The organism is Streptomyces sp. CS113, assembly GCF_002188365.1.
GTDB classification, from domain to species: Bacteria; Actinomycetota; Actinomycetes; order Streptomycetales; family Streptomycetaceae; genus Streptomyces; species Streptomyces tendae.
This window is the reverse complement of record NZ_KZ195574.1, coordinates 7,119,664-7,176,028: the sequence shown is the minus strand read 5'-3', so window position 1 is coordinate 7,176,028 and position 56,365 is coordinate 7,119,664. Positions and strand designations below refer to the sequence as shown.

47 protein-coding genes, 1 pseudogene and 1 riboswitch (1 of these 49 cut by a window edge) are annotated in these 56,365 nt (G+C 73.4%); of the genes and pseudogenes, 17 read left to right on the top strand and 31 right to left on the bottom strand.

Features of this window, described 5'->3' with window-relative positions:
- From B9W62_RS32310 to B9W62_RS32280, 7 genes are all read right to left on the bottom strand, one after another.
- Nucleotides 1-1,980 carry the 5' portion of a tetratricopeptide repeat protein gene (locus tag B9W62_RS32310; RefSeq protein WP_087810455.1) on the bottom strand. The gene continues 1,002 nt to the left of window position 1, outside the view, so only the first 1,980 of its 2,982 coding nucleotides appear in the window; the start codon lies at nt 1,978-1,980; its stop codon lies beyond the left edge, outside the window.
- Nucleotides 1,981-1,982: 2 nt separating this feature from the next.
- Complete coding sequence (locus B9W62_RS32305; RefSeq protein WP_087810454.1) at nt 1,983-3,830, bottom strand: HSP90 family protein; 1,848 nt, start codon at nt 3,828-3,830, stop codon at nt 1,983-1,985.
- Nucleotides 3,831-3,921: 91 nt separating this feature from the next.
- Nucleotides 3,922-4,908, bottom strand: a complete 987-nt coding sequence (locus tag B9W62_RS32300; protein WP_087810453.1) for a hypothetical protein — start codon at nt 4,906-4,908, stop codon at nt 3,922-3,924.
- A 105-nt stretch (nt 4,909-5,013) separates the two neighbouring features.
- Nucleotides 5,014-9,684, bottom strand: coding sequence for a hypothetical protein (locus tag B9W62_RS32295; RefSeq protein ID WP_087810452.1), 4,671 nt, complete (start codon nt 9,682-9,684; stop codon nt 5,014-5,016).
- A gap of 107 nt (nt 9,685-9,791) precedes the next feature.
- Nucleotides 9,792-10,673 carry a hypothetical protein gene (locus tag B9W62_RS32290; protein ID WP_087810451.1) on the bottom strand — a complete coding sequence of 294 codons (882 nt, stop codon included), beginning with the start codon at nt 10,671-10,673 and terminating at the stop codon, nt 9,792-9,794.
- Between the two features lie 136 nt (nt 10,674-10,809).
- Nucleotides 10,810-12,336, bottom strand: a complete 1,527-nt coding sequence (locus B9W62_RS32285) for a hypothetical protein (RefSeq protein WP_087810450.1) — start codon at nt 12,334-12,336, stop codon at nt 10,810-10,812.
- Between the two features lie 196 nt (nt 12,337-12,532).
- On the bottom strand, nt 12,533-13,228 hold the full coding sequence (locus B9W62_RS32280; protein ID WP_087810449.1) for a GntR family transcriptional regulator: 696 nt from the start codon (nt 13,226-13,228) through the stop codon (nt 12,533-12,535).
- A gap of 129 nt (nt 13,229-13,357) precedes the next feature.
- Between B9W62_RS32280 and B9W62_RS32275 the strand changes: the two genes are divergently transcribed.
- Together B9W62_RS32275 and B9W62_RS32270 are read left to right on the top strand one after the other, a co-directional pair.
- Nucleotides 13,358-14,680: an MFS transporter gene (locus tag B9W62_RS32275; RefSeq protein ID WP_087810448.1), complete on the top strand. Its 1,323-nt coding sequence runs from the start codon at nt 13,358-13,360 to the stop codon at nt 14,678-14,680.
- Entirely contained in the window at nt 14,677-15,510 is an 834-nt protein-coding gene (locus B9W62_RS32270) for a putative hydro-lyase (protein WP_087810447.1), read from the top strand. The genes B9W62_RS32275 and B9W62_RS32270 overlap by 4 nt, the downstream gene beginning before the upstream one ends.
- A 361-nt stretch (nt 15,511-15,871) precedes the next feature.
- On the opposite strand, the gene B9W62_RS32265 is transcribed toward B9W62_RS32270, so the two are convergent.
- The 4 genes from B9W62_RS32265 to B9W62_RS32245 form a co-directional block, all read right to left on the bottom strand.
- The gene (locus tag B9W62_RS32265; protein WP_087810446.1) at nt 15,872-17,029 is read right to left on the bottom strand and encodes a glycosyltransferase; all 1,158 of its coding nucleotides are present in this window, start codon (nt 17,027-17,029) and stop codon (nt 15,872-15,874) included.
- Nucleotides 17,026-18,153: a glycosyltransferase family 4 protein gene (locus tag B9W62_RS32260; protein ID WP_087810445.1), complete on the bottom strand. Its 1,128-nt coding sequence runs from the start codon at nt 18,151-18,153 to the stop codon at nt 17,026-17,028. Before B9W62_RS32260 ends, B9W62_RS32265 begins: the two co-directional genes overlap by 4 nt.
- Nucleotides 18,154-18,363: 210 nt before the next feature.
- A complete protein-coding gene (locus B9W62_RS32255; protein ID WP_087810444.1) occupies nt 18,364-19,782 on the bottom strand; it encodes a hypothetical protein in 1,419 nt (472 codons plus the stop codon).
- A 334-nt stretch (nt 19,783-20,116) separates the two neighbouring features.
- Nucleotides 20,117-20,509, bottom strand: a complete 393-nt coding sequence (locus tag B9W62_RS32245) for an ankyrin repeat domain-containing protein (RefSeq protein ID WP_087810443.1) — start codon at nt 20,507-20,509, stop codon at nt 20,117-20,119.
- Between the two features lie 201 nt (nt 20,510-20,710).
- Between B9W62_RS32245 and B9W62_RS32240 the strand changes: the two genes are divergently transcribed.
- Both B9W62_RS32240 and B9W62_RS32235 read left to right on the top strand, forming a co-directional pair.
- Nucleotides 20,711-20,905: a hypothetical protein gene (locus tag B9W62_RS32240; protein ID WP_003977410.1), complete on the top strand. Its 195-nt coding sequence runs from the start codon at nt 20,711-20,713 to the stop codon at nt 20,903-20,905.
- A 53-nt stretch (nt 20,906-20,958) separates the two neighbouring features.
- On the top strand, nt 20,959-22,722 hold the full coding sequence (locus tag B9W62_RS32235) for a P-loop NTPase family protein (protein WP_087810442.1): 1,764 nt from the start codon (nt 20,959-20,961) through the stop codon (nt 22,720-22,722).
- A gap of 305 nt (nt 22,723-23,027) precedes the next feature.
- On the opposite strand, the gene B9W62_RS32230 is transcribed toward B9W62_RS32235, so the two are convergent.
- Entirely contained in the window at nt 23,028-24,527 is a 1,500-nt protein-coding gene (locus tag B9W62_RS32230; RefSeq protein WP_087810441.1) for an SCO1417 family PLP biosynthesis transcription factor, read from the bottom strand.
- Between the two features lie 103 nt (nt 24,528-24,630).
- On the opposite strand from B9W62_RS32230, the gene B9W62_RS32220 reads away from it, so the two are divergent.
- The 4 genes from B9W62_RS32220 to B9W62_RS32205 all read left to right on the top strand — a co-directional run bounded on the left by B9W62_RS32220 (nt 24,631) and on the right by B9W62_RS32205 (nt 28,177).
- On the top strand, nt 24,631-25,350 hold the full coding sequence (locus tag B9W62_RS32220) for a membrane protein YczE (RefSeq protein ID WP_179235782.1): 720 nt from the start codon (nt 24,631-24,633) through the stop codon (nt 25,348-25,350).
- Nucleotides 25,347-26,114: a glycerophosphodiester phosphodiesterase family protein gene (locus B9W62_RS32215; protein ID WP_087810440.1), complete on the top strand. Its 768-nt coding sequence runs from the start codon at nt 25,347-25,349 to the stop codon at nt 26,112-26,114. The genes B9W62_RS32220 and B9W62_RS32215 overlap by 4 nt, the downstream gene beginning before the upstream one ends.
- Before the next feature lie 55 nt (nt 26,115-26,169).
- Nucleotides 26,170-27,525, top strand: a complete 1,356-nt coding sequence (locus B9W62_RS32210; protein ID WP_107424253.1) for an MFS transporter — start codon at nt 26,170-26,172, stop codon at nt 27,523-27,525.
- A 277-nt stretch (nt 27,526-27,802) separates the two neighbouring features.
- Nucleotides 27,803-28,177 carry an RNA polymerase-binding protein RbpA gene (locus B9W62_RS32205; RefSeq protein ID WP_003977404.1) on the top strand — a complete coding sequence of 125 codons (375 nt, stop codon included), beginning with the start codon at nt 27,803-27,805 and terminating at the stop codon, nt 28,175-28,177.
- A gap of 119 nt (nt 28,178-28,296) precedes the next feature.
- On the opposite strand, the gene fxsA is transcribed toward B9W62_RS32205, so the two are convergent.
- The 4 genes from fxsA to B9W62_RS32185 all read right to left on the bottom strand — a co-directional run bounded on the left by fxsA (nt 28,297) and on the right by B9W62_RS32185 (nt 32,577).
- Nucleotides 28,297-28,884 carry an FxsA family membrane protein gene (fxsA, locus tag B9W62_RS32200; protein ID WP_087810439.1) on the bottom strand — a complete coding sequence of 196 codons (588 nt, stop codon included), beginning with the start codon at nt 28,882-28,884 and terminating at the stop codon, nt 28,297-28,299.
- A gap of 46 nt (nt 28,885-28,930) precedes the next feature.
- A complete protein-coding gene (locus B9W62_RS32195; protein WP_256976652.1) occupies nt 28,931-29,917 on the bottom strand; it encodes a polyprenol monophosphomannose synthase in 987 nt (328 codons plus the stop codon).
- 525 nt (nt 29,918-30,442) lie between these two features.
- Entirely contained in the window at nt 30,443-32,047 is a 1,605-nt protein-coding gene (locus B9W62_RS32190; RefSeq protein WP_087810438.1) for an amidohydrolase, read from the bottom strand.
- An 89-nt stretch (nt 32,048-32,136) separates the two neighbouring features.
- Nucleotides 32,137-32,577, bottom strand: a complete 441-nt coding sequence (locus tag B9W62_RS32185) for an Lrp/AsnC family transcriptional regulator (protein ID WP_019983923.1) — start codon at nt 32,575-32,577, stop codon at nt 32,137-32,139.
- A gap of 267 nt (nt 32,578-32,844) precedes the next feature.
- Between B9W62_RS32185 and B9W62_RS32180 the strand changes: the two genes are divergently transcribed.
- Together B9W62_RS32180 and B9W62_RS32175 are read left to right on the top strand one after the other, a co-directional pair.
- Entirely contained in the window at nt 32,845-33,282 is a 438-nt protein-coding gene (locus B9W62_RS32180) for a hypothetical protein (protein WP_087810437.1), read from the top strand.
- 169 nt (nt 33,283-33,451) lie between these two features.
- Nucleotides 33,452-33,769: a hypothetical protein gene (locus tag B9W62_RS32175; RefSeq protein ID WP_087810436.1), complete on the top strand. Its 318-nt coding sequence runs from the start codon at nt 33,452-33,454 to the stop codon at nt 33,767-33,769.
- Here B9W62_RS32175 and B9W62_RS32170 read toward each other — a convergent pair.
- Nucleotides 33,732-34,907: an acyl-CoA dehydrogenase family protein gene (locus B9W62_RS32170; RefSeq protein ID WP_087810435.1), complete on the bottom strand. Its 1,176-nt coding sequence runs from the start codon at nt 34,905-34,907 to the stop codon at nt 33,732-33,734. The two genes, B9W62_RS32175 and B9W62_RS32170, sit on opposite strands and share 38 nt — an antisense overlap.
- 367 nt (nt 34,908-35,274) lie before the next feature.
- Here B9W62_RS32170 and B9W62_RS32165 point away from each other — a divergent pair, with 367 nt between their 5' ends.
- Nucleotides 35,275-36,540 (top strand): glycoside hydrolase family 18 protein, encoded by a 1,266-nt coding sequence (locus tag B9W62_RS32165; RefSeq protein WP_087810434.1) that lies wholly within the window; start codon nt 35,275-35,277, stop codon nt 36,538-36,540.
- 109 nt (nt 36,541-36,649) lie between these two features.
- On the opposite strand, the gene B9W62_RS32160 is transcribed toward B9W62_RS32165, so the two are convergent.
- From B9W62_RS32160 to B9W62_RS32155, 3 genes are all read right to left on the bottom strand, one after another.
- On the bottom strand, nt 36,650-37,306 hold the full coding sequence (locus tag B9W62_RS32160; RefSeq protein ID WP_373433716.1) for a TetR/AcrR family transcriptional regulator: 657 nt from the start codon (nt 37,304-37,306) through the stop codon (nt 36,650-36,652).
- 137 nt (nt 37,307-37,443) lie between these two features.
- Nucleotides 37,444-37,584: an SCO1431 family membrane protein gene (locus B9W62_RS39805; RefSeq protein ID WP_107424228.1), complete on the bottom strand. Its 141-nt coding sequence runs from the start codon at nt 37,582-37,584 to the stop codon at nt 37,444-37,446.
- 119 nt (nt 37,585-37,703) lie between these two features.
- Nucleotides 37,704-39,068: a peptidase C39 family protein gene (locus tag B9W62_RS32155; RefSeq protein WP_179235781.1), complete on the bottom strand. Its 1,365-nt coding sequence runs from the start codon at nt 39,066-39,068 to the stop codon at nt 37,704-37,706.
- A gap of 232 nt (nt 39,069-39,300) precedes the next feature.
- On the opposite strand from B9W62_RS32155, the gene B9W62_RS32150 reads away from it, so the two are divergent.
- The gene (locus B9W62_RS32150; RefSeq protein WP_256976650.1) at nt 39,301-39,870 is read left to right on the top strand and encodes a uridine kinase family protein; all 570 of its coding nucleotides are present in this window, start codon (nt 39,301-39,303) and stop codon (nt 39,868-39,870) included.
- A 427-nt stretch (nt 39,871-40,297) separates the two neighbouring features.
- Nucleotides 40,298-42,154, top strand: coding sequence for an AAA family ATPase (locus B9W62_RS32145; RefSeq protein ID WP_087810431.1), 1,857 nt, complete (start codon nt 40,298-40,300; stop codon nt 42,152-42,154).
- A 169-nt stretch (nt 42,155-42,323) separates the two neighbouring features.
- On the opposite strand, the gene B9W62_RS32140 is transcribed toward B9W62_RS32145, so the two are convergent.
- The 9 genes from B9W62_RS32140 to B9W62_RS32100 all read right to left on the bottom strand — a co-directional run bounded on the left by B9W62_RS32140 (nt 42,324) and on the right by B9W62_RS32100 (nt 49,666).
- Nucleotides 42,324-43,367: a hemolysin family protein gene (locus B9W62_RS32140; protein WP_087810430.1), complete on the bottom strand. Its 1,044-nt coding sequence runs from the start codon at nt 43,365-43,367 to the stop codon at nt 42,324-42,326.
- On the bottom strand, nt 43,364-44,695 hold the full coding sequence (locus tag B9W62_RS32135; RefSeq protein WP_087810429.1) for a hemolysin family protein: 1,332 nt from the start codon (nt 44,693-44,695) through the stop codon (nt 43,364-43,366). Before B9W62_RS32135 ends, B9W62_RS32140 begins: the two co-directional genes overlap by 4 nt.
- 203 nt (nt 44,696-44,898) lie before the next feature.
- Nucleotides 44,899-45,369 carry a PH domain-containing protein gene (locus B9W62_RS32130; protein ID WP_087810428.1) on the bottom strand — a complete coding sequence of 157 codons (471 nt, stop codon included), beginning with the start codon at nt 45,367-45,369 and terminating at the stop codon, nt 44,899-44,901.
- Between the two features lie 38 nt (nt 45,370-45,407).
- Nucleotides 45,408-46,265 carry an ATP phosphoribosyltransferase gene (gene hisG / locus B9W62_RS32125; protein WP_087810427.1) on the bottom strand — a complete coding sequence of 286 codons (858 nt, stop codon included), beginning with the start codon at nt 46,263-46,265 and terminating at the stop codon, nt 45,408-45,410.
- Between the two features lie 48 nt (nt 46,266-46,313).
- The gene (locus tag B9W62_RS32120; RefSeq protein WP_087812193.1) at nt 46,314-46,586 is read right to left on the bottom strand and encodes a phosphoribosyl-ATP diphosphatase; all 273 of its coding nucleotides are present in this window, start codon (nt 46,584-46,586) and stop codon (nt 46,314-46,316) included.
- 34 nt (nt 46,587-46,620) lie between these two features.
- Nucleotides 46,621-47,106, bottom strand: coding sequence for a 6,7-dimethyl-8-ribityllumazine synthase (gene ribH / locus B9W62_RS32115; protein WP_087810426.1), 486 nt, complete (start codon nt 47,104-47,106; stop codon nt 46,621-46,623).
- Nucleotides 47,107-47,127: 21 nt separating this feature from the next.
- The gene (locus B9W62_RS32110) at nt 47,128-48,417 is read right to left on the bottom strand and encodes a bifunctional 3,4-dihydroxy-2-butanone-4-phosphate synthase/GTP cyclohydrolase II (protein ID WP_087810425.1); all 1,290 of its coding nucleotides are present in this window, start codon (nt 48,415-48,417) and stop codon (nt 47,128-47,130) included.
- Entirely contained in the window at nt 48,414-49,058 is a 645-nt protein-coding gene (locus tag B9W62_RS32105) for a nicotinamide mononucleotide transporter family protein (RefSeq protein ID WP_087810424.1), read from the bottom strand. The genes B9W62_RS32110 and B9W62_RS32105 overlap by 4 nt, the downstream gene beginning before the upstream one ends.
- Complete coding sequence (locus B9W62_RS32100; protein WP_087810423.1) at nt 49,055-49,666, bottom strand: riboflavin synthase; 612 nt, start codon at nt 49,664-49,666, stop codon at nt 49,055-49,057. Before B9W62_RS32100 ends, B9W62_RS32105 begins: the two co-directional genes overlap by 4 nt.
- Nucleotides 49,667-49,815: 149 nt before the next feature.
- A riboswitch (FMN riboswitch) is annotated at nt 49,816-49,946 on the bottom strand.
- Between the two features lie 215 nt (nt 49,947-50,161).
- Between B9W62_RS32100 and B9W62_RS32095 the strand changes: the two genes are divergently transcribed.
- The 3 genes and pseudogenes from B9W62_RS32095 (at nt 50,162) to B9W62_RS32085 (ending at nt 53,375) form a co-directional block, all read left to right on the top strand.
- Nucleotides 50,162-52,543, top strand: coding sequence for a chitinase C-terminal domain-containing protein (locus B9W62_RS32095; RefSeq protein WP_087810422.1), 2,382 nt, complete (start codon nt 50,162-50,164; stop codon nt 52,541-52,543).
- 134 nt (nt 52,544-52,677) lie between these two features.
- Nucleotides 52,678-52,941 (top strand): annotated as a pseudogene (locus B9W62_RS32090) (nucleoside-diphosphate sugar epimerase); the annotation flags it as partial.
- Nucleotides 52,938-53,375, top strand: coding sequence for a hypothetical protein (locus B9W62_RS32085; RefSeq protein ID WP_256976648.1), 438 nt, complete (start codon nt 52,938-52,940; stop codon nt 53,373-53,375). The pseudogene B9W62_RS32090 and the gene B9W62_RS32085, both read left to right, overlap by 4 nt.
- A gap of 21 nt (nt 53,376-53,396) precedes the next feature.
- Here B9W62_RS32085 and B9W62_RS32080 read toward each other — a convergent pair whose 3' ends face one another.
- The gene (locus B9W62_RS32080) at nt 53,397-54,596 is read right to left on the bottom strand and encodes an ROK family transcriptional regulator (RefSeq protein ID WP_087810421.1); all 1,200 of its coding nucleotides are present in this window, start codon (nt 54,594-54,596) and stop codon (nt 53,397-53,399) included.
- A 112-nt stretch (nt 54,597-54,708) separates the two neighbouring features.
- Here B9W62_RS32080 and B9W62_RS32075 point away from each other — a divergent pair, with 112 nt between their 5' ends.
- Entirely contained in the window at nt 54,709-55,920 is a 1,212-nt protein-coding gene (locus B9W62_RS32075; RefSeq protein ID WP_087810420.1) for an MFS transporter, read from the top strand.
- On the opposite strand, the gene B9W62_RS32070 is transcribed toward B9W62_RS32075, so the two are convergent.
- On the bottom strand, nt 55,880-56,338 hold the full coding sequence (locus tag B9W62_RS32070) for an acyl-CoA thioesterase (RefSeq protein ID WP_087810419.1): 459 nt from the start codon (nt 56,336-56,338) through the stop codon (nt 55,880-55,882). The two genes, B9W62_RS32075 and B9W62_RS32070, sit on opposite strands and share 41 nt — an antisense overlap.
- Nucleotides 56,339-56,365: the final 27 nt, after the last annotated feature.

Below are 56,365 nucleotides of genomic sequence, written 5' to 3'. Positions count from 1 at the left end.
GTGGGCGCCCTCCGCGTCCTGGGCGCCGAGCCGGAGCCGGGCGCGCAGTCCCAGCGCACGGGGCAGGTGCCAGGCGGGACCGTGCGCGTTCAGCCGGTCCAGGAGCGCGTCGGTCTCGGCGACCGCGGCGGGCAGGTCGCCGGAGATCGCGAAGGTGCTGGCCCGCAGAATCAGGGCGCCGGCGATCTGCCCGGGGACGTCGTGCCGGGTGGCGAAGTCGTGCAGCAGGCCGACCTCGTCGAGGACCGCGGCGACGTGCCCGTCACTCCCTGACGCCTGAAGGCGCAGGCCCAGGGCGGTGGCCCTGAGCCGCAGCAGACGTGCCTCCTGGTACGGCGCCAGGCCGGACGACTCCGCGTGCAGGCGGACCATGGCCGCGTGAGCGGCGGTCAGCGCGGCGGCCTCGGCCAGGGTGTCGTCCGCGCCGTCCGCCGGTCCCTGGGGCGTGGTTCCGGACCCGGCCGGCGCGGAGGTCCGCGGCGGGATCTCGGCGGTGGCGAGGAGGGCGTGGGCCCGGGCGAGTGCCGCGTGGGCGGGTGTTCCGGCGTCGTCGTACAGGCCCGCGGCCTCCTCGTAGAGGGCGGCCGCCTCCGTGAAGTCGTCCCGCTCGCCCAGCCGGCTCGCCTCGTCGACCAGCAGGTCGGCGCGCAGCCGGGCGAGCGGGCCCACGGCCGGCTCGTCGGGGTGCGTGTAGCCACGGGCGGTGACACGGGTACGCAGCTCCGTCCAGCAGGCCCGCGCGTCCGGGTGCCCGCGTTCGTCCAGGGCACGTGCCCGGGCGATCAGTTCGGGCAGCGGCTCGGAGAGGTCGGGGGCCGTACGGGCGGTGGGAGCGACGACCGGGGCGGCGGGGGCCACCTCGTCGAGGTGGCGGGTGCGCAGGGTCAGTTCCAGCGCTTCGAGGAGCGGGGCGCGGTCGAGGCGGGTCCTGCGGCGCTCCGTGTGCGCCGTGGTGCCGTTGCGGGCGTCGAAGCGGGCGGCGAGGTCGTCGGCGCGACCGTGCACCTCGGCGCGCAGGCCGCCCACCGTCCAGGTGCGGCCCGGGAAACCGGCGGTCGGCAGTTCGCCGTGGCCGAGCTGTTCGACGCGCCGGAGAAGTACCTCGACGCCGGTGAGGAAGTCGAGGAGTTCCAGCGGCGAGTCGACCTCGTCGAACAGGTTCCGGTTCTCGGCGAGCAGTTCCAGCCCGCGTGCCTCATTGCCGGTCAGCGCGCAGAACTCCAGGTGGCGGCCGACCTCGCCGGGCATCGAGGGGTTGCGGCGGCAGCCGCGGTACCCGGCGAGGTGCGACTCCCGGGCCCGGTCGGTGTGGCCGGCGCGCACCAGGGGAAGCAGCGCGTGGGCGATGGAGCGGGCCGGTTCCTCCTGGCACGACTCCTTGCCGGCCAAAACGGGCTCCCAGGTGCCCAGCGCCCGTTCGTCGTCGCCCGCCGCGAGGTGGTACAGGGCGCGTTCGCCGATCTCGCAGGCCTCGCAGTCGCTGAGGCGGGTGCGCGTGCGGCCCGCCCACAGTTCGAAGGCGAGGGCCTCGTCCTCGCCAACGTGCGCGGCCAGCCGGTATGCCTGCCCGTAGTAGGGCTGGAGGCCGAGACCGGCCTTCTCGTAGCGCTCGCGCATCTCGGTCAGCCACTGGCGCAGGCTGGTCAGCGGTATCTCCGGCAGCGCGCGCAGGGCGGCGGCCACCCACTTGAACCGCCAGAACACCAGGTGGCGCAGGTTCTCGTCGAAGGCGTCGGGCTGCTCGTCGAAGAGGGTGAGCAGCCGGGCGAAGACCACGGGCGACTTGCGGGGCTCGGAGCCGTACGTGTACGCCTCCTGGAGTTCGAGCAGCGCGCGGACGAGCGGGAGGGTCTCCTCGAACCGCTCGGCGGCATCGACGAGTTCCTCGGCCGTGACGGTGCGCGTACGGCCGTAGGGGCGCCGCTGGTTCGCCTGGAGCGCCTCGTACAGCTCGTCGGTGGTCTGGGGTGCGGTCGGCATCGTCAGTGGTCCTTGCGGAGGGCGTGGGCGAGGAGGTCGAGGAAGGAGCGGTTGATGAGGCTCGACTCGGCGGGCCTGAGCGGGCGCCGGGACAGCAGCGCCGCCTGTCCGTAGAGGGCTTCGGCGCTGGTGCGGGCCAGTTCGGGCTCGTCGATGGCGACGGCGGTGCGGACCAGCGGGTTGAGCTGGTTGAGGATGAGTTGGGCGCGCGGGGCCTCTTGGCGCAGGGCGCCGAGGATCTCACCCCACAGGCCGCCTTCTTGCTCGCGGGCCAGTTGTGAGCGGGTGCGCTCGTGCCGGGCCTCACGGCTGTCGACGAGGAGGGCGGGGGCGGAGGCCGGCTGGAAGGTGCGCAGCGCGACGTCGCAGTCGAAGACGGCAAGGGCTTCGCGGGCGCGGGCGAGGTAGGCCGCCGCCGCCAGCTCCGTCTCCCGGTCGACCGGGTCGAGGTGCGCGGTCAGGGTCGCCGGGTCGAGGTCGGCGACGCTGGTCCGATGCCTGATTTCGGGCAGCCGGTGGACCAGTTCGCGGTCGTAGGTGTAGCCGCCGTTGACGACGCCGAGCCCGGCGGCCGAGGCGATCGCCGCGACCTGTCGGAACTCCTCCACACTCGACGTGACGAGCACGGTGCGGTGGGTGCGGGCGAACTCGTCCAGGGTGGTGTGCCCGTCGGTGGTCTCGAACGGCAGCCAGGGCAGCAGCATCCGCAGGATCTCGTCGTCGTGCACGGCGAGCGACTTCACGGCCAGGTGGTGGACGTGGAGGAAGCGGGCGAGCAGGTCGGGGTCGCTGGCGGCAGCCCGGGCGATCCAGGCGCGCAGCCGCTCGGCGAGGGCGTCGCGGACCGCGGCGAGGGTGTCGTCCTCGTACAGGGACTCGCGGGAGGCCGTCGGGCGCAGGCTCTCGGCGTCGACGACGCAGCGGACGAAGAACGCCCACTCGGGCAGGATCTCGTCGGCCTGTTCGGACAGCAGCATGCCTTTGACGTGCACGCGGTGGCCGTGGCGCCGCCCGGCCGGTACCGCCTGCGGCAGTACGCACGCGATGCCCTTCAGGCCCACGGCCGGCAGATCCAGCTCGATGGTGTCCAGCGGTGTGAAGCCGAAGACGTCCTCGCCGTACGCGGCCAGGGCGCGGGAACGGGCCCCCGGGGTGGGGTACGTACGGGCCCAGGGCGCGGGCTCGGGGTTCACGGCGGCGCCCGGGCCGCCCGAGCCGTCGTCGAAGGTCACGGGGTGCCGCAGCAGGGAGCCGAAGTGCCTGGCCAGCGCCCGCACCTGCGTCGGCCGGGTCCACTCGCCGGCGTCCGCGCGGGGTGTCAGCGTGACGGTGGTGCCGGGCCGGGGCCGGGCGGAGGGGCGCAGGGTGCGGATGGTGTAGCTGCCGTCGCCGCGTCCGCGCCACTCCACCGCGGGTGCGTCGGGGTTGCGGGCGGAGCGGCTCACGACGTGGATCTCGTCGGCGACCAGGAAGCAGGAGAGCAGTCCGATGCCGAACTGGCCGATGAAGTCGCCGCGTTGCTCGGTGACCTGCTCGGCGCGCTTGCTGCTGCGCCCGATCGTGGCGAGGAAGCTGTGCACGTCGGCCTCGGTGAGGCCGACGCCGTCGTCCTCGACCCGGACGGCCGAACCGTCGGCGTACAGCCGGATCCCGAAGGCCCCCGCGGGGGCGGCCGGTTCGAGGGCATGCCTGGCGGTCAGCGCGTCCACCGCGTTCTGTAGGAGTTCCCGCAGGTAGACGCGGGGGCTGGAGTAGAGGTGGTGGGAGAGGAGGTCGACGAGGCCGCGCAGGTCCACCTGGAAGGTGCGGTCGGCGCCGGCCGGGCTGGAGGGGGCGTCGGGCAGAGTCATCGGGCAGTCCCGGGGTGGCGTGATGGAGGAGTGAGGGCGGAGCGACAGCGCCGGGTGGGCGGCCGGACGGGGCGTGGTGCGGCCGGTCCGGTCAGGCGTGGCGGCGGAAGCGGGCGTACGCCTTCTCCGGCTGTGCCATGTAGCGCCAGGGCCACGGCGTGTAGGCGCCGCCCAGCTCGTGGAAGACTCGCGGGGCGACGACGCTCTCCGAGGCCAGCGACAGGGCCATGGCGAAGGTGTTGAAGTCGTGCTGCCAGCCCGGGCGTCGCTCGTAGGCGGGGTGGAGGATGCTGTGCCGGGCGGCGTCCCGCAACTCCTTCTGGATGTAGGGCAGGTCGAGACAGCTCGGGCTGTCCGACTCCACCCAGTCCTCAACGTGGGCCATGGCCACCAGGCAGCCGAGGCGGTGTCCCTCGGGTGCGCGGGTGAACGCCTCGCGGGCGTACGCCATCGCCTCCCCCGGTTCGCCGCCCCAGCGGGGCTGTAGCTGGGACACCTGCTCCAGGTGGGTCTCCAGGTCGAGCGGGTCGCGGCGCAGCGCCGCCTCGTACCGGGTCCGTCTGACGTCGTCCGGCAGCGACATGCCGCGGGCGGAGGTGAGGAGGCGGCACCAGGGGGTGATCCAGTCGGGCCGCAGCTCGGCGGCGAGCAGCAGCTGTTCCTCGGCGATCTCGAGCCGCTCGTGGAAGAGGCGCCACTGCTCCTGCGTGACGTTCACGGCGCGTTCGGCGGTCCGTGCCTCCCAGCCCCAGGCGATGTGACGCGCCCCTGACATCAGCAGCGCGGTCGCCCGGTGCTCGGTGTCCTGCTCGACGGCCCGGCCGATCCAGTTCTGCACCCCGTCCAGATCGGCCAGCTCACCGAGCACCTGGTGGTCCCGGCCGAGGTCGAAGGGGGCCAGTGCCGCCTTCACACCGTCCCAGTCCCCCGCGTCGGCGGCCTCCACGAGGGCGAGCACCCGCGTGTCGCCGAGGGCGCGCACCGGGTACGTACCGTTCCTGCGCCCGCGCGGGGCGGGGAGGACGTTCGGATCCGCCGCCGGTCTCTCCCCCGTCTTGCCGAACAGCTTGCCGAGCATGTCGCGCCCTCCCCAGGTGCCGCTTGATCAACTGGAGCAGCATAAGGGGAACCTCTGACAACGCCTCCACTTCATTTTCACACCGGCTTCACTTGCGGACCGCGGTCATGCGGGCGACTGGGCGGGGCGCTTGTACATGCGGGTGGCCGTGATCTCGCTGTGCACCGCCTCGCCCTCCCCTTCGGCGGCCGGCGTCGGCTGCGGCAGGCCCGGCCTGAGGTGCTCCTCCACGCTGATGTACTTCAGCCCCGCCCTGAGGTCGGCGTCGTTGCGCAGCCGGATGACCAGCGGGAACTCGGCCAGCGCGGTCGTGTCGAACAGGCCGGTGGTGTACAGGAGCTGGACGCCGAGCGCGTCGGAGACGGCCCGCTGGAGCTCCAGCAGGTAGGTGGCGTTGGCGCGGCCGATGGGGTTGTCCAGGAACAGGGTGCCGGCGTGGCGGTGCCGGTCGCGGCCCCGGTCGTTGCTGCGCAGCGCGGCCATCGTGCAGTACAGGGCGATGGCGGCGGTGAGCAGCTGGCCGCCGGAGAAGACGTCGCCCATCTGGCCGACGGGGACGCGTTCGGCGCGCAGTACGGCGTCGGGCTTGAGGATCTCGACGGCGACGCCCTTGGGCCGCAGGGCGGCGGCGACACCGCGCAGCAGCAGGGACATGCCGTCGCGGCGCAGGTCCGAGTTCTTCTTCACGGCGGCGCGGGTGGCCTCGTCGACGACCTCGCCGAGCCGCTCGGTGAGGGTGGCCTGGTCGGGTTCCTCGAAGCGGATGCGCAGGAACTCCTGCCCGGACCACTCGCCCAGGCCCTCCGGCAGCCGGGACAGCCGCTGGGCGGAGCGGAGGGTGGCCAGCGCGGACTCGACCAGGCCGCGCAGCCGGTCCACGATCGAGTCGCGGTTGCGCTCCAGCTGGGCCAGTTCGTCGGTGAGGACGCGCAGCCTGGGTGCGAAGGCGTCGGCCCACTTGGCGGCGTGCTCGGGCAGTGCGGCGGCGGGCAGTTCGCGGATCTGCTGGCGGGCGGGGGTGCGGACCTGCTCGTAACGCGTCGAGTTGGCGTGCCGGACGAGGACGTCGCTCGCCTCGCGCACGGCGGCCTCGGCGGCGGACAGGTCGGCGGCGCAGCCGCGCAGCGAGCGGCGGGCCTCGGCGGCGGACCGTCGGGCCTCCTCCAGGTCGCCGGCGTAGGGCTCGGGCTCCTCCTGCTCCTCCTCGACGGCGTGCTCGCGCAGCAGGTCGCGGAGCATGGCGGCGATCTCGTCGAAGCCGCCGGCCGCGTCCTCGGCCGCGCGGTGCGCGTCGAGCAGTTCGGCGTGGGCGTCGCGGGCCTGGGCCAGCGCCTCGGTACGGGCGGACAGTTCGGCGGTCGCGGTGCGCAGCAGGGTCTGGGCGTGCTCGGTGTCGCGCGGGAGCAGTTCCTCGGGGAGGTCGGTGTGGGTGTCGCCGTCCTCGGGCGCGTGCCGTTCGGCCTCGCCGCGCAGCCGGCCGAGCTGTTCGCTCGCGCTGGACATCCGGGTCTCCAGGAGCTGCACCAGCTCCTCGGCCCGGGCGGCGGCGGCCTGCCGGGAGGGCCCGTCGGAGCCGTCCGGCGACTCCAGCAGCTGCCCGGCGCGGGTGCGGACCTTGTTGCTGAGCCGGTCGAGGTCCGCGCGGGCCGCGCTCTCGTCGCTCTCCGCGCGGGCCTGTTCGGCACGCAGGTCGGCGCCGACGCCGACCTTCTCGTACACCTGGGAGGCGGCGCGGTAGGCCTCCCGCAGGTCGGGCAGGGACGCCTTCGCCCTGGGCGCCCGAGCGCCGTCCCCGGGGGCCGCTTCCGATACGTCGTCGGGGGCGCCGGCGATCTCGGAGCGCTCGGCGCGCAGCGCGCGGGCGGTGCGGCGGGCGTCGTCGGCGGCACGCTGGGCGGCGCGCCGGTCCTCGTCGGCAGCGCGGGCCCGCTCCAGGCAGGCCTGGGCGCGGGCCTCGGACTCGGCGCCCTCGTCGGCCAGTTCGCGGAGCCTGACCTGCCAGCCCGCGCGTTCGCGCAGCCGGAAGGCGAGTCCGGCGAGGGCGTCGGCGGCACGGCGGGCCTTCTGCGCGGCCTCCTGCCGCTCGTCCCGCAGGTGGACGGCCTCGGCGGCGCTCTCGTCGGCCTCGGCCCGCACGGTGCGGGCCTCGGTCAGCTCGGCCTCGGTCTCCTCGGCGAAGGCGCGGGCCTCCTCGGCGGTGCGGGCCAGCTCCGCCAGGCGTCCGGCGGGGCAGCCGGTGCGCCAGGAGGCGAGCCGGGCCGCCAGCTCGCGGTCCTTGCCGAGGCGGGCGGCGAGGGTGCGGATCTCCTCGTCCCGCTCGCCCGCCCGGGCGCGCAGTGCCTGCCGCTCCTCGTCGGCGGCCTGCTCGTCGTGCATGGCCGGGTTCGGCGGTACGAGGAAGACGTCGCCGCTGCCGGACCCGGGGGCCGGGGTCGGGGCGAGCAGCGCGGCGGCCGTGCCGACGGCGACGGCGGAGCGCGGCAGCAGGGCCGCGTCGCCGAGCGCCTCGCGGGCGCGGGTGTGCGCGTCGGGGTCGGTGATGATCACGCCGTCGACCAGCTCGGGGCGGGCGGCCAGCACCCGGGCGTGGTCGGCGGGGTCGACGGCCTGGGCGAGGTAGCGCCAGCCGGGCAGGGCGGGGATGCCGTGCTCGCCGAGGAACTCGACCGTGGCCAGCACGTCCGGTCCCGGCGGCAGCAGTCCGCCGTCGCCGAGCGCGCCGAGGATGCGGGAGTCGTCGGCCGCGGCGGTGCGCAGCTCGAACAGCTGGCGTTCGGCGGAGGTGACGGTGGAGTCGAGCAGTTCGCGCAGCTCGTCGGCGAAGCGGTCGAGTTCCTCGGGGGTCAGCGCGCCGTCCGGTGCGGTGGGAGCGGCGGCCGGGTCGCCGCGGTCGGCGTCCCGGCGGGGCTGGGGGATGCCCGGCCGGGTCCCGGTGGCCAGGCCGAGCAGCTCGGCGAGCCGTTCCTCCGCGGCCAGCGCCTCGGCGGTGCGCCGCTCGCCCAGGTGGGCGCGCTCGGCCGCGGTCGCCGCGTCCGCCGCGCGGGCCGCGGTCAGTTCGGCGCGGCTTTCGGCGGCGGCTGCCTCGCGGGCGTGCTCGGTGGCCCGGCGGGCCGCCTCGCGGGCGGTGTCCCAGGCGGCGACGGTGGTCTTCTCCGCGTCGCTGGCGGCGAGGGCCGCGCGGGCCGGGTCGGCGTCGGGCGTGCTGTCGTCCAGCCAGCCGGCGCGGACGGCCTCGGCGGTCTCCTGCTCGACCTCGGTGAGGCGCTGGCGCAGGTGTCCGGCCTCGCTGCGAGCGCGCTGCGCCTCGGTGGCGGCGGTGGTGGAGTCCCGGTGGGCGGTGTCGCTGACCTCCTGGAGGGCGGCGGACCGCTCCTCCTCCTCGTTGGCGTGGTCCTCGGCCTTCGCGGCCGCCGCGTGCAGGGCGCGGACGAGGTCGACGGCGGCTTCGGTACGGGCGGCGAGGGCGGGGGCCGCGTCCCGTTCGGCCTCCCGGATGGCGGCGGACACGCGGGCGACGCGGTCGGCGGCGGCGCGGTGGCGCAGGACGCCCTCGGCGGCCTGCCAGGCGGAGTGCAGGGTGCGGGCCTCGGCCAGTTCGCGCTTCTGCGCGGCGGCGGACTTCTCGGCACCGGCCAGGGCCAGCGAGGCGTGCCGGTAGGCGAGTTCGGCGGCGACGAGGGCGCCGCGGTCCCGGGCGGACTCGGCGTGCGTGACGGCGTACGCGGCGGCCGTGACCCGCTGGGCGAGGTCCGAGGCCCGCACCCGCTCCCGGGCGCCGCGGGCGGTGAGCCGGCGGGCCAGGTTCCTGGTGCGTCGTTCGGCGGCGGTGTGGATGTCACGCGCGCGGCCGCGCGCCTCGGCGGCCTCGACGATCCGGCCCAGGAGGTCGACGGACCCGGCGGTGAAGTCGCGTTCGGCGATCAGCTCGGCACGCCGGCCCAGCTTGTTGCCGAAGCCGCCGACCAGGTCGGCCAGGCCGTCGGTGTCGCGGGTGTCGGTGACGGCCCGCAGCAGCAGGTCGGTGAAGTCGGAGTCCTTCTTGACCGCGAAGAGCCCGGCGGCCTCGCCCTCGTCCGCGTTCATCTCGCGCTGGTAGCGGAAGAGTTCGGGGTCGAGCCCGAGGTCGCCGAGGTGCTCGTTCCAGCGGTCGTGGATCTCCTCCCAGTGCACCTCGAGATACGGGTAGGCCTTGCCGGCCTCGGTGAGCGCGTCCCGGAAGCCCTTCATCGTGCGCCGCCTGCCCTGCGCGCCGGAGGCGCCCTCGACGGGCGGGCGGACGGCGGTGGCCTCGGCGACCGGCAGGTTGTCCAGGGTCAGTCCGGGGCCGGGCCGGAAGGAGTACCAGGCCTCGGCGAACTTCCGCGGGTCGCCCGAGACCTGCCGCCCGCGCCACTCGCTGACCTTGCCGACGACGACGCACTCGCCGGTCTGCACGTGCTGCCACTCCAGCGCCACGTGGCCGCAGTCGTCGGCGAGCAGGAACTTGCGCAGCACGCCGGAGCTGGCGCCGCCCAGGGTGTTGCGGTGGCCCGGCAGCATCACCGAGAAGATCAGCTTGAGGAGCACGGACTTGCCGCCGCCGTTCTCCAGGAAGAGCACGCCCGCGGGCGCGGGCCGGCGCGGCGGGCCGACGGGCTCCTCCTCGAAGAACTCCGCCTGCGTCGGTGCGGGGTCGGGCACGGGCTCGCCCACATCGCGCAGGTCAAGCACGGTGTCGGCGTAGCGCGCACCGGCGGGTCCGATGGAGTAGAGGCGGACCCGGGACAGCTCGTACATGGCGGACTCTCGTCAGTCTTCGGACGTCGGGGACGGTCGGGCGGGTGCGTTGTCGCTCGGACGGAGGCGGTTGTTCGGACGGGCGCGGTTGTTCGGACGGGTGTGGGTCAGGAGGAGTGGAAGGGCAGGCCGGCGTCGGCGACCAGCTCCAGGTCGTCGGTCTCCTCGGCGGGCAGCAGCGTCGCGGTGCCATCGGTGACCGGGACGACGCCCAGGTCCAGCAGCTCCGTCAGGGCGGCGCTGCCCGCCATGTCGCGCACCTGGAGCTGGTAGCGGGCGGTCGTGCGGTAGGTGCCGCCGTGGTCGTCGCCGGTGCGCTGGAGGAAGCCGGACTCGGTGAGGAAGGCGGCGGCCTTGCCGACGATGCCGGTGGTGGAGCCGGGGAGTCTGCGCGCGTCCTTGGTGGCGCCGGTCGCGCTGCGCCTGACCCAGATCCGCCAGGCGGCCTCCAGGCCCGGGGCGTCGGTGGCCGGGTCGGTGTTCTCGCCCTGCTGCTCGGCCCGCTCCTCGAGTCTGCGGCAGGCCTGGCGGACGAACGCGTCCACGCCGTTGACCGTGACGCGGCCGATGTAGCCGTCGTCGGCGAGGTCCTCGGGGCGCGGGTAGGCCATGGCGGCCACGGCGAGGTGGGCGAGGCCGTGCAGGAAGCGGTCAGCGGAGTCGGTGGCGGCACGACGCGCGTAGTCGCCCATGCGGACGGCGAACACCGAGTCCTCGGCGGCGGTCACCGCCATGCCCGCGCGCGGGGACACCTCCAGGACGATCAGCCCGAGTCCGGCCGCCACGGCGTCGGCGAGCCGCGCGAAGGGCGGGTCCTCCCGGTAGCGGCGCAGCAGGTCGGCGTACTCCTGGTCGCGGGCGGGCAGCAGCTTGGGCTGAAGACCGAAGGCGACGAGCCGCGCCGCGTCGGCGGCGTCGGCGGGCGTGACGGCCGCGGTGGTCGGCGCGGCACCCGCCTCCGGCTCGCTCGGGTCGGCGTGCTCGGTCACGGTCGGTACTCCTCGCTGTGCTGTGGCTCGGGGGTGGGGCGATGGCTGGGGTGGTTGCTGGGGCGATGGCTGGGGTGGTGACTGGGGCGGTGGCTGAGGGGACGGGTGAGGCGGTCCCGGAAGCGGTGCCGCCGGTTCATGCCGCCTCCGTGCGGTCCGCCGCCATTCCCGCCGCGTCCAGCAGCGCCGTGCCGACGATGAGGTCGGCGCCGCCGAACTCGGGGTCGTCCAGCTCGGTGCCGTCGTCGACGGCGAACAGCAGCTTCGGCTCGCCCTGGCGGTAGGCCGTGCCGACCGGCGGGCTGGCGGCGTGGACGGCGAGCAGCGCGACGAGGTACGGCAGCTCGCGGTCGCGGTCACGGGCGTCGGCCAGCAGCCCGGACAGCCGGCGCGGCGCGTCGTGCGGCAGGTCGAGCAACTCCATGGCCGCGGCGAGCTGCTCCTCGCTGAAGCGGCTGTCGTCCGGGGTGGCGATCAGGTCGGGCTCCGGCATCTCGGCGCCGAGGTGCTCCCGCTCCACCGGCGGCGTGAGGAGTATGTCGACGAGGTCGCCGACCCGGACGGAGAGGGGCGTGCGCAGCCCGGTGCCCCGGGCGAAGAAGGCGTCGGTGACGCGGAGCGCCCGCTCCACGGGCAACGGCAGCACGGGGGCGACGAGGTGGCCGTACAGGTCGAGTCCCGAGGTGGTCAGCGGGGTGGCGAAGGCCTGCCGGTCCTGCTCGGCGCGGAAGAGCGGTCCGGCCTCCAGGAGGCGGGACTGGAGCTGGGTGTGGCGGCGGATGCAGTCCTTGACGATGTCGACCAGCTCGGCGGCGCGGCGCTTGTGCTCGGCGTCCTCGGTCTCGTCGCGGGCCTTGCGGATGTTGGTGAGGATCGCGTTCTCGTGCCGGTAGCGGTCGGCGACGTGGTCCAGGGCCTCGGCGATCATGTCGGGGACGGCGCTGAGCCAGTCCACCGCGCGGACGTTGCGCCGGGTGGCGTCCAGGGCGCGGCGCAGGGTCTCCGAGTACTGGACGGTGCGGTACCGGGCCTGTTCGGCGGCGAGCTGGGCGTCGGCGAGGCGGCCCCGGCTGATCAGCACCTCGAGCTTGACCTCGGCGGCGATCTGGGCGCTGGTGACGTCGGTGTCCAGGGCGCCGACCAGGACGTTGACCGCCTCGTCGGTGGTGCGCAGGTAGACGGTGCCGCCGGGACCGGGGACCTCTTCGAGCAGCTTGAAGTCGTAGTCCCGCCGTACGTACGTGCCGTCCGGTCCGAAGGTGCCGTACACCGCGCGGAAGCCGCGGTCCACGCTGCCGACGTTGATCAGGTTCTCCAGGACCCAGCGGGCCACCCGCTCGTGCTCGGCGGCGGGGCGGCGCGGGGCCTGGGCGGCGACGCGCGGGATCAGCCTGGCCACTATCTGGTCGTGGTCGGCGCCCGTGTCGAAGTCCATGTTCAGCGTGACGAGGTCGATGGCGGCCAGGGCGACCTCCGCCATGCCGTACACCGAGTACTCGCCGGCGAGGTTGGCCTTGCGCGCGTCGAGGTCGTGCAGCGGCGCCGTGCAGGCGAGCGCGCGCAGCCGCCGCGCCAGTCCCTCGTCGGCGGCCGGGCCCGGGGCGGGGCGCGGCCCCGCGCTGAGCTGGGGCGGAACGCTGTCCGTCGATGCAGGCGAAGTCACGGTGCACAGACTAGGTCCTCGGTCTGACATCGGCCCAAACGGCGCAGATGGACCCCGCGGCACGGTGGCCGGAACGCCGTGCCGCCGAACCCCGATGCCTTCTGCGCTGATGCCTTCTGCTCTGGAGCCCTCTGTCCTGAAGCGTTCTGCCCTGAAGCCTTCTCGCGAGCCCCGGTGCGTTCTCGGCGGACCGGTCCTACCCCTCGTCCCCGACCCGCCGCAGGTAGACCTCCACGACGCGCTTGAGCGAGTTCTCCAGGTAGACCGCGAGCAGTCGCGCCGCCGTCTCCCGCTCGCCGCTCTCCAGGGCCGCCAGGATCTCCGCGTTCCGGGCGATGTACGGCTCGTGCAGGCGCCGCGGATCGTCCACGACGTGGAAGGCGAGGCGCAGTTCGGCGAAGACGCTGCGCATCAGTTCGTCGGTGCGTTCGCTGCCGGCGAGGGCGACCAGCTCCCGGTGGAAGTGGATGTTGGCGGTACCCACACCTTTCCAGTCACCTTCGCGGGCCGACCGGCGCCCGTCCTCGACCGCCTCGGCGAGCCCGTCCAGCGGGTACGGAGGCTCGCCGAGACCGCGGACGACGGCGCACTCGACGAGGGAGCGGGTGCGGTAGATGTCCTCGACGTCCTCGACGGTGAGGACCCGGACGAAGACGCCCCGGTTCAGCTCGTGGACGAGCAGGCGTTCGTGCGTGAGCAGGCGGAACGACTCGCGCAGGGTGTTGCGGGAGACGCCGAGGGCACCGCCGATGCTGTCCTCCGACAACCGCGTCCCGGGCGGGAAGTAGCCCTCGGCGATCCGGCTCCTGAGGATGTCCGAGACGCGCTCGGCGGTGCTGGTCCGCCCGAGGAGGGCGCGGTCGTCGGCCAGTCCCGTCAACTGCTCTGCCATGCCCGGAATTCAATCGCAGATACCAGAACGAAACAACAGGGGTATTGAGGGATCGTTGAACGATCCCCTACGGTGCCTCCAAGTCCCCGCTCGATCCGCACTCTCCGTCCTCCCTCTGCGAGGTGCACCATGAGCACACCCCCTTCCCCGCCGGTCCTCCCCGCCGGCACCCGCTCTCCCGATACCGCCGAACACGCCGCGGAAGACGGCCCGTTCGGCTGGCTGCGCGCCCTCGGCCCGCGGGGCCGCCGCGCCTTCGGCGGCGCGTTCGGCGGCTACGCCCTCGACTCGTACGACTACTTCACGCTGCCGCTGACCATGGTCGCGCTGGCCGCGTACTTCCACCTCGACAGCGGTCAGACCGGTCTGCTCACGACGGTCACGCTGGTCGTCTCGGCGATCGGCGGCGCGCTCGCGGGTGTGCTGGCGGACCGCGTCGGGCGGGTCAGGGCGCTGTTGCTCACCGTGATCACCTACGCCGTCTTCACGGTGGCCTGCGGTTTCGCGCCCAACTACGAGACACTGCTGGTCTTCCGCGCTCTCCAGGGCCTCGGCTTCGGCGGCGAGTGGGCGGTCGGCGCCATCCTGGTGGCCGAGTACGCGAGCTCCCGGCACCGCGGGCGGACGCTCGGCGCGATCCAGAGCTCGTGGGCCGTGGGCTGGGCGCTCGCGGTGGTCGTGTACACGCTGGTCTTCTCGCTCGCCGGGGACGACCTGGCCTGGCGTGTCATGTTCTGGACCGGTGCGCTGCCCGCGCTGCTCGTGGTGTGGGTGCGGCGCAGCGTCCAGGACGCGCCGCGGGCCGCCGAGGTCCGGGAGGAGGGGGCCGGCAAGGGTTCGTTCGCGGCCATCTTCAAGCCGGGCACGGCCGACTCGCCGGGGCTGTTGCGCGTCACGCTCTTCGCGAGCCTGCTCTCCACCGGCGTCCAGGGCGGCTACTACACCCTCGCCACCTGGGTTCCGACGTATCTGAAGGACGAGCGCGACCTGTCGGTGGTCGGCACCGGCGGCTATCTGACGTTCCTCATCTCGGGTGCCTTCCTGGGCTACCTCACCGGCGGTGTGCTCACCGACGTGCTGGGCCGCAGGCGCAACATCTGGCTCTTCGCGCTGCTGTCGGCGGTCTGCATCCTGGCGTACGCGAACATCCCCAGCGGCGCCAACACCCTGCTCCTGGTGCTGGGTTTCCCGCTCGGCTTCTGCATGTCGGCCATCTTCAGCGGGTTCGGTTCGTATCTGAGCGAGCTGTATCCGACGGCGGTGCGGGGCGCGGGCCAGGGCTTCACGTACAACACCGGGCGCGCCGTGGGCGCCGTCTTCCCCACCACGGTCGGCTTCCTCGCCGACAGCTGGGGCGTGGGCGGCGCGCTGGTCTTCGGCGCCATCGGTTACGCCATCGCGGCACTGGCCCTGCTGGGGCTGCCGGAGACCCGCGGAAAGGAACTGGCATGAACCGCCCGCACCCCGCGGCCGTGGACCGGCCGCTCGCCCTGGTCGACGAGCACGCGCACGCGTGGAGCCCGAAATCGGCCCGCGCCCGCTTTCGGAAGGGGCTGACGGGCCCCACGGCCGGGGTCGCCGCCGGCCACACCCAGGCCAATCTGATCTCGGTGCCCGCCGACTGGGCCTACGACATGCTGCTGTTCTGCACCCGCAACCCGCAGCCCTGCCCGGTGCTCGACGTGACCGACGCCGGGGACTGGACCACCGTGCTCGCCGACGGCGCGGACCTGCGCACCGATCTGCCGCGCTACCGGGTGTGGCGGGACGGCGAGCTGGTGGACGAGCCGACGGACGTGCTGGAGCACTGGCGGGACGACCTGGTGACGTTCCTGATCGGGTGCAGCTTCACCTTCGAGTGGGCCCTGGCCTCGGCGGGCGTCCCGATCCGCCACGTCGAGCAGGGCCGCAACGTCCCGATGTACGTCACCACGCGCGCGTGCCGCCCGGCCGGGCGGCTGCGCGGGCCCATGGTGGTGTCGATGCGTCCGGTGCCGCCCGCGCACCTGTCGGCGGCGATCCGCGAGACCGGTCTGCTCCCGGCGGTGCACGGCAGCCCGGTGCACTGCGGCGACCCGTCGGCGCTGGGCATCGCCGATCTGGACCGGCCCGACTTCGGCGACGCCGTGGACCCCGAGCCGGTCGACATCCCGGTGTTCTGGGCCTGCGGCGTGACCCCGCAGGCGGCGGTCATGGCCTCCCGGCCCCCCTTCGCGCTCACCCACGCGCCGGGGCAGATGTTCCTCACCGACGCGCGTGACGAGCAGTACCGCGTGGCGTGATCCCGCGTGCCTCGGCACGGGTACGGGACCGCCCGCGACCGGCCTCGTGCGCGCCCCCCGGGCACGGGCCAGGTCCGACGCCGTACGCGAGCCCGGCAGCGAGTGGCCGGGCCGCGTGCCGGGGTCGAGGCCGTACGCGGGACCCGGTGGGTGAGCAGCACCGGGCCCGCCCGCGCGGCGGAGCACACGGGGACGCGGGGACACGGGGCACCCGCCCCACCCGTCGCACCCATGACACATCGGCGGCGCGGGGTGGGCCGCGGGCCGGGGCCGACCTCGTGCGTGGAGCCGTTGGCGGGCGGTGCCGCGCCCGGTCGCGGCGGGCGCGTCCCGGATCGCCGGGCCGCGCAGCCGACGCGGCTCAGGACACGGCCTCCGGCCGTACGGGTCGGGTCGGGAGAGGCGCGTCGTGCGCGGCCAGGAACGCCTCGACGGCCGTCCTCCAGCCGAAGCACTCCGCACGCGCGCGTGCCGCCGTCCGCCGGTCCGTCTCCCGGCGTGCCAGGAGCAGTTCCACAGCGTCCGCGAAGGCGTCCGCGTGGTCGGCGGCGACGGCCCCGGCCGCGCCGATCACCTCGGGCAGCGCCGAGGACGCGCTCGCCACCACGGGCGTGCCACAGGCCAGCGCCTCCAGCGCGGCGAGCCCGAAGGTCTCGGCCGGTCCCGGGGCCAGACACACGTCGGCGGACGCCTGGAGGGCACCGAGCAGCCCGGGGTCGGCGACATGGCCGAGAAAGGTCACCGGAAGGCCCCGGGCCCGCGCCCGCTGTTCGAGTCGCGGGCGCAGCGGCCCGTCCCCGGCCACCACCAGCACCGCCCGCCCGCCGCGCCGCCGGAGTTCGGCCAGCGCGTCGAGGGCGGTGCCGGGCCGCTTCTCCACGGACAGCCGGGAGCACATCACCAGCAGTGTCTCGGCCCCGCGCGCGTACCGGGCCCTCGTACCCGGGTCGCGCAGCCCGGGGTGCCGTCCGGTGAGGTCGACGCCGAGCGGGGCCCGTACGACGTTGCGGGCCCCGATGCGGACGAACTCCCGCTCGGCGAACTCCGTGGTGCACACCACGCGCGCGTAGGCGTGCGCCGTACGGACGTTGAGGGCGTCGGCGGTGCGCCGGGCGGCGCCTTCGGGCAGCCCCCAGGTGCGCAGCACGCCGTCGGTGGTCTCGTGGGAGACCATCACGGCGGGGACCCTGGCCCGCCGGGCCCACCTGCCGGTCCAGCGCAGGGTGGTGCGGTCGGACACCTCCAGGCGGTCGGGGGCCAGCTCCTCCAGCAGGGCGGCCACCCGCCGCCTGTCGGTGAGGACGCGGTATCCGCCGGTTCCCGGCAGCGGGCGCCCCGGGAGTGTGATCACCCGGCCCTGTGCGGTCTCCCGGTCGTCGGCGTGCGGGCCGGGGACGACGAGAACGGGCTCGTGTCCGGCCGCGCGGTACCCCCGGCCCAGTTCCCGCAGCGCGGTGCGCAGTCCGCCGGACGCGGGGGCGACGAAGTTGGCGAGCCGGACGATCCGCAGCGCGTTCATGCCGCCAGCACCGCCTTCCGGGAGGCGAGCACGTCCGTGTAGTGCCCGATCAGCCGGTCGCCGACGGCCGCCCAGGTGCGCCCCTCCACGGCGGCCCTCCCGGCCGCGCCGTAGGCGGCCCGCAGGCCGGGGTCCGCGGACAGGGACCACACGGCGTCCCGTACGGCGGCGGCGTCGCGCGGGGGCACGAGCGGCCCGGTGCGGCCGTGGGCCACGAGGTCCAGCGGTCCGCCCGCCGCGGGCGCGACGACGGGCACACCGCTCGCCATGGCCTCCTGCACGGTCTGGCAGAACGTCTCGAAGGGGCCGGTGTGCACGAAGACGTCCAGCGAGGCGAAGACCCGGGCGAGTTCCTCGCCGGTGCGGCGGCCGAGGAAGACGGCACCCGGCAGCGCCTGCTCGAGGCCGGGGCGGCTGGGTCCGTCGCCGACGACCACGACGCGCACGCCGTCCAGGGCGCAGGCGCCGGAGAGCAGTTCCACCTGCTTCTCGGGGGCGAGGCGGCCGACGTAGCCGACGATCAGCTCGCCGTCCGGGGCGAGGGCGCGGCGCAGCGCCTCGTCCCGCCGGCCGGGCCGGAAGCGGGCGGTGTCCACGCCGCGCGGCCACAGCCCGACCCGGGGCACACCGTGCGCCTCCAGGTCGCGCAGGGCCGCGGTGGACGGGGCGAGGGTGAGGTCGGCGGCGGCGTGCACGGAGCGGATGCGCCGCCAGGCGGCGGCCTCGCCCTCCCCCATGTACGTACGGGCGTAGCCGGCCAGGTCGGTCTGGTAGACGGCCACGGCGGGGACGCCGAGCCGGGCGGCGGCGGCCATGCCGCGGACGCCGAGGACGAAGGGCCCGGCCAGGTGGACGAGGTCGGCGCGGTGTTCGGCGATCGCGGCGGCGACCCGCCGGCTGGGCAGGGCGACGCGCACTTGCGGGTAGCCGGGGAGCGGCAGGGAGGGGATCCGGACGACGCGGCACGGGGCGTACGTGTCCGCCCCGTCGGCGGCGGAGGTGGCCGGCGCGACGACGACGCAGTCGTGACCGCGGCCCACGAGGTGCCGGGCGGTCTGGAGCGCGCAGTGGGCGACGCCGTTGACATCGGGGGGAAAGGATTCGGTCACGATGACGACTCGCATACCGGTGTTGTCGCCGGACTGGACGTGCTCGCGTCAACGTCGATCTTTCCGGCCGAGGAACGTCCCGTGAGCGTTGCCCCGCCCACCCGGCGGGCCGGGCCACGGCCACGCCCGCCTGAGCCGGGGTCCATCCGCCGTTCACCGGGAGCGGCCTGGCGGCGCGCGGCCGGGTGCCGCCACGGCGCGCGGCCGCACCGGCACCCGTGGCGCTCACACGGCGGGCGCGTCCGGTCCGAAGCGGCTGCGGACCGCCGTCTGTACCTCGTCCTCCTCGGCCGGGTCGGCGGCGAGCCTGCGCAGCCGTTCGACGACGCGGTTGTCGCCGGTCTCGGCATGGCGGGCGGCGACTTCGCGGGTGGTCTCCTCGCAGTCCCACAGGCACTCGATGGCGAAGCCGGCCGCGAAGGACGGATCGGTGGCGGCCAGCGCGCGGGCCGCCCGGCCGCGCAGGTGGGAGGAGGCGGTTTCGCGGTAGATGTGACGCAGTACGGGCGCGGCGCAGGCGATGCCGAGCCGGCCGGTGCCGTCGACGAGGGTCCACAGGGTCGGCGCGTCGGGCCCTTCGCCGCGTACCGCCTCCCGCAGCGCGGCGAGCACGAGATCGCGGTCCTGGGCGGCGCCCCGGCAGGCGAGCACCCGGCCCGCGGCGGCCCCCAGGGCGTCGGGCCGGTGCACCCAGCCGCGCGCCCGGTCCACCGCGGCGAGGCTGCGCATGCGTTCGTAGGCGGCGACGGCGGCCTCCACGACCGGTGTCGAGCCGGTGGCCACGGCGCCCTCGACCAGGTCGAGGACGTCCGGGTCATTGCTGTCGGCGAGATAGCGCAGGGCGGTGCAGCGGGCCCCCTCGGTGCCCGTCCGCGCGGCCTCGACGATCTCGGGCCGGTCCTCGGGCCCGGCGACGGCCGTGAGACAGCGCGCGGCCGGCACGTGGAGCGGGGTGCCGCGCTCGACGCCCTGCTCGGCCCACTCGAACACGGCTCGTACGCTCCAGCCTGGGCGCGGTCCGGTGGAGTCCATCTGTCGCTGCCAGCGGTCGAAGCAGCCCGTCTCCTGGGCGGCACGCACACGCGTGGCGATCGATTCGCGGGGGTCGTCGGCCCACAGGCGCCAGGGCCGGGGTTCGAAGGCGTCCCGCACCGCGGCGGCCAGCTCGGCCTCGCCCTCGGCGTCGCGCGGGAAGCGGGCCAGGACGGGCGCGGCGAGGGCGCGCAGTCCCGCGTCGTCGTCGCGCAGCGCCAGCTCGTCCAGGGCCCACGCCCAGTTGACGCCGTGCGCGGCGTACCGGCGCAACAGTCGGAGCGCGTCCAGCCTGCCGTAGGAGGCGAGGTGGCCGAGGACGGCGAGGGCCAGCCCGGTGCGCGACTCGTCGGCGTCCAGGACGTCCTCGGGGTCGAAGAGGTGGGCCTCGATCGCGTCCAGCTCGCCGTTCAGGTCGAGGTAGAGGCGGGCGTAGTAGAGGGAGCGGTTCTCGACCTGCCAGTCGTGGCGGGGGTCGTGGAGCACGCAGTGGTTCAGGGCCGCGAGCGCTTCGGCGCGCGGAGCGGTGAGCGCGTGCAGCGTGCCGTCGCCGCGACCCCGCTGAAGCAGGCCGAGCAGCGTACCGCTGGGCGCTATGACCGGATCGAACATGGGAAACAGCCTCACATCAAGCGTCGACGCAACCGGGGAGCACGCGTTACCTGGCCGTGCGCCAACACGTCGGAGCGCCCGCCGTCTCTTGCTTGCTGAAGACCATGTTCCTCTGCCTCTCGTCGGTGGCCCTTGCGAGCCGTGTCACGGCCCGCGCGGTGCGGCAACATCTGCCCAGCCATCACGTCCGTGAACCACGTCGTCATGATGGCCCGGCGGTCACATCTGCCGCGACCGAAATTTCGGCGGCCCTGTACCGCCTCCCCCGTTTTCCGTGTTTTTCCTGGTCAGAAAAGTGTGGAGCGGCCCGGACGGAACCTACTCCACCGTCCCGTCACCGGGTGCCGAACAGCTCCAGCAGGTCCGTCCGGGCGAACATCCGCGCCGTGTCCACGGCCGACGGGGTGCCCGCCGACGGGTCCGCGCCGGCCTCGAGCAGCGCCTTGGTCACGTCCGTTTCACCCTTGAAGGCGGCTCCGGCGAGCGGCGTCTGACCCCGGTCGTTGACGCGGTCGGCGTCGGCGCCGCGGGTCAGCAGCGCGCGCACCGCGTCGGCGTGCCCGTGGTACGCGGCGAGCATGACGAGGGAGTCGCCGCGGTCGTTGGTGAGGTCGGCCGGAACACCGGCGTCCACGTATGCGACCAGCTCCTCGGTGCGCCCCTGCCGGGCCAGATCGAAGATCTTGGTCGCCAGCTCCACGACCTCGGGGTCGGGGGCTTCACTCATCGGCCGGACCACCTCTCACTGCGAACATTCGGCGAATCGCCAGGGTACTGGCTCGCGGGACACCCGAGCGGACCAAGGACCGCTCCGCCACCCGAGGTAATTCGGTCGAATTTCCCCCATTTGCACCTTTTATCGTATAGATACATGCTGTGAGCCTGGAAGTACTCATGGTGACTGTCCCCGTGAACCAGGAGAACTCACATGATCCTCTCGATCTCAGGCGTGGTCCTGCTCGGCATCGTCGTCTTCATCTTCTTCCGCAAGGACGGCCTCAAGGCCTCGCACGCGCTGGTCGCCGTACTGTTCGGGTTCTATCTCGCGAGTACGGCCATCGCCCCCAGCATCAAGGCGGGCGGCGAGAGCCTCGCGGGCCTCCTCGGCGGCATCAAGTTCTGACGACCCGCTCCCCCCGCCCGACATCCGCACGTACGCACCTCCAGGAGGCAGCAGTGGCCCGGCGGCCCCTCCCCCGCATTCTGAGCAACGGCGGCGCACAGCTCGCCCGGAGCCGGGAGCTGGCCCGGACGGCGGCCGACAGCGCCACCGACGTCCTCCAGCCGCTGATCACGATCGCCCGCGGTCTGCGCCGACTGGCCGCGGCCGCGCGGCGCAGATGGACCGAGACCCCCAAGGACCGGCGCGGCGCGCTGCTGTTCCTGGTGGCCTCGGTGGTCCTGGTGGTGGCACTCGTGCCGTACGGCCCGCTGCTCGCCGTCATCGCCCTGATGGCGGCGGCAGCCTGGCAGGGCAGGGAGCGCACCCCGGCGGCGCCCGCGGGCCCCGACGACTCCCAGACCCGGCGCTTGCAGTCCCTCTACGAGGCGCTGGTCCCGTACTTCTCCCTCGCGGAGGACCCCGACCCCCTGTACGTCCACGGCGGCGGGTGGGAGAAGGCGTTCCCGGCGTACGAGTTCGACGACGACGGGCGCGTCGCCCACCTGGTGATCCGCTACCCGGCCTACTTCACGGACGGGGAGGCGGAGTCCCGGACCCGGATCGAGCACCTGCTCACCGCGAAGTCCGGCCGGGGCCGGGAGTACCACTTCACGTGGGACGAGGAGGCCAACCACCTCTCCGTGGACGTCCTGGCGCCGCTGCCCACCGACATCGCCGCCCAGCGTTTCGTGACGGCGCCCGGCGAGACCGTCCTCGGCTTCACCGACCCGACCCGGGTCCAGCGCACGCTCCCGCTCACCCACGGCGTGGAGCGGCGGGACGTGCCGCCGGTCGTCTGGCGCACCGGCATCCGCTCGACCGAGCCCCATCTGCTGGTCCTGGGGCAGCCCGGCACCGGCACCTCGACCCTGCTGCGTTCGGTCGCGCTCCAGGCGCTGCACCAGGGCGATCTGCTGATCGTCGACGGCGGCGGCACCGGAGAGTACGCCTGCCTGGTCGGCCGGGACGGCGTCCTGGCCGTGGAGTGCGGCCTCACCGGTGCGCTGACCAGCCTGGAGTGGGCCGCCGCCGAGACGGAACGGCGGCTGATCTCCGTGAACCGGGCCCGTCAGCAGGGCCTGGCGGCGCCGGACGACACCCGGCGGCCCCTGTGGGTCTTCCTGGACCGTCCGACGGCGTTCACCCACCTCGCCGCCACGGGCGGGCGCCGGGACCCGCAGACCCTGCTCCAGGTCCCGCTGCGGCACGGCCGGGCCGCGAACGTGACCGTGGTCGTCGCCGACCAGCTGGACGCCCTGGACGGCCTCACCGACGCCGTACGGCAGCACACGCGCGCGCGTGTCGTGCTCGGCCCGGCCACCGCGGACGAGCTGTCGAACGCACTGGGCGCTCCCCCGCACACCACGCCCCTCGCCCAGGTCCCGCCCGGCCGGGGGTACGCCCGTCTGGGCACGGGGCCGGTGCACCGCCTCCAGGTCCCGGCCACCCCCGACCCCTACGACGACGCGACGAGCGAGGCGCACCGGCAGGCGGTCCTCGACCTGCTCCCGCCGCGCACGACCCCGGCCGACGGGGAGCAGGCGCCCCTCCCCCCGGAGGCGGAGGCCGAGGCGAAGGCCAAGGCCGTCTCGATGGAGAAGGAGGACGCCCCGGCCGGCCTGGCCGCGAGCGAGCCGGAGGAGACCGCGGCGGACACGGAACAGGCCCCGGTGAGGGTGGAGAAGGCGGCGGCCGGGACACCGACCGAGCCGGCTCCCACTGACCCGGTCCCCGCCGACCCGGTCCCCGCCGAGGCCGTCGCGGCGGAGACCTCCTGACCCGGTGGCCGGGGCGACGCACCCCACAGCTCCGCCCCGGCCCCTCGCGCATCTCCCGCCGGTCCGCCTCCGGGCCGCGCCCGTGTCCACGGGCTCCGGCGCCCACGGCGCCTCGCCTCCGGCGGAGCCCTCCCGTGACGCGTGCGAGGCGCCCGTCCACCGGGTCAGCGACCGGCGCCGACCCGGCGCGCCCTTACCGCCCCGACCGGCCGAAGGCACCGGACGCCACCTCACTGGCGCCTCGACCGTCCGCCCGTCGCCCGCGTCCCCCCACGCCGCGCTTGACCCGGCCCGCGGGGCCGGCCCTAGGCCACGAACGTCCGCGGTGTCTCGCCGCCGCCGACGCCGCCGTTCTCCACCAGTCGGGCCGCGACGGCCAGTCGTACCGCCGCCTCCTCGGCCACCGCGCCGCCGACCGTGAACGGCAGGCGGACGTACCCCTCGAAGGCGCCGTCGACCCCGAAGCGCGGCCCGGACGGGACGCGGACGCCCACCCGCTCCCCCGCCTCGGCGAGCCGGGAACCCGACAGGCCCCCGGTCCGCACCCACAGGGTGAGGCCGCCCCGGGGCACCTCGAACTCCCAGTCCGGCAGCTCCCGCCGTACCGCCGCCACCAGCTCGTCCCGGTTCTGCCGGGCCTGTTCGCGGCGCACCGTCACGGCCTGCTCCCAGCCGCCGGTGCTGAACAGCCAGTTCACGGCGAGCTGCTCCAGCACCGGTGTGCCCAGGTCGGCGTAGGCCCGCGCGGCGACCAGGCTGCGGATCACGTCGGGCGCGGCGCGGACCCAGCCGATGCGCATCCCGGCCCAGAAGGCCTTGCTCGCCGAGCCGACGGTGATCACGGTCGAGCCGGCCGGGTCGAAGGCGCACACGGGACGCGGCATCTCGACGTCGTCGTCCAGCCACAGCTCGCTCATCGTCTCGTCGGCGACGAGCACCGTCCCCGCCGAGCGGGCCGCGTCGACCAGCCGCCGCCGCTGGTCGTCGTCGGCGAGCGCGCCGGTGGGGTTGTGGAAGTCGGCGACGACGTAGGCGATGCGGGGCGCGGCGTCGCGCAGCACCTGGCGCCAGCGGTCGACGTCCCAGCCGGTGAGGCCCTCGGCCATCGCGACGGGCACCAGCCGGGCCCCGGCCTCGCGCATCAGCTGGAGGATGTTGGCGTAGGACGGGGACTCCACGGCGATGCGCTCGCCGCGTCCCCCGAAGAGGTGGCAGATGGCGTCGATGGCGCCCATCGCCCCCGTGGTCACCATGATCTGCTCGGGCATGGTGGGGATGCCCCGCACGGTGTAGCGCTCGGCGATCATGGCGCGCAGCGCGGGCAGCCCGGCCGGGTAGTCGCCGTGGGTGTGCGCGTACGGCGGCAGCTCCTCGAGGGCGCCCCGCACCGCGCGGGTGAGCCAGGGTTCGGGTGCGGGCAGCGCCGCGCACCCCAGGTCGATCACCGAGCCGAGCGCCTCGGGCGGCAGCGGCTCGAGTCCCCGGGCCGGAAGCGGGTTCCCGGCCGGGACCGCGGTCCAGCTGCCCGCACCCCGCCGGGATTCCAGGAAGCCCTCGGCACGCAGCGCCTCGTAGGCGGCGGCGACGGTGGTGCGGCTGACGGTCAGGGCGAGGGCCAGTTCCCGTTCGGCGGGCAGCCGGGCGGCGACCGGGACGCGGCCCTCCAGCACGAGCAGCCGGATGCCGTCGGCGAGCGCGCGGTAGGCCGGCGGACGGCGCGTGCCGGTCCCGGCCGGGCGATCCTGTTGGGAGGCGAGCAGCCGCGCGAGTTGCCCCGCCCCGACGGCCGAGGTCCACTGCGCCATGGAAATCAGTCCACCTTCCCCGAATTGGCCCTGGTTGAAGCTTGTTCCCAAGCCACAGGGTGTCACGTGGCAGGCCACGACCACCACCCAGGGGGGGCATCTCTTGTCCAGGCAGTCCGAACAGCCCGAGCGGCCCAAGCGGCCCAAGCAGTCCGAGCAGTCCGAGCAGTCCGAGCAGCCCAGGCGACTCGCGCGGCGGCTGATCCAGCTCTACGGCGGTCTCGCGCTCTACGGCGCCAGTTCGGCGCTGCTGGTCAGGTCCGGGCTCGGGCTGGAGCCGTGGAACGTGCTGCACCAGGGGCTCGCGGAGCACACCGGCCTGTCGATGGGCGTGGTGCTGACCGCCGTGGGCGCGGCGGTCCTGCTGCTGTGGATCCCACTGCGCCAGCGGCCGGGCCTCGGCACCGTCTCCAACGTGCTGGTGATCGGCGCCGCGATGGACGCCACGCTGAGCGTCGTGCCGGACGCCCAGGGCTGGACGCTGCGCATCGCCGCGATGGTCGCGGGCATCGTCCTCAACGGTGCGGCGACCGGGCTGTACATCGCCGCACGGTTCGGCCCGGGCCCGCGGGACGGCCTGATGACGGGGCTCAACCAGCGCACCGGGCTCTCGGTGCGGCTGGTGCGGACCGTGGTCGAGATCACGGTGGTGGTGACCGGCTTCGCCCTCGGCGGCACGGTCGGCCTGGGCACCCTGCTCTACGCCGTGGCGATCGGCCCGCTCGCGCAGGTGTTCCTGCGCGTGTTCGCCGTGCCGGCGACACCGCACGGCGGCACGGTGGTTGCCGCCGGGCGGCCCGGGCGCGCGATACTGCGCCGGTGACCAAGCCGATACGCCACCCGTACCTCGACCATCCCGGCCCGATCGCGTTCGCCCACCGGGGCGGGGCGGCGGACGGTCTGGAGAACACGCTGCGGCAGTTCCGCCGCGCGGTCGAGGCGGGCTACCGGTACATCGAGACCGACGTGCACGCCACGCGGGACGGGAAGCTCGTCGCGTTCCACGACGCGACCCTGGACCGGGTGACGGACGGGGCCGGGCGGATCGCGGACCTGCCCTGGGAGGACGTGCGCCACGCGCGCGTGGCGGGCGCGGAACCGGTGCCGCTCTTCGAGGAGCTCCTGGAGACCTTCCCCGAGGTGCGCTGGAACATCGACGTGAAGGCGGAGCCCGCCCTGCGGCCCCTCCTGGAGCTGATCGGGCGGACGGGCGCCTGGGACCGGATCTGCGTCGGCTCCTTCTCCGAGGCGCGCGTGGTCCGCGCCCAGCGGCTCGCGGGCCCCCGCCTGGCCACCTCGTACGGCACCCGGGGCGTCCTCGGTCTGCGGCTGCGCTCCTGGGGTCTGCCGGCCGCGCCGCGCCGCTCGGCGGTGGCCGCGCAGGTGCCCGAGGCGCAGTCGGGCATCCAGGTGGTGGACCACCGCTTCGTGCGCGCCGCCCACGCGCGCGGGCTGCACGTGCACGTCTGGACGGTCAACGACGCGGACCGTATGCACCGGCTCCTGGACCTGGGAGTGGATGGCATCATGACCGATCACATCGACACACTGCGCAAGGTCATGGAGGACCGCGGCGTCTGGGGCTGAGCCACCCGGCCGCGCCCCGGGGACGGTGCGCGTGCACGGGGAAGGCGAGGGCACGGTGGGCACCGACACCCTGCGGTCGGACGCGGCGGGCGGGGCCGACCCGGCCGCCGAACGACGGCGCGAGCAGCGCGGCTGGTACTTCTACGACTGGGCGTGCTCCGTCTACTCGACGAGCGTGCTCACCGTGTTCCTGGGCCCCTATCTGACCTCGGTCGCCGAATCGGCGGCGGACGCGGACGGCTACGTCCACCCCCTGGGCATACCGGTGCGCGCGGGGTCGTTCTTCGCGTACTCGGTGTCGCTGTCGGTGATCGTGGCGGTGCTGGTGATGCCGCTGGTGGGCGCGGCGGCCGACCGCTCGGGCCGCAAGAAGCCGTTGCTGGCCGCCGCCGCGTACACCGGCGCCGCGGCCACGACCGCCATGTTCTTCCTCGACGGCGACCGCTACCTGCTGGGCGGTCTGCTGCTGGTCGTCGCCAACGCGGCGCAGTCGGTGGCGATGATGCTCTACAACTCCTACCTGCCCCAGATCGCCCCGCCCGAGGAGCGCGACGCGGTCTCCTCCCGGGGCTGGGCCTTCGGATACGCGGCCGGTTCCCTCGTCCTGATCGTCAACCTGGTCCTCTACACCGGCCACGACTCCTTCGGGCTGAGCGAGAGCGCGGCGGTCCGCGTCTGCCTGGCGTCGGCGGGGCTGTGGTGGGGCGCGTTCGCGCTGATTCCGCTCCGGCGGCTGCGCGACCGGCGTGCGGTGGCCGGGAAGGCCGCGCTGCCCGGGTTCCGGCAGCTCGCGGCGACCGTCCGGGACATGCGGCGCCGCCCGCTGACGCTCGCCTTCCTGCTGGCGTACCTGGTGTACAACGACGGCATCCAGACGGTGATCTCCCAGGCCTCGGTGTACGGCTCCGAGGAGCTGGGCCTCGGGCAGTCCACGCTGATCGTGGCGGTCCTGCTGGTCCAGGTGCTGGCGGTGGCGGGCGCCCTGGCGCTGGGCCGGCTGGCCCGCAGATACGGCGCCAAGCGCACGATCCTCGGGTCGCTGGTCGCCTGGACGGTGACCCTGGGGGCCGGGTACTTCCTGCCGGCGGGCGCGCCGGCGTGGTTCTTCGTGCTGGCCGCCGGGATCGGGCTCGTCCTGGGCGGCAGCCAGGCGCTGTCGCGCTCCCTGTTCTCCCACCTGGTCCCGCCGGGCAAGGAGGCCGAGTACTTCTCGGCGTACGAGCTGAGCGACCGCGGGATGAGCTGGCTCGGGCCGCTGCTCTTCGGGCTGACCTACCAGCTGACCGGGAGCTACCGGGACGCCATCATCTCGCTGGTGGCGTTCTTCGTCATCGGTTTCGTGCTGCTCGCCCGGGTCCCGGTGCGGCGGGCGATCGGCGACGCGGGCAATCCGGTACCCGAAAGGATTTAGCACTCGGCGCGAAAGGGCTGTAGTGTACGCGTTTGGCCTGCCAGGCGTACCGTTACTGCGCGTCAAAGGTGCCGAATCGCTATGTCACATCTGCCAGCAGAGGTGACAAACCGGACGTCGGCGGGTACTGCACTGGTTGCAAGGCTGCGGCTGCGACGGCGACGCAGGGCCCGGATCGGGAGTCGGGACGGGAATCTTTACCGCCGCCCGGACGTTGACCGGATGACGACGACAGCGACACCTGTCCTGTGGGCGACAAGCCCGGGAGGCACGATTCATGAGTGAGCGAGCTCTTCGCGGCACGCGCCTCGTGGTGACCAGCTACGAGACGGACCGCGGCATCGACCTGGCCCCGCGCCAGGCCGTGGAGTACGCATGCGAGAAGGGGCATCGTTTCGAGATGCCCTTCTCGGTCGAGGCGGAGATCCCGCCGGAGTGGGAGTGCAAGGTCTGCGGGGCCCAGGCACTCCTGGTTGACGGCGACGGCCCTGAGGAGAAGAAGGCCAAGCCCGCGCGTACGCACTGGGACATGCTGATGGAGCGACGCACCCGCGAGGAGCTCGAAGAGGTCCTCGAGGAGCGGCTGGCCGTTCTGCGCTCCGGCGCGATGAACATCGCGGTCCATCCGCGAGACAGCCGCAAGAGTGCGTAGCGGGAGACCCTAGGCGAAACAACCGAACAACCGCGGGTGCCGTACATGAGCTTCATGTACGGCACCCGCGGTTTTGTCGTGTCCGGGCGGCGTGCCCAGGGCCCGGGCTGGGCCGGGGCTCAGCGCGTCAGCGGAGGGCGGGGGTCCTGCGGGGCGTCGTCCGGGTCGTCCCGTATGACCTCGCCCTGGACGACCTTGCCGTCCGGGCGGTGCATCCGGGCCTGGCGGAAGGCGTCGCCCAGGGTGCCGGGACCGGCGTCCCGGAGCCTGCGCTCCACCGTCCGCTGGGCGTACTGGCTGACGGCCTTCTGCACCGGGGGCAGCAGCATGAGCAGGCCGAGCGCGTCCGAGATCAGGCCGGGCAGGATCAGCAGCAGCCCGCCCAGCATCATCAGGCCGTTGCCCTCGCTGTTGGGGCGGACGGCCTCGGGCGGCATGCCCGACCGCATGGCCGACTGCTGCTGGTTGATCGTCTCCGTGAGGTTGCGGAAGGCCCGGCGGCCCGCCGCCTTGATGACCACGGACCCGAGGACCACACCGGCGACCAGGAGCAGGAAGACCACGAAGCCGCTGGACGCGCCCGCGACCACGGTCAGCAGCCAGATCTCCAGCACGAGCCAGGCGGCGGCGCCCAGCGGCAGGAACGTGCGCAGCCTGGAGCGCGGAGGCCGGGCGGGGGACCTGGGGGTCTGAGCGCCAGTCGTCATACTCCCAGTGTGCCTGGCCCCGGCTCAGCGCGGCATAAGAGGGCGGTCAGGGCTTGGCGCCGGACGCCTTCGACGCCGCGTCGCCGGATGTGGCCGAGGCGTCACCGGGCTCCGCAGACGCATCGCCGGGCTCCGCCGACGCGTCGCCGATCCCCGTCGGCCCGTCGACGGTCTTCGTCGACCCGTCGCCGGTCTTCGTCGGCCCGTCGACGTCGGCCGCCGGCCCGTCCGCCGCCGTGCCGGGCCGCTTGTCCCTGCCGAGAACCTTGCCGACCCTCTCCCCCACGCCCCAGGTGGTGACCCGCCACAGGGCCTCCACCAGGATGTCGCGGCTCATCTTGGAGTCGCCCAGTTCCCGCTCGACGAACGTGATCGGCACCTCCACGACGTGGTAGCCGGCCTTGATCGCGCGGCGGGCGAGGTCGACCTGGAAGCAGTAGCCCTGCGAGGCGACCTCCTCCAGGCCGAGCCCCTCCAGGGTCTCCCGGCGGAAGGCGCGGTAGCCGCCGGTGATGTCGCGCAGCGGCAGGTCGAGCGCGAGCCGCGAGTACATGCTCCCGCCGCGCGAGATGATCTCCCGGGACTTGGGCCAGTTCACCACCCGGCCGCCGGGCACCCAGCGGGAGCCGAGCACGAGGTCGGCCCCCTTGAGCGCGGTCAGCAGGCGGGGCAGCTCCTCGGGCTGGTGGGAGCCGTCGGCGTCCATCTCGATCAGCACGCCGTAACCGTGCTCCAGGCCCCAGCGGAAGCCGGCCAGGTAGGCGGCGCCCAGCCCTTCCTTGCCCTTGCGGTGCATGACCTGGACGTGGTCGTCCGCGGCCGCCAGTTCGTCAGCGAGCTTGCCGGTGCCGTCGGGGCTGTTGTCGTCGGCCACGAGAACGTGCGCCTCGGGGACGGCCTCGCGCACGCGCGTGACGATCGCCCTGATGTTCTCCGCCTCGTTGTAGGTCGGGATGATCACCAGGGCCGTGCCCAGGGGGCCGAACCGCCTCTGCCGCCCCGCAGCCGCGGGCGTCCCGTCGCCGTCGTTCACCACTGCCCCTTCGTGTCCGTACACAGAGGACCACCATAATCGCCGCGGCCTGCGCCGACGTGACAGGACGGTCGTACGGTGGTGTCGTTTTCCCGGAACCGGGGTAGGGATGGCCGATTCAGGCCGTTTGTGCGACGGATGGGGGCCCGGCGCCCTTCGGGCCGGCCCGGGACCCGCCGGCTGCGGGTCGACCCAGGCCGTTGTCTACTGAGCGCCCGGGCCCCACCCGGGTCACACCTCCCGACCGGCCGGAACGTTCCCTCGTCGCGGTGCGGGCACTGAGCCTGGCTCCCAGTGGCGGTGCCCCGGTGCGGCACACCGTCCCTGACTCAGCGGCGCCGCGACGCGGATGCGGAAGGCTCCCCGGTCGGGCGTCCGGTGGTGGACCCGGCCGAACCTACCGGCCCCCCGCCGTCGCCTGTCAACAGTCGTTCGACCTGCACCTTTGATGTCAATGCGCAGGTCAGCGCGGAGGAGCCGCAGGTCGTGGCCGCGCGAAGATCATCGCCCCGTCGGCCGTGGAGATCACTCGCCCGGCCGTACGAAGACGGTCCGGCCGCCCACCACGGTACGCAGGCAGACGGGCAGCTCCCGGCCGGGGGTGAGGTCGGGCAGGCCGGGGGTGCCGGAGCGCGGGTCGGTCGACCAGCGCGCCACCCGGTCGTCCGGAGCCTGGACCACGAGTTCGCCGGTCCGCCACACGGCGTAGTCGGCGGGCACGCCCGGCACCAGGACACCCGCGTCGTCGCGGCCGATCGCCCGCCAGCCGCCGCGCGTGTGCGCCGTGAACGCCGCACGGACGGAGACCCGGTGCTCGGGAGTGCGGTGGAAGGCGGCGGCCCGGACGGTGCCCCACGGGTCCAGGGGCGTGACCGGGCTGTCGGAGCCGAAGGCAAGCGGCACGCCGGCGCGCAGCAGGGCCGCGAAGGGGTTGAGCGTGCGGGCCCGCTCGGCGCCCAGGCGCTGGGCGTACATGCCGTCCTCGCCGCCCCAGAGCGCGTCGAAGGCGGGCTGGACGGAGGCCGTCAGGCCCAGTTCGGCGAAGGCCGCGACCGACTCGGGCGTGAGCATCTCGGCGTGCTCGATCCGGTGCCGGGCGGCGCGCACACGGGCGAGGCCGATCTTGTCGGCGGCGGCGCGCACCCCCTCCACCACGGCACTCACGGCGGCGTCGCCGATGGCGTGGAAGCCCGCCTGGAGGCCCGCCTCGGTGCAGGCGACGACGTGCGCGGCGACGGCTGCGGCGTCCAGGTGGGCGGTGCCGGTGTGACCGGCGTCGGCGTAGGGCTGGTGCAGGCACGCGGTGTGCGAGCCGAGGGAGCCGTCGACGAAGAGGTCCCCGGCGGCCCCGACGGCACCGAGCTCCCGCGCCTTGTCGACGTCCTGCTCGGCCCAGTAGCCGATCACCCGCGGCCCCGGCTCCCCGGCCGACAGGCGCAGCAGACCGGTGAGGTCGTCCTCGGAGGAGATCTCCGGGCCTGCGCATTCGTGAACGGTTCCGATACCGAGGGAGGCGGCGTGCGCGAGGGCGGCGCGCTGGGCCGCGGTGCGCTGGGCGGGGGTGACGGCCCCGAGGGCGGCGGCGCGTACGGCGTGGTGGGCGTCGCCGGTGAGCGGACCGTCCCCGCGGGCGAGGTCACCGGGCGCCAGGTCGAGCAGGGCGGTGGTGACGACGGCCGAGTGGACGTCGATACGGCTGAGGTACAGGGGGCGACCGCCGGTCGCGGCGTCCAGTTCGGCGCGGGTCGGGGGCTGCCCGTCCGGCCAGCGGGCGGCGTCCCAGCCGTGCCCCAGGAGTACGCGGTCGTCCGGGCGGGCGGCGGCGAAGTCCCGTACGAGGGCGAGGGCCGCCTCGCGGGTCGGGACGCCGGAGAGGTCCAGCCCGGTGAGGGCGAGGCCCGTAGCGGTGGTGTGCACGTGTGCGTCGGTGAACGCCGGGGTGACGAGCGCGCCGTCGAGGTCGATCACCTCGTCGACCCCGTCCGCGAAGGCGTCCGCGGCGCCCTCCGAGCCGACCCAGGCGACCTGGCCGCGTTCGACGACCATGGCCGTCGCGAAGGGGTCGGCGGGACTGTGGACCTCGCCGCGGCGCAGCAGGACGGTCGAGGACGGGGTGGTGGACTCACTCATGGACACCAGTCTCGCCCCTCGCGGGGGCCGCCCGGCAGCCGGGGCGGCCGGGCGCGCGGCCGCGGCCCGGCACTCCCGTGCCGGCGCCGTCAGATCCGCGGCGGCCGGGATTCGTACGGGGTCGAGAGGACCACCGTGGTACGCGTCGACACCCCGGCGAGGGAGCGGACCCGCGCGAGCAGCTCCTCCAACTCGTGCGGGGTGGCCACCCGGACCTTGAGGATGTAGTTCTCGTCGCCGGCGACGCTGTGGCAGGCCTCGATCTCGGGGACTCCGGCGAGCCGGTCCGCGATGTCGTCGGGGGCGCTGGGGTCGAACGGTTTCACCGAGATGAACGCCGTCATCGGCAGCCCGACGGCCTCCGGGTCGACGACCGCGGCGTACCCGCGGATGACGCCACGCTGCTCCAGCCGCCGCACCCGCTGGTGCACGGCCGACGTGGACAGGCCCGTGGCCTTGCCCAGGTCGGTGTAGCTCATCCGCCCGTCCTTGACGAGCAGCTGCACGATCTGTCGGTCCAGCTCCTCCATGGCGCAAGAACCTACAGTGCGGTTGATCTCCTCGGATACCAGAGCAGTCCGGGTCATGCCCCGTTCGTGATGTGACGGGGTGTCGGGCCGCCGCCGAGGGGGGACAAACCCGCCGCACGGGGCACCTGCGGACGGCATGTGACGAAGACCACACTGGTTGAACGTTCTCCGTGATGGTCTCGTGATTACCTCGCAGGGGGGACGGGAAGTGCTTGCTGTGGTCGAGGCCGCAGTGCCGTCACGACCCAGCCCGAGGGGGAGAATCCCATGCAGAGTCTTAAGCGCCCTGGTCGTACCACGTCCAAGCGGCAGCAGCCGGTCGTCGAGCCCGTATCGGAGGGCGTCGAACCCGACGCCTTCGACGACGAGGAACTCGACGCCTACGACACCTTCGAGATGTACCGGGTGTTCTGCCCGGACTGCGCGCAGCCCATCGCCCTGCTCGCGGACGAGGAGACGCTGCCCGAGCACGCGCTGTGCGCCTCGCCGTGGAACCCGTTCGGGCTCACGGTCTGCGCCGGCACCGGCCGCAGGGCGACCGAGGCGCGTCCCGCGGACGAGTCGTTCCAGCCCCACGAGCAGGACACCGCCCTGCTGTTGACGCTCCCCCGGGGCCTCGACTGGCGGACCCAGCCCTTCTCCCACGTCGGCGGCCCGGGCTCGCGCCCGATGCGGGTGCCGACGATGCGGCGCGAAGCGGCCTGAAGGCGCCCAGCATCCGGCTGAGGGGGCTCCCCCTCGTTCCGTCACCCGCCCGCGCCGCGGCCCTCAGGATGCCGTGGCGCGCCGGCCGGCCTCGGACGCGGACGCGCACGAACTCACTCTCGATTGCGTCCGCCGGTGACCTGTCCGCACTTCGCCGCGTTGCCCGGGTATGACCCCCACGTACTCGTCGACCGGGAGTCGGCGCCGCGTGTTCGTACCGGTGTCCGCGGGACCGGTCCCCCCGGCCCCGCAGATCCCCGACCCGCCGATCTACCGTGAGCTGATGCGGACGTGGGCCGACGGCGGCCGCACGCTGCCGGGGCGCCACGACCCGGAGTGGGTCAGGCTCGCGGAACCCCCGCGCGGGCTCGGCGACTTCTTCGCCACGGGTGACTTCTTCACCACCGGCGACCTGAGTGTCGGCGGCACCTTCACGGTCGCCGCCGACCTCACCGCTCCTCGGGACCCGCGAGGTGACGGGCGATGACCATCCGCTGGATCTGGTTGGTGCCCTCGACGATCTGGAGCACCTTGGCCTCGCGCATGTAGCGCTCCGCCGGGAAGTCCGCGGTGTAGCCGTACCCGCCGAGGATCTGCACGGCGTCGGTGGTGACCCGCATCGCCGTGTCGGTGCAGTGCAGCTTGGCCATGGCGGCCTGCTTGGCGAACGGCAGTCCGGCGTCGCGCAGTCGTGCCGCCGTCAGGTACAGGGCGCGGCCGGCCTCGGTCTGCGTCGCCATGTCGGCGAGCATGAAGCGCAGCCCCTGGAAGTCGGCGATCGGCTTGCCGAACTGGCGCCGCTCGACCGCGTAGGACACGGCCGCGTCGAGCGCGGCCTGGGCCACGCCGATCGCGCAGGCGGCGATGCCGAGCCGGCCCGAGTCGAGCGCGGACAGGGCGATCGCGAAGCCCTGCCCCTCGTCGCCGAGGCGGCGGTCGTCGGGCACCCGTACGCCGTCCAGGTGAACCTGCGCGGTGGGCGACCCCTTGAGCCCCATCTTCTTCTCGGGCACCGCGGCGCTCAGCCCCTCGGCGTCACCGGGCACCAGGAAGGCGGTGATGCCGCGCGGTCCGTCCTCCCCGGTGCGCGCCATGACGGTGTAGAAGTCGGCGATGCCGCCGTGCGTGATCCACGCCTTGGTGCCGGTGAGCACCCAGTCTCCCCCGCTCTCGCGCACGGCCTTGGTGCGCAGTGAGGCGGCGTCGGAGCCGGAGGCGGGTTCGGAGAGGCAGTAGGCGCCGAGCAGGCCGCCGCCGAGCATCGCGGGCAGGTGCTCGGTCTGCTGCTCCTTGGTGCCGTGGGTGGCCAGCGCGTAGGAGGCGAGCGTGTGCACGCTGACGCCGAGGCCGACGGTGAGCCGGGCCGCGGCCAGCTCCTCCAGGACCTGGAGGTAGACCTCGTACGGCTGCTCGCCGCCGCCGAACTCGGCGTCGTAGGGCAGTCCGAGCAGACCGGAGTCGGACAGGAGGGTGAAGACCTCGCGCGGGAAGCGTCCGGTGTCCTCCTCCTCGGCCGCGCTCGGGGCGATCTCACGCTGCGCGATGTCGCGGACGAGCGAGATCAGGTCCCGTGCCTCGTCCGTGGGCAGTTGCCGGTCCACCGGCTGCGGGGCGCGGTCGGGCATGGCGACGCTCTCCTCCCTGTCGGGCACATCGGCGGACAGACGCCTTGGGTGGAGGCGGCTCCGCCGGGTCGTTCCGGCCTGGCCGATGCTCGCACTCCCGGGTCGCGGAAGCGGCTGACCAGCGGCTGTGCGCTGTGAGTATGCCCGATCGGAGGCACGGAGTCACCAGTTAACGACCGCTTACTCAAAGAATTCGGAGAATGGCTCCGACGGGGCCCGAGGAGACCGGATTCCCGCTCCGGAACCCGAGAATGGTCCGAACCATTGACCACACTGGTCTAGTCCTCCTACGGTGACGGATCGAACGCCTCACCGCGTTCATGCCAATCGGCGCGCGTTTCCCTCTTCCCCCACGAGGAGACACCCGATGCACGTCCCGCACCTCCCTCGCGTCCGCCCCATCCGGACGCTCTTCTCCGCCCTGTGCACCGTCGCCCTCGGTGCCGGGCTGCTGGCCGGCGCCGGCCCGGCCACGGCCACCGCCGGGGCACCCGCCGCACCGGCCCAGGCATCCGCCACGCAGGCCGCGGCCGGGTCCAAGGTCGTCGGCTACTTCACCGAATGGGGCGTCTACGACCGCGACTACCACGTCAAGAACATCGAGTCGTCGGGCTCCGCCGACGAACTCACCCACATCAACTACTCGTTCGGCAACGTCACCGGCGGCAAGTGCGCCATGGGCGACGCCTACGCGGCCACCGACCGGGCCTACACCGCCGCCGACTCCGTGGACGGCGTCGCCGACACCTGGGACCAGCCGCTGCGCGGCAACTTCAACCAGCTGCTCAAGCTGAAGCAGAAGCACCCCGACCTGAAGATCCTCTGGTCCTTCGGCGGCTGGACCTGGTCCGGCGGCTTCGCGCAGGCCGCGCAGAACCCGGAGGCGTTCGCCCAGTCCTGCTACGACCTGGTCGAGAACTCCCGGTGGGCCGACGTCTTCGACGGCATCGACATCGACTGGGAGTACCCGAACGCCTGCGGGCTGAGCTGCGACACCAGCGGCCGCGACGCCTTCCCGAAGCTGATGAGCGCCCTGCGCGCCAAGTTCGGCCAGGACTACCTGGTCACCGCGGCGATCACGGCGGACGCCACGGCCGGGGGCAAGATCGACGCGGCGGACTACGCGGGCGCGGCCCAGTACGTCGACTGGTACAACCCGATGACGTACGACTTCTTCGGCGCCTGGGACGCCACCGGGCCGACCGCTCCGCACTCGCCGCTGACCTCCTACCCGGGCATCCCGAAGGAGGACTTCCACACCTCGGCGACCATCGCGAAGCTCAAGGGGCTCGGCATCCCGTCCTCGAAGCTCCTGCTCGGACTCGGCTTCTACGGCCGCGGCTGGACCGGTGTCACCCAGTCGGAACCGGGCGGCACCGCGACCGGCCCGGCGAAGGGCACGTACGAGAACGGCATCGAGGACTACAAGGTGCTGAAGACCAGTTGCCCGGCGACCGGCACGGTGGGCGGCACCGCGTACGCCAAGTGCGGCAGCGACTGGTGGAGTTACGACACCCCGCAGACCATCGCGACCAAGATGGCCTACAAGAACGAGCAGGGCCTCGGCGGCACCTTCTTCTGGGAGCTGAGCGGCGACACCGCGAACGGTGAGCTGATCAAGGCGATCGACTGAACCACCCGGCGCACACGGGGGGCGAGGGGGCGGAGACCGGCTCGGGTCTCCGCCCCCTCGTCAGGCGTCGTCGGCCCGGTCGGCTTCGCCGGGGCGCCGTCAGGCGACGTCAGGCGTCGTCCCGGCGGGCCGGTGCGGGGGCCGGACAGGCGGGGTCCAGCTCCTCGATGGCGCGCAGGGTGCCGCCGAGCGACTTCACCAGCAGCTCGCACATGGTGCCGCGGGGCAGCTCCGGCCGGCCGATCCAGTCCAGGGTGGCGCCCTCGACGCCGCACACCCAGGCGAGCAGTCCCATGCGGGCCAGCGGACCGATGTCCGAGCGCCCGTACGCCCCTTCGGCGATGGTGACGACGATCGCCTCGCGCACCCCGTCCCGGATGGCGTGCACCTCGGTGTCGAAGCCGACTCCGCCGCTGACGATGGTGCGGTAGGCGGCCTGGTTGTGCTCGGCGTAGCGCAGGTAGCCGTCGATGGTGCGGTGGACGCGGTCCACCTGCGGCAGTTCGGTACCGCGGGCCGCGGTGGTGACGAGGTCGGCGACGGAGTCCTGGATGATCGCCAGGTAGTAGCCCCGCTTGGACTGGAAGTAGTAGTAGATCAGCCCCTTGGCGACATGCGCCTGGCGGGCGATGTCGTCCATCGAGAGCGCGTCGTACGAGGTGTCGGCGAACAACCTCCGCCCGATGGCGATGAGTTCGGTGCGGCGCGCCAGCGAGCGCTCGGTGCCGCGCGCCCGGGGACGGGCGTCGGCACCTTGTTGACTCATATTCAATTTCGACCCTGGTCTCCTGCGGGCGGGGGGGACCTCCGCAGTATGGCAGGTCAGTTCGTGGGGCAGGTCACACGCGGGTCACGCCACCGAGGACCGGCCCGGTCACGTCGCAGAGGAGAGGCCCGGTCACGTCAGAGAAGGCCCAGCTGAACCACGAGCATCGCGACCACCACGACGAGGGTCCAGCCCAGGACGTGTTCCAGGATCTTGGGGCCGTCGTCCTTGGGGCCGCCGGTGCGGACACGGGTGGCGGCTGCGGTGTGTGCGGTCATGGCTGCTCGCTGCTCTCGGTCTCGGCTTCACGGAGTCCCCCCGCTCACGGTGTCCACCTTGCCACCGTGAGCGGCTTTTGCGGCCGAGAGCTTGGTCACAGCGATGCGACGCGCTCCGCTCAGCGCACTCCCACCGCCTCGAGCGCCTTGCGCTGACGCGGGCTGGGACGGGCCGGGAAGTACAGGTAGCAGACGCCGCCCGTACCGGAGACGACCTTGCCACTGGCGTTGTACCGCTTGGTCCGCAGCCAGATGTTCTCCCACTCGCGCCGCCGGTAGACGCGGCGCACGGCGTCGTTGTCGTCCGAGGCCGGGTCGTTGGCGATCACGTCGCCGTCGGCGGTGAAGCCGATCACGGTCATCAGGTGGCCCGAGGTGCCGTAGCCCGCGCCGGTCAGCTCCTCCTCCAGGAACGACTGGGACGTTATGGCCGGGATGCCGGCCGCGATCAGCGTCTCCAGGTCGGTGAGGGAGCCGAGGCGGGTGACCACACCCTGGAGGCCGTCGAAGGTGGCGGCATAGGCAGCGTTGAAGGGCCAGTTGCCACAGCCGGCGTACTGGTGGTCGTACGTGTACCGGGCGGCGTGGCAGACCTGCGGGTCGGCGTAGGAGGGGTCGACCCAGGCGAGCTGCTCCTCGGTGAGGCGCCCGCCCCAGTACTCGACGATCATCTGCGAGGAGGTCGGGCTGCACCAGGCCTCGCCGCCGTTGTCGTACTCGGGGTACTGGCCCTTGTGGATCTCCTGCGAGTAGCGCGGGACGCGCAGTTCCCCGGCGTGGCGCGGGGTGGAGGCCGGCACGGTGAAGCGGTCGGGGACGTCGGAGCCCATCGCGCCGAGCCGCCAGACCGTGGGGGTGCCGCGGGTGCCCGGACGGCGGTGGAGGGTGAGCCGGAGCCGGTAGGAGACCAGGCGCAGGCCGGTGGAGGCGTCGTCGACGGAGAAGGTGTCGGTCCAGATGCTGCTCCTGCCGTCGCTCTGGTCGTCGACCGAGGTCCGCCTGATGTCCCGCTCGCCGTCGCCGGCCGCCCAGCGGCCCATCACGTACCAGGGCGTGTCCGTGCCGTCGGAGTAGGTGCCCTTCAGGTCGACCTGGATCCAGGTGCCGCCCGGCGTGTGCGCGTTCCAGGAGGCGATGACCTCCGTCGCCGGCACGGTGAGCCGGTGGACGGGCGAGGTCCAGGTCGCGTACTCCCAGGCGGCGGTGGTGCCGGTGTGCGGGTCGGTGTAGTCGGTGGTGCCGGCCGGGGTGCCGATCACGACGCCGGGGCGGGCGCCCGCGACGGGGCGGGCCCCCCGCGCGCTCCCGCGCCGCCAGTCGCCGTACGTGGTCCAGGCGTGGTAGTCCACCGGCCGTCGGGCGCCGCCAGTGCCCGCGCCGGGCGCGGCGTGGGCGACGGCGGGGATCGCGCCGCCCGACACGGCGGCCGCGGCGACGGCGGCGGCCAGGAGGGCTCTGCGGGACGGCTGTTCGACTCTGCTCATGGGCGGGAGACCCCCAGGTGTCCGGGTCGGGCGGGTCCGTCGTTGCACGGTCGTGCGCCAACTATGGACGGAGCCGCCCACTCCTGCCAGCACTTCCACGCACGCCACGCCACCAATATTGGTGTCGACCACTGGTTAGAGTGCGCGTGGACATGTCCGCCTCTCTGCCACGGGATCCGCCATCCTCGACCTAGCAGTCCGGCTCCGCCGGCTTCCCCCGTCCTGCGGGCCCGTGCGTCTGATCGGTGTCGACGGGCACGCCGGGTCCGGGAAGTCCACGTTCGCCGGGCGCCTGGCGGCGGAGCTGGGCGGGGTGCCGGTGCTGCACCTCGACGACATCGCCAGTCACGACGAACTGTTCGACTGGACCGCGCGACTGCTCGACCAGGTGATCGAGCCCCTGCGGCGCGGGAACACCGCTTACTACGCCCCCTACGACTGGGGGTCCCGGCGTTTCGGCGAGCCGCGTCCGCTGCCGCCCGCTCCCGTGGTCCTGGTCGAGGGTGTCGGCGCCGGGCGCGAGGCGCTGCGGCCGTACCTGGCCAGACTGCTGTGGATGGACCTGCCCCAGGAGCAGGCGTGGGCGCGCGGACGGGCGCGCGACGGAGCACGGCAGCGGGTGTTCTGGGACGGATGGATCCCGGCCGAGCGCCGGCACTTCGCCGCCGACCCGTCGCGCCTCTTCGCGCACCTTCTGGTGCGACAGCGCGAACAGGGGTACGAGGTGCTGCCGGGGCCCGCGGGAACCGAGTCCGGAGCCCACTTTCTCACCCAGAGTGACGGACCCTCCGCAATGTGCTGAACTCGTGAAGATCGCACTCCGGCAACCCGCCGACGTGCCCCAACTTGGCTTGACCCAGGGGCCGTACAGGTCTTACGTTCTGAATGTGCGGTAGTTCGAAGCCGCCGACAGACGCGAAGCCCCCGGTTGTTCCCCCGTGATCGGGGGCTTCGTTCTGCCCTGAGCGCGTTTCCCGGCTGCTCCGCGGCGCCGCACGCTCACCGTCAGTCACCTTCCGGGCCCCGGCGCGCCCGCTCCCACCTCGCGGAACGACCCCTCCCGCACCCTTCGGAGGACGGACCGCCGCAGGTACGATGCCCTCGGTGCGACCTACGGGAGATTGCCGCACGCACCTGCAACTCCGGTCCGCGGTACAGCCGTTGACCGAGGCGGCCGACGAGCGACGGCTCGGCGGCATACCGACGGGGGCACGTAGGTGGGGGACGTGATGGATTTCGGCACGCAGGGCCCACAGGCCCCGGCCGAACTCGCCTGGCTGCGCGGCGTGGACGCCTACACCATGGGGGCCTATCCGCAGGCGGAGGAGGAGTTCCGGGCGGCGGTGCGGATCGATCCCACGATGGCCGACGGCTGGCTGGGACTGCACGCACTGCGCGTCGACACCACGAACGCGCTCCTGCGAATGTTCCGCAACCGCGACCGCTTCGGCGAGCAGCGGGCCCGCCACCGCCGGACACTCAACTCCTGGTACTGGCTGGGCTGGTGGGTGCAGCCGGTGCTGGAGAATCCGCGCGACCTGCTGCTGGCGCACGCCTCGCACTGGCTGGACGGCCGGCACGTGCCGGAGCTGGACCGGGCCCTGGCGGGGCTGCCCCCGGTGGACTCCGACCCCCAGGTCCGCTTCCTGCACGCCTGCCGCGCCTACCTCGTCAAGGACTGGGAGCGGCTCGTCCGGCACACCGACCCCCTGCTGGGCGACCCCTTACTGGGCATCGAGGCCGGCCTGTTCAGCGGCATGGCCCGGGTCCGCCTGGAGATGTACGGGCAGGCCGAGCCGCTCCTGTCGGCGGCCCTGATGCGGTGCCGCAGCGAGCAGCCGCAGCGCAAGGAACTGCGCTACTGGCTGGCGCGGGCCCACGAGGGCACCGGGCGCAGCGCCGCCGCGCTTCCGCTGTACCGGGCGGTGCACCGTGTCGACCCCGCGTTCATGGACACCTCGGCCCGGCTGGCCGCGATCGCCGAGGGCGACGGCTACGACGACTCGGCCGACCTGGCGGGGCTCGCGCAGACGGCAGCCGGAATGGACGGCCTGGACGGCCTCGATCCCCTCTTCGGCACCGAGGAGCGCGACGTCAAGCTGTCCGCGCCCGAGCCCCCGTCGACCGCCCCGCTCCCCCCGCTCGGCGGTCCGTCGGTGCGCGAGAAGGCGGGCGGCCCCGACCCGTCCCTGCCCAGCGGGCCCACCGATCCCGCGTTGCTGGAGGAGGCGCTCGCCGAGCTGGAGCGGATGGTGGGCCTCGAACCGGTGAAGCGGCAGGTCAAGGCGCTGTCCGCGCAGCTGAACATGGCGCGGCTGCGGGCCGGCCAGGGGCTGCCCGTGCAGCCGCCCAAACGTCACTTCGTCTTCTCCGGCCCCTCGGGCACCGGCAAGACCACCGTGGCCCGCATCCTGGGCCGGGTCTTCTACGCCCTCGGGCTGCTCGGCGGCGACCACCTGGTGGAGGCGCAGCGGGCCGATCTGGTCGGCGAGTACCTGGGGCAGACCGCGGTGAAGGCGAACGAGCTGATCGACTCCGCGCTCGGCGGCGTCCTCTTCGTCGACGAGGCGTACTCCCTGTCCAACTCCGGTTACGGCAAGGGCGACGCGTACGGCGACGAGGCGCTCCAGGTGCTGCTGAAGCGGGCCGAGGACAACCGGGACCACCTGGTGGTGATCCTGGCCGGCTATCCGGAGGGCATGGACCGGCTGCTGACCGCCAACCCTGGGCTGTCCTCCCGCTTCACCACCCGGGTCGACTTCCCCTCGTACCGGCCGTTGGAGCTGACCTCGATCGGTGAGGTGCTCGCGGCGGAGAACGGGGACGGGTGGGACGAGGAGGCGCTGGACGAGCTGCGGTCGATCGCCGGGCACGTGGTGGACCAGGGGTGGATCGACGAGTTGGGGAACGGGCGGTTCCTGCGGACGCTGTACGAGAAGAGCTGTGCGTACCGGGATCTGCGGTTGTCCGTGTATCCGGGGGTGTTGACTCGGGACGATCTGGCGACGCTGCGGTTGCCGGATCTCATGCAGGCGTATGGGGAGGTGCTGTCGGGGCGGGGGCCCGGGGGGCCGTCGGCCGTGTAGGGCTGTGCCTGAACGGCCTGGGAGGTACCCCCAGGCGGCACGGGTGGGCGCAGCGGCACCCCGCAACGCCGGGCTGCGCACCGCCCCCCCACCGAGGCTCGGGGGGAGGCACGACTGCCCGCAGCGGCGGCGGGGGCGGGCACGACTGCCCGCAGCGGCGGTGGGGGCGTTACGTCGCCAGGGTTACCTCTCTGTCTCTGTGGGCCGGGTCGCGTACCTCGCCGACCAGGAGTTCCAGGACGTCCTCCAGGGCGGCCAGGCCGAGGATCCGGCCCGACGCGTCCGTGACCTGGGCCAGGTGGGTCGCCGCGCGGCGCATCACCGTGAGGGCGTCGTCCAGGGGGAGTTCGGGGCGGAGGGTGGTCATCGGGCGCCACAGGTGCTGGGGGACGGCCCGGTCGGACTCCTCCAGGTCGAGGACGTCCTTGACGTGCAGGTAGCCCATGAAGGGCCTCTGGTCCGCCGCGATCGGGAAGCGCGAGTACCCGGTGCGGGCGGTGAGCGCGACGATCTCCCCCGGTGTGACCGAGGGGCTGACCGTCACCAGGGACTCGCGTGCGAGGAGTACGTCCGTCACCGGGCGGGAGCCCAGTTCCAGGGCGTCCTCCAGGCTTTCCTGCTCCTCCGGGTCGAGGAGCCCCGCCTGACCGGCGTCCTCCACCAGGCGGTTGAGCTGCTCGCTGGTGAAGACGGCCTCGACCTCGTCCTTGGGCTCGACGTGGAAGAGCCTGAGGATGCCCTGCGCGCAGGCGCCGAGCGCGACGGTCACCGGCCTGCACAGACGGGCGAAGGCGACCAGGCCCGGGCTGAGCCACAGCGCGGCCTTCTCGGGGGCGGCCATCGCGAGGTTCTTCGGCACCATCTCGCCGATGACCAGGTGGCAGAAGACCACGGCGGCCAGCGCGATGACGTAGCCGAGCGGGTGGATCATGCCGTGCGGCAGGTGGATCCACTCGAAGACCGGCTCCAGCAGGTGGGCGACGGTCGGTTCGGCGACGGCGCCGAGGGTCAGTGAGCAGACGGTGATGCCGAACTGGGCGGCCGCCATCATCTGCGGCAGCCGTTCCAGGCCGTACAGCACCTGTCGCGCGCGTGCGGTGCCGAGCGGTTCGATCTGGCTGCGGCGCACGGAGACGAGAGCGAACTCGGCGCCGACGAAGAAGCCGTTGGCGAGCACGAGCAGCGCGGCGAAGACGAGTTGCAGGACGCTCATCGGGCGGCCTCCAGTGTGGAGACCGCGGCGGTGCGCACCAGTCGTATCCGCTCGGCGCGGTAGTGGCCGACCTGGCGGACGGAGAGCCGCCAGCCGGGCAGTTCCGCGCGGTCACCGACGGCCGGGATACGGCCGAGCAGGTCGGCGACGAGTCCGGCCACCGTCTCGTACGGGCCCTCGGGCGCTTCCAGACCGACGCGGCGCAGGGCGTCCACGCGGCAGCTGCCGTCGACGTCCCAGGCGGGGCGTCCGTCCTCGGGCGGGGCGGGGGCGAGTTCGGGCGCGTCGAGGCCGTCGTGCTCGTCGCGGACCTCGCCGACGATCTCCTCGACGATGTCCTCCAGGGTGACGACGCCGGCCGTGCCGCCGTACTCGTCGACCACGACCGCGATGGGCTGCTCGCTGCGCAGCCGGGTCAGCAGCGGCCGTACGGGCAGCGTCTCGGGGACGAGCAGCGCGGGGCGGGCGATCCGGCCCGCGGGGGTGCGCAGCCGGTCGTGCACGGGGACCGCGAGGGCGTCCTTGAGGTGGACCATGCCGACGATCTCGTCGATCTTCTCCCGGTAGACGGGGAAGCGGGACAGGCCGGTGGCGCGGGTCAGGTTCACGACGTCCTCGGCGGTGGCCGAGGCGTGCAGGGCGCTGACCTTCACGCGGGGTGTCATGACGTGCTGGGCGGTCAGTTCGCCGAGGGAGAGGGTCCGGACGAAGAGGTCGGCGGTGTCCTGTTCCAGGGCGCCGGCCCGGGCCGAGTGCCGGGCCAGGGAGACCAGTTCGCCGGGGGTGCGGGCGGAGGCCAGTTCCTCGGCGGGTTCGATGCCCAGCGTGCGGACCAGGCGGTTGGCCACGGTGTTGAGCGCGGCGATCACCGGGTGGAAGAGCCGGGCGAAGGCGTGCTGGGGCCCGGCGACGAAGCGCGCGACCTGGAGCGGCTTGGACACCGCCCAGTTCTTGGGGACCAGCTCGCCGATCACCATCTGCACCGCCGAGGCCAGCAGCATGCCGACGACGACCGAGACACCGGACACGGCGCCTTCGGGGACGCCGACCGCCGTGAACGGGCCGTCGAGCAGCTGGGCGAGCGCCGGTTCGGCGAGCATGCCGACGACGAGGGAGGTGATGGTGATCCCGAGCTGGGTGCCGGAGAGCTGGAAGGACAGCTCCTTGAGGGACTCGACGACCCGGTGGGCGCGCCGGTCGCCGGCCGCGGCGGCCTGCTCGGCGTCGGGGCGTTCGACGGTCACCAGGCCGAACTCGGCGGCGACGAAGAAGCCGTTGGCGAGGATCAGCAGGAACGCGGCTGCCAGGAGCAGCAGGGGGGTGGTCATGATGCCGCCGCCTGTGGGGTGTCACGACAGGGGGCGGCGCAGGTACTGCAGGACGGTCCGTCCATCGCCGGAGGGAGTCACTCCTCGGGTAGCAGGAACCCCGTGCACCGGGCGGAGCGACGGGGGCGAGGACGCGACGGCCGCGTCCTCGTTCCCAGATTAATCACGAAAAGGGCGCCTGCGGCAGGGCCAGCGGCGCCGCGTCAGTCACGCGGGGCTTCGGGGAGGGCGCCGGAGCGGGCCTCCACGAGGTCGCGCAGGGCGCGTGCGTCGGCGAGCGCCTGCTGCTTGGCGATGCCCGGCTGGATGCCGAGCGCGGGCAGGCTGGTGCCGTCGCTGAGGTCCAGGAAGACCCAGGGGTCGCCCTGGCGGAGGTTGACGCGCAGGATCTCGGGCCAGGCGAGGCGGCGCACGGCGGTCAGGTTGACCACGGTGACGCCCGTCTCGTCGGCGACGACCCGGGGCCGGGCCAGCAGGAGCAGCACGCCCGCCAGGAGGAGTGCGGTCAGCACGAAGCTGAGGCGCTCCCCCGGGCCGAGGCCGGCCAGCACCATCCCGAGCACCGTGACGGTCACGAAGGTGACGACCGCGAGGACGATCAGGACGGCACGGGTGCGTCCGGGACGGAAGGTGACGGGCAGGGCCGGCAGGTCGTCCGGCGTGGTGTCGGGCATGGTGTGGCTCCGGGTCGTGCTCCGGGAGGGCGAGGGGGTCAGAGCCGGCAGGCGTGGATGGCCGTGGTCAGGATCGCGCGGGCGCCGATCTCGTAGAGGTCGTCCATGATCCGCTGGGCCTCCTTGGCCGGGACCATCGCGCGGACGGCGACCCAGCCCTCGTTGTGCAGCGGGGACACGGTCGGGGACTCCAGACCGGGGGTGAGGGCGACGGCCTTCTCCAGCTGCTCCACCCGGCAGTCGTAGTCCATCATCACGTACGTCCGGGCCACCAGGACGCCCTGGAGGCGGCGCAGGAACTGCTGGACCTTGGGCTCGGTGGTCTCGTCGGGCTCCGCGTCCGAGCGGCGGATGACGACGGCCTCGGACTTCATGATGGGCTCGCCGAACACCTCGAGGCCCGCGTTGCGCAGGGAGGTGCCGGTCTCCACGACGTCCGCGATGACCTCGGCGACGCCCAGCTCGATGGCGGTCTCGACGGCGCCGTCCAGGTGGACGACGGAGGCGTCGACGCCCCGGTCGGCCAGGTGGGCGGCGACGATGCCCTCGTAGGAGGTGGCGACGGTGCGGCCCTTGAGGTCGTCGATGCCGGTGGCGGTGCCGGGCTTGCCGGCGAAGCGGAAGGTGGAGCGGGCGAAGCCGAGCGGGAGGATCTCCTCGGCGTGGGCGCCGGAGTCGATCAGCAGGTCGCGGCCGGTGATGCCGATGTCGAGCTTGCCGGAGGAGACGTAGATCGCGATGTCGCGGGGGCGGAGGTAGAAGAACTCGACCTCGTTGACCGGGTCGACGATCCGCAGTTCCTTGGACTCGCGGCGCTGCTGGTAGCCGGCCTCATGCAGCATCTCCCCCGCGGGGCCTGACAGGGAACCCTTGTTGGGGACGGCGATGCGCAGCATGAGGTCGGCTTCCTTTGTGTGAAGGGGTGGAGAAGAAGGGGTCCTGCTCTACAGGTGGGCGTAGACGTCGTCCAGGGAGATGCCGCGGGCGACCATCATCACCTGGACGTGGTACAGCAGCTGGGAGATCTCCTCGGCCGCGGCGTCCTTGCCCTCGTACTCGGCGGCCATCCAGACCTCTGCGGCCTCCTCGACGACCTTCTTGCCGATGGCATGGACCCCCTTGTCCACCAGCTCGGCGGTGCGGGAGGTGGCGGGGTCGCCGTTGACGGCCTTGTGCTGGAGCTCGGTGAAGAGCTCCTCGAAAGTCTTCTTGGACATGGTGCCGCCCACTTTACGCGTAGTGCCGACCGGCCTAGCGCCACGGTTCGGATACTGAGCGGAGCGTGGCCGCCGTGGCGACGGCCGCCGTCACCGCCTCGTGTCCCTTGTCCTCGCTGGAGCCCTCGATGCCGGCCCGGTCCAGGGCCTGCTCCTCGGTGTCGCAGGTGAGGACGCCGAAGCCGACGGGGACGCCGGTCTCGACGGACACCTGGACCAGACCCTGGGTGACGCCCTGGCAGACGTAGTCGAAGTGGGGGGTTCCGCCGCGGATGACGACGCCGAGGGCGACGATCGCGTCGTAGCCGCGGCCCGCCAGGACCTTGGCGACCACCGGCAGCTCGAAGCTGCCGGGGACCCTGAGCAGGGTCGGCTCGTCGATCCCCAGCTCGGACAGGGCGCGCAGGGCGCCGTCCACCAGTCCGTCCATCACCTTGTCGTGCCACTGCGACGCGATCACGGCGACCCTGAGGTCCCCGACGTTGCGTACGGACAGTTCCGGTGCACCCTTGCCGCTCACGTGTCTCCTTGTCGTACGTGCTTACTGGTTGCCGCAGGTGGACACGGGGGTCGTGTCCAGCCAGGGCAGGTCGTGTCCCATCCGGTCCCGCTTGGTGCGCAGGTAGCGGAGGTTGTGCTCGCCGGCCTGGACGGGCATGGGCTCGCGGCCGGTGACCGTGATGCCGTGCCGTTCGAGGGCTTCGCTCTTGTCCGGGTTGTTCGTCATGAGGCGGACGGCGCGCACGCCGAGGTCCCTCAGGATCTGGGCACCGGCGCCGTAGTCGCGGGCGTCGGCGGGCAGGCCGAGTTCCAGGTTGGCGTCCAGGGTGTCCCGGCCGCGCTCCTGGAGTTCGTAGGCGCGCAGTTTGGACATGAGGCCGATGCCGCGTCCCTCGTGGCCGCGCAGGTAGACGACGACGCCCCGGCCCTCGGCCTGGATGCGGTCCAGGGAGGCGTCGAGCTGGGGGCCGCAGTCGCAGCGCAGGGAGCCGAAGACGTCGCCGGTGAGGCACTCGGAGTGGACGCGGACCAGCACGTCCTCGCCGTCGCCGATCTCACCGTGCACGAGGGCGATGTGCTCGACGCCGTCGACCGTGGAGCGGTAGCCGTACGCCGTGAACTCGCCGTGCTTGGTGGGCAGCCGTACCTCGGCCTCGCGGCGGACGGTGGGTTCCTCGGTGCGCCGGTAGGCGATGAGGTCCTCGATGGAGATGATCGTCAGGCCGTGCTTGCGGGCGAACGGGATCAGCTCGGGCAGCCGCAGCATGCGCCCGTCCTCACCGGCGATCTCCACGATGGCGCCGGCCGGACGCAGTCCGGCGAGGCGGGCGAGGTCGACGGCGGCCTCGGTGTGGCCGTTGCGGACGAGGACGCCGCCGGAGCGGGCGCGCAGCGGGAAGACGTGCCCGGGGCGGACCAGGTCGGTGGGTTCCGCGGTGCCGCTCGCGAGGAGTTGGAGGGTGGTGGCGCGGTCGGCGGCGGAGATGCCGGTGCTGACGCCGTGGGCGGCGGTGGCGTCCACGGAGACGGTGAAGGCCGTCTTCATCGACTCGGTGTTGTCGTCGACCATCTGCGGGAGCCGGAGCCGGTCCAGTTCCTCGCCCTCCATGGGGGCGCAGATCAGGCCGCGGCACTCGGTCATCATGAAGGCGACGATCTCCTCGGTCGCCTTCTCGGCGGCGATGACGAGGTCGCCCTCGTTCTCGCGGTTCTCGTCGTCGACGACGACGACCGGGCGGCCGGCGGCGATGTCCGCGACGGCCTGCTCGACGGGGTCGAGGACGAGGTCCTCGGGGCCGTCGGGGCTGTACAGGATGGGTGCCGTGCTCATGCGGGCGCTCCTTCCGGGAGGGGGCGGGCCGCGTCGCGCGAGCGCAGCCACCAGTCGCGCAGGCCCCACAGGACGAGCGCGCCGTAGAGGACGTAGACGAAGCCGGAGAAGGCGAAGCCGTTGGCGAAGTTCAGCGGTACGCCGACGAGGTCGACCAGCAGCCAGGCGAACCAGAACTCGACCATGCCGCGGGCCTGGGCGTACATGGCGACGACGGTGCCGACGAAGATGTACGCGTCCGGCCAGGGGTCCCAGGACAGGGTGGGGTAGGCGGTGAACAGGGCGCCCACCGCGAGGGTGCCGACGGCGGCCGCGGCGACCAGGGCGCCGCGTTCGCGCCAGGTGGCGAACCGTACGGCGACGGAGCCGTCCTGCGTCTGCTGCCGGCCGCGGTTCCACTGCCAGAAGCCCCAGGCGGCGACGACCATGACGACGATCTGCTTGCCGGCGCTGCCGGAGAGGTGGGCGGTGGCGAACGCGGTGAAGAGGATCAGCCCGGAGACGAACTGCACGGGCCAGGTCCAGATCGAGCGCCGCCAGCCGAGGGCGAGGCCGAGCAGACCGATCACGTTGCCGATCATGTCCGACCACTTGATGTGCTGGTCGAAGAGCGTGAACGCCTCGGAGTTGAGCCAGTTCACCGGGCGTCTCCCCGCTCGACGTGCGTGCCGAGCAGCCGCTCGACGTACTTGGCGATGACGTCGACCTCGAGGTTGACCGGGTCGCCGACCTGCTTGATGCCGAGTGTGGTCAGGGCGAGGGTGGTGGGGATGAGGCTGACGGTGAAGAAGTCGGGTCCGGCGTCGACGACGGTGAGGCTGATGCCGTCGACGGTGATGGAGCCCTTCTCCACGACGTAGCGGGCGAGGTCGGCGGGCAGCGAGATCTTGACGATCTCCCAGTGCTCCGAGGGCTTGCGCTCCAGGATCTCGCCGGTGCCGTCGACGTGGCCCTGGACGATGTGGCCGCCGAGCCGGGCGCCGACGGCGGTGGGGCGCTCCAGGTTGACGCGGGAGCCGACGGCGAGGGCGCCGAGGCTGGAGCGGTTCAGGGTCTCGGCCATCACGTCGGCGGTGAACGCGTCGCCCTCGTGGTCGACGACCGTGAGGCAGACTCCGTTGACGGCGATCGAGTCGCCGTGCCGGGCGCCTTCGGTGACCGCGGGGCCGCGCACGCGGAAGCGGCAGGCGTCGTCGAGGGTTTCGACGGCGGTGATCTCGCCCAGCTCTTCGACGATTCCGGTGAACACTTCCCGGGTCCTCCTGCCTCTTCGGGCACGGACTCCGGGGCTGTCGGAACGACAGAGACCACGGACGAGGGCACCGGGAACGACGCCGGACAGGACGCACCCCTGACGGGCACGCCCAGAATTCGGCGGCGCGCACGTGTGCTCGCCCGCCGCGCACTGCCTCCCATCCGGACTTTAACCGTCGGTCCAGGAATTTCACCTGGTCAACCGGCCGCTGGAAGCGACCGGGTCGCGGACTGTAACCGCCGGTTCGGACTTTCACCGACCCCGGAGTGCGCTGCTTCTGGTACACGGCCAGTGTGCCACGGCCGGTCCCCGTCCATGCGGACGGAGCGTGTGGGGTGGCTCACAGAACGCTCGCCCCGGGCGCCGGGCCTGGTCACGACGGCCCCAACTGGACCGCCCACCCGCCGGATTGAGATTGGTCCATACCTATTGACGCACTGGTCTAGTCCTCTCTAGGGTCTGCGCAACTTCCGTGGAGAGGAACCGACTGTGCCTTCCCCGTCACGCTCCAGATCCCGCCGCAGAGCGGGGCCGGCCCTGTTCGCGGCGGTCGCCGCCGTCGCCGGTCTGCTGCTCGCCGGTCTCCCGGCGACCGCCTCGCAAGCCGCCGGCCAGGACTCCTGTCGACCCGACGGGCTCTACCAGACCCCCGGCGTCGACGTCCCCTACTGCTCGGTCTACGACGCCGACGGCAGGGAGAAGATGGGCGCCGACCACCCGCGCCGGGTGATCGGCTACTTCACCGGCTGGCGCACGGGCAAGGACGGCAAGCCGGCGTACCTCGCCTCGGACATCCCGTGGGACAAGATCACCCACATCAACTACGCCTTCGCGCACGTCGACGGCGGCAACCGGCTCTCCGTGGGCTCGGACGGCGAGAAGAACCCGGCGACCGGGATGACCTGGCCCGGGGTCGAGGGCGCCGAGATGGACCCCGGCCTCCCCTACCAGGGCCACTTCAACCTGCTCAACAAGTTCAAGAAGCAGCACCCGGACGTCAAGACGATGATCTCGGTGGGCGGCTGGGCCGAGACGGGCGGCTACTTCGCGGACGACGGCTCGCGCGTCGACTCCGGCGGCTTCTACTCGATGGCCACCAAAGCCGACGGCTCGGTCAACCAGGCCGGCATCGACACCTTCGCGGACTCGGCGGTCGACTTCGTCCGGAAGTACGGCTTCAACGGCGTCGACATCGACTACGAGTACCCGACGACGATGAAGGACGCGGGCAACCCGCTCGACTGGTCCTTCGCCAACGGCCGCCGGGCCGGGCTGGTCAAGGGCTACGCGGTCCTGATGAAGACGCTGCGCGAGAAGCTGGACCGCGCGGGCGCCGCGGACGGCAGGCACTACCTCCTCTCCGTCGCCGCGCCGTCCTCCGGGTACCTGCTGCGCGGCATGGAGACCTTCCAGGTCCAGAAGTACCTGGACTACGTCAACATCATGTCCTACGACCTGCACGGCGCCTGGAACGAGTACGTCGGCCCGAACGCCTCGCTCTTCGACGACGGCAGGGACGCCGAACTGGCCGCCGCCAACGTCTACGGCAGCGCCCAGTACGGCGGCATCGGCTACCTCAACACCGACTGGGCCTACCACTACTTCCGCGGCTCCATGCCGGCCGGCCGCATCAACATCGGCCTGCCGTACTACACGCGCGGCCACAAGAACGTCCAGGGCGGCACCGACGGCCTGTGGGGCAGGGCCTCCGCGTCCACCTGCCCGGCGGGCTCCGGCCTGACCAAGTGCGGTGACGGCGCCGTCGGCATCGACAACCTCTGGCACGACCTCGACACCGACGGCAAGGAGTCCCCGGCGGGCTCCAACCCGATGTGGCACGCCAAGAACCTGGAGAAGGGCATCGTCGGCGACTACGTCACCGACTACGGCTTCCCGGCGGACACGAAGCTGACGGGCACCTACGCCCGCAAGTACGACGCGACACTCGTCGCGCCCTGGCTGTGGAACGCCGAGAAGAAGGTCTTCCTCTCCACCGAGGACGAGCAGTCGGTCGGGGCCAAGGCCGACTACGTGGTGGACCGCGGCATCGGCGGCGCGATGATCTGGGAGCTGGCCGGCGACTACGGCTGGAACGCCGCCAAGGGCCAGTACGAGCCGGGTGACACGCTCACCTCGCTGATGTACGACACGTTCAAGTCGACCGCGCCGTACGGCGCGAGGAAGTCGAACGCGGACCTCCCCGCGGAGGCCGTGGACGTGGACGTGGAGTTCACGGACTTCAAGCTCGGCGACTCCAACTACCCGATCACACCCAAGCTGCGGATCACCAACCACACGAAGACCGCGCTGCCGGGCGGCACCGAGTTCCAGTTCGACTACGGGACCTCGGCCCCGGGGAACGCCTCCGACCAGTCCGGTTTCGGCACCAAGGTCATCAGCAGCGACCACACGGGCGGCAACGCGGGCGGTCTGAAAGGTGACTTCCACCGGGTGTCGCTGAAGCTGCCGGCGTGGCAGTCGCTGGCGCCGGGCGCGACCGTCGACCTGGCGTTCAACTACTACCTGCCCGTGTCGACGCCGTCGAACTGGACGGTGACGATCGGCGGCAAGGTGTACGCCCTGGCCGGCGACCTCGCCCGGGGCACGACCGTGGTGGACCCGGGGACGCAGACGCCCACGCCCACGCCGACGCCCACGCCGACCGGCTCGGAGTCCCCGGGGCCGAGCCCCAGCCCGACGGACGGCACCGGGCCGTGCACCGCCCCCGCCTGGGACACGGCCTCGTCGTACGGCGGCGGCACCACGGTGGCCCACCAGGGGCACACGTGGAAGTCCAAGTGGTGGACGAAGGGCGAGGAGCCCGGCACCACCGGCGAATGGGGGGTCTGGCAGGACCTCGGCGCCTGCTGACCCCGCCCCGAACGGGCCCGGCGGCGGTGACGAAGGCCCTTGCCCGCCGCCGGGTCCCCCACCCGGACACACTGGTATGCACAGGCCGTCAGCCCGCCCGGCCGTGCGCATTCCGCCCCGGCGGTGTCACGCCGGCCGAACCGGCCCAGGTGGCGCCCGCCGGGCGGGTGCCGGACGTGGGCGGGCCCGAGGTGCGCACCTTCGAGTCGTTGGCCCGCGCCTGTCCGGGCGCGACGGGACGTCGGCGGGCCGTGGTGAACCTGCCGCTCGCGGGGAAGGCTTACGGCGCGTTCCGCGCGGGCGGGCATCTCCCGTCCGAACACGCGATCGGCACGGACACGTTCGAGGCGTACCCGGCGGAGCGGTTCGGCGGCGGGGAGGACGGGCGGCGCGGATGAGCAGACGGGCGGGGCTGCGGGCGGGGCTGGGACTGCTCACGGGCGGCCAGGTGGTGCTGGGGCTGTGGATCCTGCTGCTGCCCGAGCTGTTCTGGAAGTGGCCGTGGGTGTCGCACCTGCCGCCCTACAACGAGCATCTGCTCCAGGACTTCGGCGGGGCGAGCCTCGCGCTCGCCGTGGTGCTCGGCGCGGCCGTGGTGACGATGGAACGCCGCCTGGTGCTGACGGCGCTGGTGGCCTATCTGGTCTCCGCCGTCGCTCATCTCCTCTTCCACGCCCGGCATCTGGAGCCCCTGTCGGCGGCGAGCGCCGCGGGCTTCATGGCCCTGCTGGGAGCGGCGGTGCTGCTCCCGGCCGTGCTGGTGTGGCTGGCGGCGGACGGCACGGCGTTCCCGGAGCCCGGCTCCGCGGGCACCGGCCGGCGCCCCGAGTGAGAGCCTTCCGGGCGCCGCGGGCTACCGCTCCGGCGGGGCGAAGAGGTCGTCCTGGGCGCGGTCGCGGGCGGTCAGCAGGGCGCCGCGCAGGACCGCGCCGCCGCCCAGGGTGCTGGGCCGTACCTCCGTGGCCAGCGGGGACATCCGGGCGAGGCGGTGCTGGACGCGGTCGGCGAGTGCGTCGGCGCCGGCCCGGCCGATCTCACCGGCCAGGACCAGGCAGCCGGGGTCGAGGACGGAGACCACGGCGGCGGCGCCGAGGACGACGCGGTCGGCGAGTGCGTCGAGGAAGCCCTCGGCGGCGGGGTCGCTCCCGGACGCCGCCCGGCGTACCGCCGCCCGGACCAGGGCGGCGGCGTGCGGCTCGGGCCCGGTGGGCCGTGCCGTCATGCCGTGCTCCGCCGCGAGCGCCGAGACCGCCGCCGCCCCGGCCACGGAGTGGAAGCCGCCGTCGCAGTCGGTGGCCGACGGCAGGCCCGCGGTGCCCGGCACCGGCATGAAGCCGATCTCGCCCGCGCCCCCGGACACGCCCCGGCGCAGGGTGCCGTCGAGGACGACGGCCGCGCCGATGCCGAGGCCGAGCCAGAGGAGGACGAAGGTGTCCCGGTCGCGGGCGGCGCCGTCGCGCTGCTCGGCCAGGGCGGCGAGGTTGGTCTCGTTCTCGACGCCGACCCGGGCCTCGGGGAACTTCTCCTGGAGGGCCGCGATCAGACTGCGGTGCCACTCGGGCAGTCCGCTGGAGTCCCGGAGTTCCCCGCCGACCGGGTCGATCAGTCCGGGGGCGCCGATGCCGACGGTGTGCAGCCGGTCGGCGCCGGCCTCCTTGACCGCGCGCTCGACCAGGCTCACCGCCTGCTCCACCGCGGGGCCGGTGCCGGAGTGGTCGTCGATCGGCACGGATGCCTCGGCGAGGACCCGGCCGAGCAGGTCGGAGACGAGTACGGCGACGCCTTCGGTGCGCACGTCCAGCGCGGCGAGGTGGGCGCGCTCGGCGACGATGCCGTACAGCTTCGCGTTGGGTCCGCGGCGCTGCTCGCCGGACTCCCCCGCCACCTCGATCAGTCCGGAGGCGGTGAGGCGTTCGACGAGGTCGGCGACGGTGGGCCGGGACAGGCCGGTCAGCTGCTTCAGCTGCCCTGCCGTCAACGGGCCCTCCCGCTGGAGCAGATGAAGGGCGAGCCGGTCGTTGATGGCCCGGGCGGTGCTCGGGGATGCGGGCATGCCGGGATCCTTCCAGATCGGCGGCGCGGGGGCCGCACCGGTAATCCACTATCTATCAGGCAGGCTCCCTGATAGTTTACGCCGCGGATTGACAGACACGGAGGGGTGGACCATGAGCACAGGGACCTACGGGCGGCGCGAGGTGAGACACGCCCGGTACGCCGTGGCGGCCGTGTTCGCCGTGCACGGCTCCGTCACCGGCTCCTTCGCGACCCGCGTGCCCTGGATCCAGGACCACGCCGGCGTGAGCGCGGGCCAACTGGGGCTGGCGCTCGCCTTCCCGGCGCTCGGCGCGTCCCTCGCCATGCCGCTGGCCGGGAGTGTCAGCCACCGCTTCGGCGCCCGTACCGCCCTGCGCGGTCTGCTGGCCCTGTGGACGCTGGCGCTGGTCCTGCCCTCCCTCGCCCCGAACCTGCTCACCCTGTGTCTCGCCCTGTTCGTCTACGGCGCCACGGCGGGCATGTCGGACGTGGCGATGAACGCCCTGGGCGTCGAGATCGAGAACCGTCTGGACAAGTCGATCATGTCCGGGCTGCACGGCATGTGGAGCGCGGGCGCGCTGATCGGTTCGGCGGCGGGCACGCTCGCCGCCCACCTGGGCACGGACGCGCGGACGCACCACCTCCTGGCCGCCGCGGTGCTGACCGTGGCGGGCCTGGTGGCCTGCACCTGGGTGCTGGACCTCCAGCCCGCCGAGGACGAGGACCCGCCGCCGCGCTTCGCGCTGCCGCCCAGGTCGGCGCTGCTGATCGGCGCGGTCGGGTTCTGCGCGGTGTTCGCCGAGGGCGCGAGCCTGGACTGGTCGGCGGTCTATCTGCGGGACGAGCTGGAGACCTCGGCCGGTCTGGCGGCGGCCTGCACGACGGGCTTCACGCTGACGATGGCGCTGGCCAGGCTCGCCGGCGACCAGGTGGTGGACCGGTTCGGCGCGGTCCGCACGGTACGGGTGAGCGGTGTGCTGGCCGCCCTCGGCGGCCTGCTCGTCGTGGTCGGCGGCCATCCGGCGGTGGCGATGACCGGCTTCGCGCTGATGGGCCTCGGCATCGCCGTGGTCGTCCCGCTGTGCTTCGCCGCGGCCGGCCGGGCCGGCTCCAACCCGAGCCTGGCCATCGCGGGCGTCGCCACCATCACCTACACCTCGGGCCTGGTGGCGCCGAGCGCGATCGGCGGTCTGGCCCAGGCGACCAGCCTGGTGGTGTCCTTCGGTCTGGTGACGCTGCTGGCCTGCTGCCTGGTGGTGTTCGCGCGGGTGCTGCGGGCCGGGGACCGGAACCGCCCGAAGATCAGTCCGCCGGTCGCAGAAGTGCCCGGCCGGCAGCCCTGAACGCCTCGCTCCACGGCGCCGGGCGCAGGGTCCGGGAGTCCAGCCGGACCAGCACCCGGGTGCCCCGGGCGTAGGTGGTGACGCCGTCCGCCGAGCAGAACCGGAAGCCGTAGGTGAGACCGGTGGTGCCGAGCCGGTCCAGCCACAGGTGGACGGCGTACGCGCCGGGCCGGGTGACCGGCGCCTCGTAGCCGATCGTCAGTTCCTTGACGGCGTTGCAGGCGTCGCCGGCCGCCGCCCAGTCGCCCTCGAAGCGCACGCCGTGCCCGGCCCACAGCTCGGTCCAGGCCCGCTCGACCATCACCGGGTAGCGGGCGTTGTGCAGCAGCCCGAGGGCGTCCAGGTCGTCGAAGTGGACGGTGACGGGGACGAGCCGGCCGTGGGTCAGGGCGGGCGCGGTGGGGGCTTCGGCGGTCACGGGTGGGGCTCCTGATGGTGCTCGGGG

Bases quoted from the DNA above. Each gene is read 5' to 3' on its own strand.
- B9W62_RS32305 (WP_087810454.1), bottom strand. From the start codon at position 3,830: ATGACTCTGCCCGACGCCCCCTCCAGCCCGGCCGGCGCCGACCGCACC.
- B9W62_RS32300 (WP_087810453.1), bottom strand. From the start codon at position 4,908: ATGCTCGGCAAGCTGTTCGGCAAGACGGGGGAGAGACCGGCGGCGGAT.
- B9W62_RS32295 (WP_087810452.1), bottom strand. From the start codon at position 9,684: ATGTACGAGCTGTCCCGGGTCCGCCTCTACTCCATCGGACCCGCCGGT.
- B9W62_RS32280 (WP_087810449.1), bottom strand. From the start codon at position 13,228: ATGGCAGAGCAGTTGACGGGACTGGCCGACGACCGCGCCCTCCTCGGG.
- B9W62_RS32275 (WP_087810448.1), top strand. From the start codon at position 13,358: ATGAGCACACCCCCTTCCCCGCCGGTCCTCCCCGCCGGCACCCGCTCT.
- B9W62_RS32270 (WP_087810447.1), top strand. From the start codon at position 14,677: ATGAACCGCCCGCACCCCGCGGCCGTGGACCGGCCGCTCGCCCTGGTC.
- B9W62_RS32265 (WP_087810446.1), bottom strand. From the start codon at position 17,029: ATGAACGCGCTGCGGATCGTCCGGCTCGCCAACTTCGTCGCCCCCGCG.
- B9W62_RS32260 (WP_087810445.1), bottom strand. From the start codon at position 18,153: ATGCGAGTCGTCATCGTGACCGAATCCTTTCCCCCCGATGTCAACGGC.
- B9W62_RS32255 (WP_087810444.1), bottom strand. From the start codon at position 19,782: ATGTTCGATCCGGTCATAGCGCCCAGCGGTACGCTGCTCGGCCTGCTT.
- B9W62_RS32245 (WP_087810443.1), bottom strand. From the start codon at position 20,509: ATGAGTGAAGCCCCCGACCCCGAGGTCGTGGAGCTGGCGACCAAGATC.
- B9W62_RS32240 (WP_003977410.1), top strand. From the start codon at position 20,711: ATGATCCTCTCGATCTCAGGCGTGGTCCTGCTCGGCATCGTCGTCTTC.
- B9W62_RS32230 (WP_087810441.1), bottom strand. From the start codon at position 24,527: ATGGCGCAGTGGACCTCGGCCGTCGGGGCGGGGCAACTCGCGCGGCTG.
- B9W62_RS32205 (WP_003977404.1), top strand. From the start codon at position 27,803: ATGAGTGAGCGAGCTCTTCGCGGCACGCGCCTCGTGGTGACCAGCTAC.
- fxsA (WP_087810439.1), bottom strand. From the start codon at position 28,884: ATGACGACTGGCGCTCAGACCCCCAGGTCCCCCGCCCGGCCTCCGCGC.
- B9W62_RS32190 (WP_087810438.1), bottom strand. From the start codon at position 32,047: ATGAGTGAGTCCACCACCCCGTCCTCGACCGTCCTGCTGCGCCGCGGC.
- B9W62_RS32185 (WP_019983923.1), bottom strand. From the start codon at position 32,577: ATGGAGGAGCTGGACCGACAGATCGTGCAGCTGCTCGTCAAGGACGGG.
- B9W62_RS32180 (WP_087810437.1), top strand. From the start codon at position 32,845: ATGCAGAGTCTTAAGCGCCCTGGTCGTACCACGTCCAAGCGGCAGCAG.
- B9W62_RS32175 (WP_087810436.1), top strand. From the start codon at position 33,452: ATGACCCCCACGTACTCGTCGACCGGGAGTCGGCGCCGCGTGTTCGTA.
- B9W62_RS32170 (WP_087810435.1), bottom strand. From the start codon at position 34,907: ATGCCCGACCGCGCCCCGCAGCCGGTGGACCGGCAACTGCCCACGGAC.
- B9W62_RS32165 (WP_087810434.1), top strand. From the start codon at position 35,275: ATGCACGTCCCGCACCTCCCTCGCGTCCGCCCCATCCGGACGCTCTTC.
- B9W62_RS32160 (WP_373433716.1), bottom strand. From the start codon at position 37,306: ATGAGTCAACAAGGTGCCGACGCCCGTCCCCGGGCGCGCGGCACCGAG.
- B9W62_RS39805 (WP_107424228.1), bottom strand. From the start codon at position 37,584: ATGACCGCACACACCGCAGCCGCCACCCGTGTCCGCACCGGCGGCCCC.
- B9W62_RS32155 (WP_179235781.1), bottom strand. From the start codon at position 39,068: ATGAGCAGAGTCGAACAGCCGTCCCGCAGAGCCCTCCTGGCCGCCGCC.
- B9W62_RS32145 (WP_087810431.1), top strand. From the start codon at position 40,298: ATGGATTTCGGCACGCAGGGCCCACAGGCCCCGGCCGAACTCGCCTGG.
- B9W62_RS32140 (WP_087810430.1), bottom strand. From the start codon at position 43,367: ATGAGCGTCCTGCAACTCGTCTTCGCCGCGCTGCTCGTGCTCGCCAAC.
- B9W62_RS32135 (WP_087810429.1), bottom strand. From the start codon at position 44,695: ATGACCACCCCCCTGCTGCTCCTGGCAGCCGCGTTCCTGCTGATCCTC.
- B9W62_RS32130 (WP_087810428.1), bottom strand. From the start codon at position 45,369: ATGCCCGACACCACGCCGGACGACCTGCCGGCCCTGCCCGTCACCTTC.
- hisG (WP_087810427.1), bottom strand. From the start codon at position 46,265: ATGCTGCGCATCGCCGTCCCCAACAAGGGTTCCCTGTCAGGCCCCGCG.
- B9W62_RS32120 (WP_087812193.1), bottom strand. From the start codon at position 46,586: ATGTCCAAGAAGACTTTCGAGGAGCTCTTCACCGAGCTCCAGCACAAG.
- B9W62_RS32110 (WP_087810425.1), bottom strand. From the start codon at position 48,417: ATGAGCACGGCACCCATCCTGTACAGCCCCGACGGCCCCGAGGACCTC.
- B9W62_RS32085 (WP_256976648.1), top strand. From the start codon at position 52,938: ATGAGCAGACGGGCGGGGCTGCGGGCGGGGCTGGGACTGCTCACGGGC.
- B9W62_RS32080 (WP_087810421.1), bottom strand. From the start codon at position 54,596: ATGCCCGCATCCCCGAGCACCGCCCGGGCCATCAACGACCGGCTCGCC.
- B9W62_RS32075 (WP_087810420.1), top strand. From the start codon at position 54,709: ATGAGCACAGGGACCTACGGGCGGCGCGAGGTGAGACACGCCCGGTAC.